Genomic DNA, 57,412 nt, shown 5'->3' with positions numbered 1-57,412 from the left:
GTCTTCGAGTACGGCCGCCTCATCGTCCGCGCGCCCGTCCAGGCCACCGCACTGGAGGGCCGAATCGCTCTCACATACGAGACGGACGAGATCCGCACACCGAGCGGCACCGGATGGATGGTGACGGCCACCGGCCTGGCCGAGCACCTCACCGACCCCGATGAGGCCGCCCACTACCGCCGCACCCTAACCGGCTGGGGCCACGGCCCGCACGACAGCCTCATACGCATCCACCCCCAGACAGTGACCGGCTTCCGCCTCACCCACAGCACCGCCGCCCAGGCTCCCGGGCACACTCGGCAGGGGCAGGGCAAAGCGTGATGCAGCCTTCCGACCTGCCGCACCGTCACGTGCTGACCGCGCCCACCGTGCCGGCCTCCGTGCGCCTGGCCCGCCAGACCGCCGAGATGACGTTCGCCTCATGGGGCATCCACGCCGCCCACCCCGCCATGGGGCCCGCGCTGCTGATCCTCAGTGAGGTGGTCACCAACAGCGTCCGGCACGCCGCCGCCCTCTCCCCGAGTCTGACCGTCACGTTGGCCGCCGGCGACGACACGCTGGCCTTCGCCGTGCACGACCGCCACCCCTACCACCCCGGCATCGTCACCGCGGCCGGCGGCAGCGGCGGACTGGCCACCATCGCCGAGGTCACGGCCGGCATCGGCGGCACCTGTGTCCTGCGCCAGGACGCCGACGGCGGCGGCAAGAGCGTGTGGACCACCCTCCCCCTGGGACGAACGAAAGAGCAGCGATGACCATCGAGTGGCGCTACACCACCCACCAGAACCTCGGCGTCCTCTCCCTCGCCGGGTTCCTCGGCGCCGACGCCGTGCACCGCTTCTCCGGCGCCGTCCACTGGGTCCTGGCGCGAGGCACCGGGCCGGTCATCCTCGACCTCACCGAACTTCGGGGCTGGTCCGCCGGCGGACAGCTCGCCGTCGCCCAGGCATCCCGTGAGCTCACCGCCGAAGGACGGAGCCTGGAACTGGCCGCCATCCCCGCCGACGGCTCCCTCGTCCCCGACACCACCCATCCGCCGATCCCCGTCCACACCGACCTGCCCACCGCACTCGCCGCCCACCGGCACGCAGGGGAACAGGTCAGGGAATGGTGCAGCGACGACTGGCCCGGCCCGCAGAACACCGCCGTTCGCGGCTGCAGCTGAAAGCAACACCCGCACACAGACAGACAGGCAAGGACACAGCGATGAGCGACACCGTGGTGAAGGACAGCAACGGAACCCCGCTGCAGGACGGCGACTCCGTCACACTGACCAAGGACCTCAAGGTCAAGGGCACATCGGAAACCCTCAAGCGTGGAACGCTGGTGAAGAACATCCGGCTCACCAGCAACGCCGAAGAGGTCGAGTGCAACACGAAGAAGGTCAAGGGCCTGGTCCTCAAGACCCAGTTCCTCAAGAAAGCCTGACCTCGCGACCGGTGCTCCCGCCGGGCGGCGGCAGCACCCGGCCCGTTCAGTCGCCGAGCAGACGCAGGTCCGGGCGCATCCGCCGGCCCAGGGCCGAGGCACTGTGCTCGGGCGGGATGTTCCGCTCAGCGGCCAGTTGCAAGAGTTGCCGGGTCCGCTCGTCCAAGCGCTGCGTCAAACGCTCGTGCAGCAAGCGCGCGGGGTTCTCCTTCAGGGGCAGCCCCCGCACTGCCGCCCCGTCCAACACCCTGTCGACCCTGTCGTCAAACCGCTGCAGCAGACGGCCGTGCAGCATCAATGCATCCAGCACGTCCTGATCGCTCAGCCGTTCCGGCGCTCCGGCACTGGACGCGACGACGGCGGTCACCAGGTCCGCCGTCCCGCACGGCACACTGTCCTCGACCCGGTCGGTGATCACGTCACCGAACCGCTCCACCAGCCGGCGCACGGCCGCCAACTGCGCTGACGCACGCGCTTCACCGCCCACGGGGCCCGCAGCGTCACCTTCGCTCCCCTGCTCCCCTTCGCCCATCGCCACTCCCGCCGCGGGACGCTTCTGCTGATCAGCACACACCCTCGCGAGACGGACGTCAGGCGGACTCGCAAGGTCGGACTACCGCCGCCGATCGTCACATCCGACAGGCGACAAGAGCTGCATTGCCGTGACCAGCGGCGTGCCTCACGGACGGACCGGGCAGCTGGGCCGGCTGCCCGGCCCTCGGGGCTGTAGCCGACCGATGTGTCACTTCTGCGCGTGCTCGCCCACGTAGAACAGGAGCCAGACGAAACCGGCGAACAAGTGGGTGGCGAAGACGTACACGAAGACGCGCAGCATCACACCGCGCTCCTTCCACTTCTCCAGGTCCTGCTCTTCGCGCTTTGCTCTGCGCGCCACGTCATCCCTCACAGTCATCCCAGTCAAGCGGCTTCTGAAGAACACGAAGCCAGAGCATCACGAGCAGCAGCGCATGGCCTCGTCGGCCTGTGCCCCTGCTCCCTGCGGCACATGCCGGCCGGCCTTCATCAGGAGGCTTCCTTCTCCGCCAGACGCAGCTCGGCCAGAAGTTCCTGCTGGCCGGTCAGCAGCACGGACAGGATGCGGCGGGCGGCTGCGAGCAGCTCGGCAACATCCCCGCCCGCCAGTTCGTAGACGACCGTCGAACTCTCCCGGGTTGCCCGGACGATGCCCGAGCGGCGCAGCACTGCCAACTGCTGTGAAAGGCTCGAGGGCTCGATGTCGATCGCGGTCAGCAGGTCCCGTACCGGCATCGGCCCGTCCTGCAACAACTCGAGAACCCGGATGCGCACCGGGTGCCCCAGCATCCGGAAGAACTCGGCCTTCGCCTGATACAGCGGAACCGGAGCCGCAGTCATCCCTCACTCACCCCATCCTCCAGTGCCATCCCATGCTTGCGAGCTACCCGCAACGCGTCCTCCAGCTCATCAGCCGCAAGCGACACCTCGTAGACGTCATCCGCCTCGGAAGCAGCCTGCAGCCGAGCCCGAGCCTGATGAACCCGCTCCCGAGCCGCCTCAGCGAAACCGCCCACCGCCACGCTCCATCACCTGTGGAATTGAAGAACTTTTCACATTGTAAACCCCTGTGGTCGGCGCCGAAGAAGTCCAGCACGGCCTTGCACGTGCTCTTCGGTTTCGCGGTCACCGGGGTCTGGACGTAGGCGACGGGGGCATGCAGGTCCCGTACCCCCGTGACACTGTCCGGGTTGAGCTGCTGATGCATGTCGAGCCAGGCGTCCTCGAAAGCGGCGGCGACCTCAAAGGCAGTCTCCGTCTTGCTCTGGCAGCCGCCGCCGTCGATCATCAACCCGGGCCGCGTGCTGGCCTTGTGCTTCATCGCCCCGCGCCGCAGGCGTGAGCGCATCAGGCGGGCGACCGCAGCGCTCATCGGGGTTTCCAGCAGCGGCAGATTGCTGTGGGTGGCCTCCCGGTGCAGCTCGTGCAGTGCCCTCTGCCGGGGGCTCATCGCGCGGAAGGCCGCCAGGTCGATGCGAGGGGCAGACGCGAACTGACGCCGCGACAGCCGCCACCCGCGCCAGCCCTCGGCCGTCTCGCGATCCGCCAGGGAGACCGGCAGCAGGAACGGCGCAGGAGACCTATCGGTGTTGGTGCTCATGACCTCTCCGATTCGTCCGGCGTGTCGCTGTCCTCAGGCTCGGGCAGCAGGAACAGGTTGCGCCGGCGGGCTTGCTCACCGAGCGGCGGCGGGATGGTCGGCGGGGCCAAGCCGGCGGCCTGACGCCTGGCGAGCCGTGCGGCGTCGACCACGTCACTGACCAGCGTCGCCCGTTCTTCCAGCTGACGGCTTCGGTATCGCTGTCCCTGCGCTCCGCCTGAGAGCAAGGGTGGGTGCAGTCGGTGGCCGGTCGGTGGACACGGCCGCCTCCTGCAGGGCTTCGCGGGCATGCTCGATGCGGCGGCTGCGGCTCATCCGGCTGGCCCATCGATCGGTAGGCTGCTCGGCTCCGAGCAGCTGCAGCAGCACCGGCAGCAGGTCGGCATCGGTGCGGGGCCCCAGCCCCCGCTGGCGTGCCGCGACGAGCATCTCGCCGACCCGCGGGTCGCCGAAGCAAGGCCCCTCACTCCGTACGCCACGCGGGCGAGTCCGACGCCGCGCCGGAAGCCGGCCCCAGTCCGGTGGGGGAGTGGTCGCCGAACTACGCGTGAAGGACCCGGCGCAAGCACAGCATCCTGGTCGGCTCAGCGCCACCAGAGGTGCCGCTCTGAACACCGCCAGAGCGAGCAACAGGCGCGTTCCTGCTGCCGCTCTCGCCGACTGGGCATCAGTCCGCAGGGCGCCAACGGTCGGCCACACTCGGGACGCTTGGGCGCGTGCTCTGTCGCCCTGCGATGCGGTGTGCTGAGAGCGCCCGCCCTACGGCATCCGTGAATGCTTGGTTCTCTACGAACTCCCGCGTCGATTCGCCCAGTTCTTGCTCAGCAGCGTCAACTGCCTCAATCGCCTTGTCCTCCGGTCGACTTCAGCCACTTCTCGCCGCCGAGCGGGAACTCGTACGCCGGTCGCCCGTTGTTGCCACTCGTCCGGAACGGCTTCCCGCCGTCGTCGACGACCAACGTGCCCTTCCGCTCACCACTGGACCAGGTCACCTCCAGATTCCAGGTCACGTCGTACGCCGACGCGTCGGCCGTGATCCTGAAGACCTCCGGATCCGACTCGCTCACCTTGTACGGAAAGTCCCGCTGCCCGGCCCCGGCCACGACGATCGGCTGCGCGGCATCGAGCGCCACGGTGAAGGGCCGAGCCGGCACACCACCCCCGCACCCGACGCCCATCACGTAGTCGTTCCAGGCCAGCGGCATGTCCTTGCCGACCACCCGGACCTTCAGACTCTCGATGACCACCGTCTCCTCGCCGGTTCCCTGCACGGTCAGCGTCACCAGCTGCTCCCCGGCCGTCACCGCCTTGTGCGCCCCGACCCAGGCCGGTGCGTCCTGCTCCACCGGCGGGGCACCGACCTGTGTCGCGGGCCGGTCGATCAAGTAGTGCTGGGAACAGGGGTGTTCCCAGCTGTGCGGACGGGTGTTCACGGTCAGCGGAGCACCGGCGTCCGTCTTGTCACCGGCGCCTGCTCCGCCGTTGGATCCGCTCTTCGGCGGGGTTGCGGACGGGGAGTTCGTCCCGCCGGGCCTGGCGCTCTTCGAGGCAAACACCGACGCGTTCGGCGAGGCCTTGGTCGGCTGGGCGGAGACGTCCTCCGAGGCGGCTGCACCGACGGGCCTGCCCCGGCCTTCGTCGCTCTGCTTCCCGCCCGACGACAGATCCACGGCCGACGCGACGGTACCGAGAACGACGGCCAAGGCGGCACCGGCGAGCACGGCGGTACGACGGTTGAGGCGGCGGGTGCGGTCGGGACGCGTGGGCTGGAGGGGGCCGGGGAGGTCGGCGGGGGCGGGATCGAACGTGAGCTCCGACGCAACTTCGGGGGCGTCGGGCACGACGGCCGCATCATCGGAGGCGGCCTGCGCATCCCCAACAGGGGTCACCCCGGCCTCCGTACGAGCCACAGTTGCCTCCGCCGCCCCCTTCCTCCCCCGCAACGCATCCGCCAGCACCCACTGCCGATGCAGCTTCACCAGCTCCTCCGGCGAGGCCTTGCACAGCCGGGCCAGCCGCTCCACGGGCGCGTAGTCGGTAGGGACGGCATCCCCGTTGCAGTACCGGTGCAGCGTCGACGTACTCATGTGCAGCCGTTTGCCGAGGACCCCGTAGCTGAGCCCCGAGCGGTCCTTGAACTGCCGCAATAGCGCCGCGAAATCGGCCGCCGCAGTGCCTTCCGACACCCTTCCTCCATCCCCCACGTCCCGTTCCCCGTTCCAGGGAATGGGCGTTTCTCCAGGTCAGGCCCGCCGCAGTCGTTCCAGTGTCCCTGATCGCCCGCCGGATGAGGCGGTTGGGACGGAAGACGGAACAGGCTCTGGTCATCCAAGCACGCCGCTCCCGGCAGCCGATCGAGCGGATGCACTCAATCCCGTTGCACGGACAAGGAACAGCCATGAGCACCTTCCGCCACGCCCGCCTTCTCGCCGCCACCGGCGCCGCCCTTACCGCCCTCGCCCTCACCGCCTGCGAGAACGGCTCCGGCAGCCGGGACGAGGGCGCCTCGAAGTCGGCGTCGCCGACCGCGACCAAGGATGCGTCGAAGCCGGCGCAGGACCGGTCGTCGCAGCAGCCGACGCAGAACACCGGTTCCGGGCAGCCGTCGGCCCAGTCCTCTCGGGCGGGCAAGCCGGCGCAGAACGACACCGGCGACAAGAGCGGCAAGAACGACGATCCCTACGCCCCGGGAAACCTGGCCAGCTGCAACGGCTCCAACACCAGGACCACGGCCCAGCCGGTCTCGCGCCCGCTCAACCACATGCTGCTCACCGTCACCAACACCGGCTCGAAGCCGTGCGCTCTGATGTACTACCCGGTGCTCCGCTTCGACGATATGCAGTGGGTGCCGCAGGCCATCGGCGACAGCAAGCCGCAGGCCGTGACGACGCTGAAGCCGGGCGAATCCGGTTACGCGGGCGTCCGGCTCAGCGCGGCCGACGGCAGCGGCACGGGCGGCGACACCGGCCGCAAGCTCACGATCGGCTTCCAGGGCAGGACCCCGAACAGCTCCGGCGGCCCGGCGGCCACCCCGGCCCTGCCGGCGAAGGGCGTCCACTACGACAGCGCCCTGAGCGTCACGTACTGGCAGACGGACGCGGAAACGGCCCTGAACTGAGCCACTCTCGGGCCGGCTGCCGATCGCAGGTGCTCGCGCCGGGCAAGTCGTCGCGGGCCCGCCGGCATGGCGGCCGGTCCGACGTGCTGCTCCGCCGCCCCGCCCGGCCGCCGGCGGAACCTGAGTACGGGTACTCATGCACCCGGTCCCGTCCGGGCGGAAGGTGGGGCGCGGAGGTGCGGAGATGAATCAGACCGCGGCGGTCCTGTGGCGCCGGGGCCGCGGGTGGTGCGCCCGGGCAGGCGGACTGCTGCTGGCATTCGCTCTGGTAGGGCTGACGGCGGCGTGCTCCCGCGAGCCGTCGGAGAAGGAACTGCGGACGCACGCCACGTCGCCCGGAGCGGAGTCCGGCAGGGCGGTGGAGGAGCGAAGGATACGCGCCCTGATCGAACGCCTGACCGCTGTCGAGGGCCTGGAGCACGTGCTCACGCGCTTCGCCGACTCCTGTGCCAGGCCCAACGACGGTTCGATCTTCGAGAACAACCGGTCTCCGTACATCCTCAAGTGCAGCATGCAGGCCGTCGCCTACTTCGGCGTCCAGGGAGACATTACCGACGTGCTGCCCCGAATCCGAGCGGGCGGCATCGCGACCTGGGGGCCGCAGGACGGCGAGGGGCGGGACATGCCGCACGCTGCCGGCACCGTGACCTACGCGCTCGACTACCATCGTGACCGCGGCCGGGGCCCGAACGGCACCCTGATGTCCGCGCCCGCGCTCGAAGCCCCAGGACTCCGAATCGACTGGGACCGGCCGGACCTGCCGCTCCCGAACCGGATCGAGGAGCCCGCCCCGTGCCCCCGGGCCGGGCCCGGCGGGACCTACGACCGCTGCTCGACCGCCCCGGAGGCCCCGATGAGCATCGAGGCCGCGCGGGGCCGGTACGGCACCGTCCTGACCTTCGAACTCGGCGGCTACGGCTCCACCGCATACGACTACTTCACCGTGCCCCGCCGCGAGTGACCCGCGACAGCTCGACGAAGTGCCCTTCGATCTGTTGTGGTTGGGGCAGGGGCCGCACGCCCGCCAGCTGACGCGGCCAGGCTTGGGCCTGCCCGCAACATGTCCCCTGCCCGCAACATGCCCGAGGGCCCTTGGATCCGGTGCTCATCAAGCCCCAGGCCGGCCGAGCCGGAGCCTGGACCGTAACGGCTGTCTCACCCAACTCGACGCGGTCCGCCCAAGTCAGCAGCACTCAGGCCAACCGACTTCGTTGAGACAGGACAGATGGACACGCAGGCTGTGGAGGACGCTCGGCGGTGGCTGGCGGAGGACGGTGTCACGCAGGTCGGCGACGACGAGTGGACCGATTGTGAGACCGCGGACGGACGGCTCACCGCCAACGACGTCGCGCACGCCTGGGCAGGACTGGCGTTCACCGACGAGCGCCTGGACATGGCCGGGCGGCTGCGGCTGGCGTTCGGGCTGCTGGACCTCCTTGAGGTCTACCGGGTCCCCAGCGAGATCCACTTCGCCGACAGGGGGCCGGACGGTCCGCTGCCGCCTGAGGTGCTCTGGGACGGGTATCGACGGCGGCTGGAGGCGCCCCGGGCGGCTGAGGCCGTCACCTACTCCCTGTGGGTCGACTGGTTCGAGGACCGGAGCACCTCTGCTACGGCCTTCGCCGAAGTGCTCGGCCACGACATCGACCGTCTGCTGACCGGCGCGCCGGACGCCCTGCTCCGCCGGGCCCGCCGGGTCCTGGAGTGCTCGGGCCCGGTGCCCTGGCCGGCGAAGGAGACGGCGTACGGCACCGCGGCTCGCCTCCCGGTGCTGCACACGGCAATCTTCAAGGGCCTGCTGAGTGGGCCGGCTCCGGCGGGGAGCGGCCCAGGGGCGCCGCGGTGCCCGCCGCGGCGTCGCACGGTCAGGACGCGTTCATGGCCTTCTTCAGTTCGGCGGCCGCGTTGCGGTAGACCGGCAGGAGGTCGAGGTCGTCGCCCGGATAGTTGACGATCTTCACCTGCTTCGCGCCGGAGTCGGGCAGGACCGTTCCGGTCGACATGTGGGCGTTGTCCAGGACCAGGGCGGGCTTCTTCTTGGAGAGCTCCGCGAGCTGGGCGGGGGTGACCGGCTCGGGGCCGTAGGTGCCGACCGTGTCGGCGCCCGCGAGCTTCGCCGACCAGGCGGTGAAGACCTGCGCGACGACGTTCGGGCTCTTGCCGCCGGGCCATGAGGCCTTCAGGTCCTCGGACAGCGTGGCGTACTCGGCGTCGAAGGTGGTCTTCCATTGCGCCGCGGCGTCCTCGGTGCCGAACAGCTTGGCGAGCTTGGCGACCTCCGCGTTCACCTTGTCGGCGTCGTTGTCGAGGTTCACCTCGACCAGTTCGGCCTTGGAGCCGGCCGCCTCCTTGATCTTCGCGGCGTACGGCTCGAAGGGCGCGTACAGCACGAAGTCGGCCTCGGCGACGGCCGCCAGGTCGGAGGGCTTCGGGTCGTAGTCGGGGGCGTGGTGCACGGACTGGGGCACGATGACCTTGACGTCCTCGGCGCCGGCGGCCTTGGCGAAGGCGCCTTCCCAGGTGGTGGTCACGACCACCACGGGCTTCTCCTTCTTCGCATCGGTGCCGGTCTTGGCCGATGTGCCGCTGTCGCCGCCGCAGCCTGCGGTCAGCAGGAGCGCCGCGCTCAGTGCGAGGAGGGAGGTGATACGGACGCGGGTGCGCGCCATGAGCTGTTTCTCCGTTCGGGTATGAGATGGACGGCGAGGACGACCGCCCCCGCCGTCAGGACGAGGACCGGGCCCGGCGGCCAGTCCAGCCAGAGCGCCATGAGGAACCCCGTCAGATTGACGACGACGCCGATGCCGACCGCCCATACGGTGATCGATTTCAGTGAAGTGCCCAGCCGGCGCGCCGCGAGGGCGGGCAGCAGTGTGAGGGCATCGACCAGCAGCGCGCCGGTCAGTTTGATCGCTCCCGCCACCGCCACCGCGACCAGGACCAGGAGGACGACGGTCAGACCTCGGACCGGCACGCCTGAGCAGTGCGCCAGCTCACGGTCGTAGAGCAGCAGCCCGACGTCCCGGCGGCGCCACCGGAACAGGCCGGGTACGACGACGGCGAGCGTCCCGAGGACGATCAGGTCCGCGGTGCCCACGGACAGGATCGAGCCCCACAACAGGGCGAACGCACCTGAGGCGTTGACGCCCGAGACCGCGAGGACGAGCAGGGCGGCGGCTATGGCCAGGCTCATCAGCAGGCCCATGGCGCCGGACAGCCCGTCCGGGGTACGGGCGAGCGGGGCGACGCCCGCTCCGGACAGGGCGCAGGCCACGAGTGCGCAGAGCATGGGGTCCAGGCCGGTCAGCAGGCCGACGGCGATCCCCAGCAGAGCGACATGCATCATCGCGAAGCGCACCGGCATGATGTCGAGACCGACGATCACGACGCCGATCACCGGCAGCCCGATCGCCGCGAGCAGCAGGGCGAACCCCGCCCGCTGCACGGGCACCAGCTGCAGGAGCGCGCCCACGTCGGCGGTGGCCAGGGTCACCTGACCTCCCGCAGCCGCCCGGCCGCCATCTCCAGCACCCGGTCGCAGCGCTCGGCGAGCGTCCGGTCGTGCGTCACCACGACAAGGGTGACGGGCAGCGAGGTGAGGACATCGGCCGCCTCCTCCTGACCGGAGAAGTCGAGTGCGGCGGTGGGCTCGTCGGCGAGCAGTACACCGGCTCCTGCGGCGACGCAGCCGATCGCCCGTGCGAGATACATCCGCTGCAACTGCCCCCCGGACAGGGTGTGCAGCGCCCGCCGGGTCAGGTTGCCCACTCCCAGTCGTTCCGCCGCCTCGCCAGCCTCGGCCGACGCGGCGCTGCTGGCCAGCAACTCGTCGCCCAGGAGCGGGAACCGGCCCACCGCCGGTTTCTGCGGAATCCAGGCGCAGGCCCGCCGTCGCCACGCCCGGTCACCCGCCGTGCGGGTGTCACGGCCGCCGACCAGGATGGAGCCCGTCACCTGCCGGTGCAGGCCGAGGACGGCACGGAGCAGGGTGGTCTTTCCGGAGCCGTTCGTGCCGGTGAGGGCCACACGCTCACCGGCCGCGATCTCCAGATCCACGTCGGCCACGGCGTCGACCCGGCCGTGACGGCAGGCGACCCCCCGCATGCGCACATCCAGCCCACCCATCACACACCTCTCTGCGGTCCGACCTGGTGCGGGCGCAGTGGATCACTGCCCTCCCACACGGCAGTAGTCGGGTGGCGGGCGTGCGGAGTTCCCGCGCGGTCGGCGGGATTTTCCGTACGCGCCCGTACGGCCCCTCACCTCATGCGAACGGCGTGCCGGACCGAGCTGCGCCGCGTCGTGTTCGCCGGCGTTCACCAGTGCTCACCGGCGTCCGTCACGCCGCCGCGACGACGTCGTACCCGGCCTCCACGATGGCCTCGCGAATGCGGGTGTCGTCGAGCGAAGGACCGCTGACCGTCACCGCGTTCGCGGCCACATCGACGTCGACCCTGCTCACACCGGCGACTTGGCCGACCTCCTTCCTGATGTGGTCGGCGCAGTGACCGCAGGTCATGCCAGTGACGTGGTAGCGCTGTTCCGTCATGCTCTCGTCTCCTCGGTAGTGCCGTCTCCCTCATGTAGTCGTATGCGAAGCCCGTCCGGTGCCCGTGCAGACGGGTGAATCGGAGGCATCGGAAGGACACGGGCCCACGGCGTGCTTCACCGAGCGGCGCTCCCGGCGCATGCGGGCGATCTCGAACGGGCATTCCCAGGGCGTCCGGACCGTGGCAGACCGCTCCACGGGCGGACGTGCACGGAAAGGTGAGCGTGATGACCGACGTCAATTCCCTCGAACCCGTGGCGACCTTCTGCGGAAACTGCAGTTGCGGCTGCCCTCAACTGTTCGTCGACGAGAGCGCGCCGGCCGAGCGCAGGATCGTGATCACCGATGACTTCGGCCAGCAGGTGCGCATGAGCGCCGACCAGTTCGGCTCCCTTGTGGCGGAGGCGAAGGCCGGCACGCTGGACGCCATCGCCCTCGCCTGAGAACGGTCGAACGGTCCGTCCGGCCCGGCAACTGCTCAGCTGCCGGGCCGGACCACCACGACCGCCGTGTCGACGGCGCCGCTGTGCCGGAAACGGAGAGTGAAGGGCACGCTCTCGCCCGGTTGGCGGTGGAGCCCGCCCGTCAGCGTCACCGCCACCTGAAGGCTGTTCGAGGACACCACGAGCGTGCCGCCCGCCGGAATGCCGGCCGAGGTCACCACATCCGCCGAATCCGCACCGCCCGAGCTCACATGCCGGGTCGGCACGGCCTTGTCGGCGAGCGGGGACGTGACCGAGAGCAACTGGTCGGCGGATCCGCCGCTGTTGGAGATACGGAAGAAGACGGCCGTGTCGCCGCGCCCGGTGGACGGCATGAGGATCCGCGCGTTCTCGACCTGGACCCGGGGAGGCGTGCCGGCCGCGCCGAGCGCGGTCCATGTGGTCAGTCCCGCCAGAGCCGGCACGCAGGCCGTCACCGGAGCCAGCCCGGCGAGAAGCCCGTCCCGCAGCCGCTCCAGGGCCGGGGGCCGGTCCGTCGCCGTGCGCTCCGTACCGTGCCGGGTCATCATGCGAACTCTCCTCGGGGCCTGCGGGGCCTGCGGGGCCTGCGGGGCCCGTGGGGCCGCGGCGAGGCTTCCCATGCCCGCAGCCGAAGACTGTTGCCCACCACGAGCAGGGAGCTGACCGACATCGCGGCTGCCGCGACCATCGGGTTGAGCCATCCCACGGCTGCCATCGGCACGGTGACAGCGTTGTAGCCGAACGCCCAGACCAGGTTGGTACGGATCGTCCCGAGCGTGCGCCGCGCCAGCCGTACGGCCGCGGCCACTGCTTCGATGTCACCCTGTACGAGCGTCACATCGGCCGCGCCGATGGCCGCATCGGTACCGCTGCCCATCGCGATGCCGAGGTCCGCTCCGGCCAGCGCCGCGGCGTCGTTCACACCGTCGCCGATGACCGCGACCCGCCGCCCGTCCCTTTTCAACCGCCTCACCAGGTCCGCCTTGTCCTCGGGGGAGCAGCCCGCGTGCACCTCGGTGACACCGAGTTCGGCGGCGACGGCCCGCGCGGTGCCCTCACGGTCCCCGGTGGCGAGCACGGGCTCCACACCCAGACGCCGCAGCCGGTCCACCGCCCGGTAGCTGCCGGGCCGCAGGACGTCCCCCACGGCGATGAGAGCCTGGACGGCCCCGTCGACGCGGACGACGACCGGCGTGCGTGCCGACTCCTCCGCTGCGGCCAGTGCCACGGCGAGCGATGCGGGCAGGCCGTCCCCGGCAGCGGTCACTTCGACCCGCCGCCCCTCGACGGCGCCGCGGACACCGACACCCGGCGTAGCCAGGAAATCCGTCACAGGGGGCAACGGCAGTGCGGGCAGCGCGCGTTGCGCATACGTCGTGAGGGCACGGCCCAGCGGGTGCTCCGATCCTTGCTCCACCGCGCCCGCCAGCCGCAGCACGGCGTCCCTGCCGATGCCGTCCGCGACCGGAGTGACCTCGATGACGGTCATGTGCCCGGTGGTCAGCGTCCCGGTCTTGTCCAGGACGACGGTGTCGATGTGACGCAGGGCCTCCAACGCCAGAGGGCCACTGACCAGTACGCCGAGCTGCGCGCCACGTCCCGTGGCGGCCAGCAGGGCGGTCGGCGTCGCCAGTCCCAGTGCGCACGGGCAGGCCACCACCAAGATCGCCACACTGGCCGTGAGAGCGGCCTGCGGGTCCGCTCCCGCACCCAGCCAGAAGCCGAGCACGGTCACCGCCAGTGCCAGCACCACGGGTACGAAGACCCCTGCCACACGGTCCGCCAGCCGCTGGGCGCGGGCCTTTCCTGCCTGCGCCTCGGTGACCAGCTGCGTGATGCGGGCGAGCTGCGTGTCCGCGCCGACCGCCGTCGCCCGGACGGTGATCAGCCCGCCCGCGTTGACCGCGGCGCCGGTCACCGCCTGCCCCGGCCCGACTTCGACGGGGTCGCTCTCCCCGGTGACCAGGGACAGGTCCAGCGCGGAGTTGCCGGAGACCACCACCCCGTCGGTGGCGACCCGTTCACCGGGCCGGACGGTGAACTCCTGGCCGACCCGCAGCCGCTCGATCGGGATCCGCAACTCCTGACCGTTCTCCCGTACCGTCACGTCCTTGGCGGCCAGCCCGGCCAGCGAGCGCAGTGCCTCCCCGGTGCCGCGCCGGGCCCGGGCCTCCAGGAACCTCCCGGTGAGCACGAACAACGGCACACCGACGGCCGCCTCCAGATACACGTGTGCGACCTCGCCGCCCGCGGAGGGCAGCAGGGTGAACGGCATCCGCATGCCCGGCTCGCCCGCCCCGCCCAGGAACAGTGCGTACACCGACCACGAGAACGACGCCGCAACCCCCAGCGAGACCAGGGTGTCCATCGTGGCCGCCGAGTGCCGCAGCCCGCGCAGCGCGCGGCGGTGGAACGGCCAGGCCCCCCACGCCGCCACCGGCGCGGCCAGCGCGAAGCACAGCCACTGCCAATTGCGGAACTGCAGGGCAGGCACCATCGACAGCACGAGCACCGGCAGCGAGAGCAGAGCGGTGATCAGCAGCCGCTCACGTTCCCGGCGCCCTTCCCGGCCCTCCGGCTCTTCGGCGCCGGAGGGTGACGGCGCGCGGCGCTCCGTTTCCGGCGCCGGCAGTTCGGCGGTGTAGCCGGCCCGTTCGACCGTGGCCACCAGGTCCTCGGCGGCGATGCCCGCGGGGTGGCTCACCCTGGCCCGCCCGGTGGCCAGATTGACCGTGGCGCTGACCCCCTCCAGCCTGGCCAGGCGCTTCTCGACCCGGTTCACGCAGGCTGCGCAGGTCATGCCGCCGACGATCAGATCGGTGGTGGCCAGGGCGCCGGCCGGCTCCGCCGTCAATGGCCACCGCCCGAGTGGCTGTCGCCCACGCCGCCGCCGTCACGGGGGCCGGAGCCGTCCTCGGCGCCGGTGCCGGTGGAGTGCATGCCGGGGGCTACCGGACCGACGGCTGATCCGACCCTGTACGAGAGGGCGAACGTCACCACGAGCAGCACCAGGAACCCGGTCAGCGCCGGCGGCGGCGCCCATCGCCGCAAGGCGCCCGGGGGACGGGGAAGGGCGCGCTGCCGGTCTGCCATCGCCACTCCAGAGACGGGGCCCGCACCGGCTGACGCGGCGCGAGGGCGGAGGGAACAGAGAGCCGGGCCGTGGCTGTTCTGCCCGGCCCTTGGCCTCATGCTGGCATGGCGGGACGCCCCCGATCCCGGTTGTCGCGGCCGGTTCGGACGTGATGATTCTCCCGGCCCGCCACGGGAACCTGGCGGGCCGTTCCTCCGACCACCTGTGAACGGGCGCTAGGCGGTCGCTGCCGCGCTGATCTGCTCCTGGGCAGGGATCAGCAGGAGGCGGTCACCTCTCCAGGACGAGGGCGAGGCCCTGCCCGACGCCGATGCACAGTGTGGCGAGGCCGGTGCCGGAGCCGGCGGCGGCGAGCTGGTGGGCGACGGCGCCGGTGAGGCGGGCGCCGGACGCGCCGAGCGGGTGGCCGATCGCGATGGCCCCGCCGCGCGGGTTGACGACGGCCGGGTCGAGACCTGGCCACTGGCTCAGGCAGGCCAGCGCCTGCGCGGCGAAGGCCTCGTTCAGCTCGACGGTCCGCAGATCGCCGAACTCGCGGCCCGCCTTCTTCAGGGCGCGGCGGGCGGCCTCGACCGGGCCCGCCCCGAAGTACTGAGGCTCGATGCCGGTGACCGCCGAGGCGCCGATGCGGGCGAGCGGTTCGCGGCCGGTGGCGCGCAGGCCGTCCTCGTCCACGAGCAGAAGCGCTGCCGCGCCGTCGTTGAGTGGGGAGGAGTTGCCTGCCGTGACGGTGCCGTCCTTGCGGAACACTGGCTTCAGCTTGGCCAGTGCCTCCACCGACGTGCTGTCGCGGATGCACTCGTCGCGGGCCAGGTCCACCCCCTCGACCGGGACGACCTCCCCGTCGTACAGGCCCTGGGCCCAGGCGCGGGCGGCGTTGTGGTGGCTGGCGAGGGCGAAGGCGTCCTGGGCCTCGCGGTCGATGCCGTGACGGTCGGCGAGCAGTTCGGCACCCTCGCCGAGACCGACGGTCCACTCCTCGGGCATGCGCGGATTGACCATGCGCCAGCCGAGGGTCGTGGAGTACATCTGCTGGTGGCCCGCGGGGAAGCCGCGTTCGGGCTTCTGCACCACCCAGGGCGCCCGGCTCATCGACTCGACGCCGCCCGCGACGGCGATCGACGCGTCGCCGACGGCGACGGCGCGGGCGGCCTGGATGACGGCCTCCATGCCCGATCCGCAGAGCCGGTTCACCGTGGTGCCGGGGACGGTCACGGGCAGGCCCGCGAGCAGCACGGCCATGCGGGCCACATCGCGGTTGTCCTCGCCCGCGCCGTTGGCGTTGCCGAAGAAGACGTCGTCGATACGGGCCGGGTCGAGGTCCGGCGTACGGGAGACAAGGGCGCCCACAACTGCCGCGGCGAGATCGTCGGGGCGTACGCCGGACAGTGCGCCGCCGAACTTGCCGATGGGGGTGCGCACGGCGTCCACCACGTACACATCGCGCAGACGGTCGGTCATGGCAGCTCAGCTCCTCGTTCTCGCGTACGTCGTCGGGCGGGACGCCGGGCGCGCAGACCTGCATGGTTCCAGGATGCCGAAGCCGCCCACGGCGCGGGCCGCGTGATCCGGGATCGAACCGGGTTCATGGACGGATCGCCCCGAGTTTGCGTGCGCCCGGCATGCATGTCAACGGCTCGCCTGCCCCCGAGGTCCGACGCCAGGGTGCTTGGACTGTCCTTCGCCTTGCGTAGGCCGTGGAGCCGGCACCCGTCCATGAGGCGGGGGAAGGGTGAGCCCGGGTTCGCTTCAGCTCGCGGGAGGGATGACATTAGTGTGTGCCACACAGTATCGTGTCACCTGTGTCCCTAGAAGAACTGACCCTTAACCAGGCTCAGGAGCTGCGTCGCGGGACGGTCGTTCTGGCCTGCCTGGCGCTGCTCGAAAAGCCGCAGTACGGGTATGCGCTGCTTGAGACTCTCAACGACGCGGGGGTCACGGTCGACGGCAACACGCTCTATCCGTTGCTGCGCCGACTGGAGAAGCAGGGCCTGCTCACGAGCGAATGGAACACCGACGAGTCCCGGCCACGGAAGTTCTACCGGGTCAGCCCCGACGGCTCCCGGGTGCGCACCGGCCTGGTGCGCGAGTGGCAGGACCTCGTCGCCTCGATCTCACGACTCACCAAGGAGAACGGATGAGCACGAGCACGCTCACCGAGCGCTACGTGCACGAGGTTGTCCGGCGGCTCCCGGCCGACCAGCGAGACGACATCGCCGAGGAGCTGCGCGCCACGATCGCCGACACCGTCGAAGGGCGAAGCCCCGCCGACCCGAAGGCGGTGGAGCGCGAGGTGCTCAGCGAGATGGGCGACCCGGTCCGGTACGCCGCTCGTTATGCGGACCGGCCGCTCGCCCTGATCGGGCCCGACCTGTATCCGTCCTACATCCGCCTGCTGGTGACACTGCTGGCCACCGTGCTGCCGGCGATCACCATCGGTCTGATGCTGCTGGAGGTCATGGACACCGATGACCTCGGTGCGGCCATCGGCACCGGCATCGGTACCCTGCTCACGGTCGGCTCCCAGATGATCGCCGTGGTCACCGTGTTGTTCGCGGTGGCCGAGCGGCGGCTGCGCCACAACAAGGGCTCGGCGGCAGGCCCGGCCGCCTGGACCCCCGACGACCTGCCCGAGGTCCGGCAGGCGGACAGGGGCGGCGCCACGGCGGCCGTCGCCGCGGCGGTGTGGGACGCACTGCTGATCGGGCTGATCGTCTGGCAGCACACCGCGAAGCCCTACCGGGCGGACGGCGCCCGCGGGAACGGCGAGCCGATCGAGGTGCTCGACCCGGCCCTGTGGTCGGGATGGATCTGGCCGGTCCTCGCCGGGCTCGCCGGCCTTGTGGCGGTCGAACTGGGCCGGGTGGCCGCGCGAGGCTGGACCGTTCGGCTGGCCGCCTGGTACGCCGTCGGCCAGGCGACGTTCACGCTGTCGCTGGCGTGGGTCCTTCACCAGCAGATGTTCTTCAACCCGGCCTTCCTGGCGGATGTCAAGACGCTCTGGACCACACCGGGGCCGGTCTACAACGGCGCGGCGCTGATCGTGCTCATCATAGGTGCCAGTGCGGTGGTCAAGACCTTCCGCGCGGCGCGTGGCTGAGGGCGACTCAGTACAGAGGGGGCTGTCCGGCTTCACCGCCGGACAGCCCCCTTCGAGTTGGTCTCCGTGGTGGTTCTCAGGCGAGCAGTGAGTCCCTGATCCGGTTCCGGTCGATCTTGCCTGTGGACGTCCTGGGCAGTGGGACGTCCACCGTCTCGATCACGCCGGGAACGGCCGCGCGCACCGTGCGCTCCGCGCAGTACTGCCGCAGCGCGAGTACCCCCACGGAGCCGGCCTCGGCCAGACGTATCCGGGCGTGCAGACGATGCCCGGCCGACGGGTCGGGGAGCGCGACGACAGCGGCCTCGACGACTGCCGGGTGCTCCAGCAGGATGCTCTCCACGCTCTGCGTGCTGACCTGGAAGCCCCGCACCTTCACCAGGAAATCGGTGCGTCCGAGCACGCTCAGCGAACCGTCGTCGTGCCTGCTCGCGATGTCGCCGCTGCGGTAGTAGACCAGACCGGGGACGCCGTCCGGGTGCGTGCCGAACTTCTCGCCGCTCGGTACGTTCACGTAACCGGGGGTCTGGAAAGGGGTGTTGACGAGCAGCTCGCCCTGCCCGGGACCAGCCAGCGCCCGCCCGTCCTCGCCGGTGATCAGCCAGCTCACGCCGGGCAGCGGCAGGCCGATCGGCAGCGGGGCGCTCACCGGCCGGGTGCGATCCACCTCGTGCAGAAAGCTGTTGTTCGTCTCCGTGCAACCGTAGTTGTTGTACCAGCGGGCCTTCGGGAAGACCGTGGACAGCCCGGCCAGCACCCGCGCGGGCATGCTGTCGCCGGCGAAGATGATGCGCTCGGGCGCCTCCAGAGGCTGACCTGCGGCGGTCGCCTCCACGAGGAGCTGGAACAGCAGCGGCACGCCCTGGATCACGGACACACGGTGGTCGGCGACCAGGTCGCGCAGATAGCCCGGCACGGTACCCCGGTCGGGGTCGGCCAGGACGACGGTGCCGCCGTACGCCAGGGTGGTCCACACGTCCAGCAGGCACAGATCGAAGTTGAGGGGCGCGTAGTTGAGGACGGTGGTGCCCGACGTGATCGCGAAGGTCTGCGACGCCCACCGGGCGAACCGGGTGACCGCGCCGGACGTCAGCGGAACGATCTTGGGGAGGCCGGTCGAGCCCGATGTGGTGAGCATGAAACCGACGGCGTCGTCGTCGACGGGAACCGGCGGCGGGTGCTCCTCGAAGCCCCCGGGAGCCGCGGCCGGGTCCACCGCCCGGTCGACGAGCGGGCCGTCGGTGAGACCGAGGACGACCGCACAACCCGCCTGCTGGTACAGCTCCTTCAAAGGCGTGTCGGGCAGTTCGTGGGAGGGCAGCAGGAAACGGCGGCCGGCCATCAAGGCGCCCAGTACCAAGGCCACCGCCTCCGGCGACTTCCGCACACGCAGGCCCACCGGGCGGCAGGGGTCCGGAGCGGCGGCCTCCACCTGGGCGCGGGCCCGGCAGGCCATGGCGTGGAGCTCGCCGTAGCTGACCGCCCGGTCCTCCCAGACGAGCGCGGGCGCGGACGGCCGGGCGGCCGCACGCTCCGCGAACGCCGTCGCGAGCGAGCGGCTCATACGTGTCCCTCCCCGGCCGCCGCACGCGCGGCGGTGGTCGCGATGGTGCGCACCGAGCGGAAGTTCCTGCTGGTCAGCTCCCGGTCGGGCAGAGCGATGCGGTACCGCTCCTCCAGCCATGCCGCGATGTGCAGGATTGCGAGGCTGTCGATCACGGCGGTGGCCAGCAGGTCGTACTCCGCGTCGAGTTCGGCGGCGTCGACGCCGGGCAGGAACCGCTCGACGACGAAGCGGGCGATGTCATCCTCACCAACGGCCGGCGCCGGTGCGGCGTGGGGCTCGACGGGCATGCTGCTTCCCTTCCACGGGTCCGTTCACAGTTCCGTTCCACAGGTTTATGACGTGCTCACACTTCGATGAGCGTGCAGAACCAGTGCATGCCCGGTGCTGCCACACCCACGAGTGCCACAAGGTCCCCCAGTGCCAGCTCGCCGCGCTCTATGTGCTGCCACAGACACACCAGTTGGTCGGCGGCGCCCATGTGCCCGAGCGTGCGGGCCAGCTCGGCGTTGGTGCGCTCGACGGGGATGCCGATCGCGTCGGCTGCCTCGTGGATGGCCTGCCGGCTGTCGTTGAGATGGATGATGCGGGTGAGTTGGCTCCGGTCCCTTCCGGCACGTGCGAGAGCCTCGTCGACCACATCCGCGAGCCGCCCGTTGACCTCCTTCATGAACCCCTCGAAGCGTTCGGGGTCCCGGCCGAAATGGCGGTAGACCGCGACCATCGGGTCCGTGTCCAGGTTGCTCCGGCCCGCGGGCGGTACGGGGGCGGCACGGCCGCCGAACTCGATGCGGAACAGGTCCGCGTACTCCGGGTTGGTGAAGCGTGCGGAGGAGAGCCGGCGCAGGCGTGGGTGGCCGCGCCGGAGGACGACCGCGACCGCGCCGTCACTGGCCACGGAACCGTTGAAGACCATCCGGTTGGTGTGCGTCTCGCTGAGCACATTGACCAGTGCCACCAGCACGGTGCCGGTGCCGGCCGAGAGCGCCATCGCGCCGGCCGCATGGTCGAGCGCCACCGACCAGGCGGCGCACGACTGGGTGACGAGCACCGTGGGAGTGCCGTGCGCGCCCAGTGCCCTGGCCACGGCCGCCGATGAATCCCAGCCCAGGTACTCCGGGACGTCGGAATGACCGACGATGATCAGATCCACGTCGGCGATGTCGAGATCCGCGTTCTCCAGGGCTTCGCGGGCCGCTTCGGCAGCGAGGCCGGTCGCGGTGACGCCGTGGGCCGCACGGTGGTACGAGTCGTACCCCAGGCCACTGACGACCTCGGGATCGGGTACGTACTCGCCTGCCGTTGCGGCCACGCCCCGTCGTTCACCGAAGGCCATGCCGGTCGTGACGATGCCCATCTCCACCGAGGGGGCCGCGTGTTGCTGCACGGCCGGGGCGAAAGAGGCGGAAGAGGAGGGCGGAACGAGATCTTTCATGGGCTTCCTCATGTGGGCCGCGGTGTGGCCGCGGTCAGCTCACGTGGCCTTCGACGGGTGGGTGAGGAGGTCGTCGTCCGGCCGGACCGTGTCCGGCGGGCTCGCGTCCTCCGTACGGGCGGGTCCCGGAAGCTGGTGGGCGGCCGACGGCGGGGCCGGCAGCTCCTGTACCTCGGCCAGGGGGGTGTCCAGGATGTGGAGTTGCCGCCGGGCCAGGTGCAGTGTGAGGGCCAGCAGGGCCATGGCGCCGGCCAGGATCAGGACGGCCCGCTCCACCCCTGCGGCGTCCGCGAGAATGCCCGCCGCCAGCGGACCGACCCACTGCACACCCTGGAAGAGGAACTGACCCGTTGCGGCGACCCGGCCCAGGTACGCGTCCGGGACCAGCCGGACCTCGTACGACTCGGTGACGACGTTCATCGGCACCATGCTGGTCATGCCGACCATCATGACCAGACCGATCTGCCACGGCCGTGGGACCAGCGCCACCACGGCGAAGGACGCCACGAACATCCATGCGGAGAGCAGAAGAACGCGTCGTGCACCGAGCTTCTGCATCAGCCATGGTCCGGCGACGGCTCCGGCGACGCCGCCGGCGACCGCGAGCGAGGACGCGACACCGACCGCTGTGGGCCCGCCGCCGCGGTGGGCCACCAGCACGATGAAGAGCAGGGTGAAACCCTGCGCCACGGTGTTGAGCAGAGCTCCCCAGACGATCGTGAATCTGAGGTAGTCGCTGCGCTTGATGATGCGCAGACCGTCGCCCATGTCCGCGATCAGGCTGGGCCGGTGTTCGGCGCCGGTGTGCCGGTCCGGGCCGAGCGGCCGCCGGATCAGCAGCGAGCTCAGGCTGATGAAGAGGAAGGAGACCGCGTCGAAGAGGAACGGGACCCAGCGGGCCATGGAGTACAGCAGACCGCCGAGAGGGGCGCCGACCAGCTGGGCGACCATGTCGCGGCCCATGATCTGCGCCGTCGCGTTGGGGACCTGCTCCTTGGGGACGATCCGGCGCAGTACTGTCATCGACACACTGGAGCTCAGCCCGGCCGCGAGCCCGCCGGCCAGGGCCAGCGCGTCGAGTACGAGGACCGACGGATCGCCGCGGAACACCAGCAGGGCGACGACGCCCATCGACAGCGCCTCGACCAATGGAGCGAGAAACAGGATGGCGCGGCGCGACACACGGTCCGCCAGCGCTCCACCCACCGCGAGTGTCCCGAGTTTGCCGAGCATGTGCAGGACGGTGATGGTGCCCGCCTGCGCAGCCGATCCGGTCTCGTGGAGCATCAGCAGGGGAAAGGCCAGCAGCGACACGGTGGTGCCGAGCGTGGACAGACCGTTCCCGGACCACCAGTACAGGTAGTCGCGATCGCGCCAGAGCGAAGGGTGCTCCGCCGGAGCGTTCTCCGTCCCGTCGGGACGTGACTGCGCCATCGCCATCCGCCCCCTGTCCGTTCGGGATCCGCTCGTCCGGGCCTGTGCCGTGGACCTGGCAAGCATGCTGGTCGATGCCTCACAGGCCGGGCCAGGCAGCGCACCGGCAACTCATGGGGAGAAAGTTGCCGCTCGCTCCGGAGCCCGGATGCGGGTGGACGGTGTCGCCGCGGGACGGGGGCGTCCTCGCTGCCCGGCCGTCAGATCCAGCCGCGCTTGGCGGCCTGGTACCCCGCCTCGAAGCGGCTGGTGGCCCCGAGCCTGACGCAGAGGTCCGCGACGATCCTGCGCACCGTGCGCAGCGAGACGCCGAGGCGCCTGCGGATGACGTCGTCGTTCAGGCCCCGGGCAAGGAGCCGCAGCAGTTCCTTCTCCCGCGGGCTGAGTCCGCTCTCGTCGGGCTGGGTGGCCGTGCCGAGCGGGACGGCGCTCTCCCACACGCCCTCGAAGAGGGCCGTCAGTGCTTCGAGCGCACCGGGCGTCGAGACCTGCATGACGCTGCGCCAGGGGTCGGCCGGGTCCGCGGGCAGGAGCGCCCTCGACCGGTCGACGACGAGCATGTGGACGGGCAGTGACGGCACCGTCCGCACCGGGCTGCCCAGAGCGCCGTTCCAGGCGGCCCCGAGCGATACTCCGGCGTCGCAGCGGATGCTGTCCGTGGAGATCGTGCGGGTCGAGACGCCGCGGCTGCGGATCTTCCACTCCAGCGACTGAACGGTCTCCAGCCAGCTGCCGGACGGGGCGCCGCCCGGGACGAAGGCGAGCCACTCGGTGTCGACCGTGTCGGCGAGTTCCCGGAGCCGGCCTGCCACGGCCTCGTGACCGGCCACGTACTCGCTTCCGGGCTCCCCGCCGCCGGGATGGACGTCGGCGTACCGGTCGATCAGATCCATGACCGCGACCCGGTCCTCCTCGAACGCCCTCAGCCGGGCCTCGATCCCGCACATCTGCTGGAGCAGGAGGGCCTTGAGCCCGAGGCGCGGATCCACCAGCTCACCGAGTCCGCTGCCGAACGGGCGGAGCAGGTCCAGCTTCTCCAGTCGCTCCAGGGCCGTGCGCACCTCGTCCTCGGACAGTCCGAGTTGTCGCGCCAGGTCGGCTTTGCTCTGGTGTGGGCCGACAACGAGTTGCTCATACACTGCGTCAGTAAGGCTGTCGAATCCTAGCCTTTCCAACATTGAGTCACGCCCCCGTGTTTCCCATTGCTCCCTTGCAACGTGTGCACCATCTTCACATGAGGCACGCTGTTGGCACAGGTGCTCTCTCGCGGAGCGCACACCCACAACGGGCAGTCCACGGCGAGGAGTTCACGAGTGATCGCCGATCTGGTGCCCGACGGGGTCCATGCCTGTGAGGTGTTCGGCGACGCCGGGCCGGAGTCGGCGGTTGAGCTGTTTCCCGCCGAAGAAGCCGTGGTGGACGGGGTGTTCGACGAGCGGCGCAAGGAGTTCACGACGGTTCGGGGCTGTGCCCGCACGGCGCTGGCCCGGTTGGGGGAGACCCCTGAGCCGCTCGTGCCCGGTCCCATGGGTGCCCCGGGGTGGCCGGCCGGGGTCGTGGGCAGCATGACCCACTGCCGGGGTTACCGCGCGGCCGCCGTCGCGCACGCCGCCGACTTCGCCGCCATCGGTATCGACGCGGAGCCCCAGGAACCGCTTCCCGGCGTCGTCGCGGCGCGTGCCGTGACGGACGCCGAGCGCCGCCTGCTCCGGCAGGACTTCCCGATGGCTGCGGAACTGCCGCTCGATCGCCTGGTCTTCTGTGCCAAGGAAGCTTCCTACAAGGCGTTCTCCGCCTGGCTGGGAACCCGTTTCGGCTTCCGGGACTTCACGGTACGGCTGCGCGCCGACGGCACGTTCCGGTGCGTTCCCCCGGGTGTCGCGATGCCCCGTTCTCTCCGGTGCGCGGAAGGCTTCCCGGGTCGCTGGACCGCCCGTTCCGGAATGGTGCTGACCGTGGTGGTCCTCGCGGCGCACGCCGATGCGGAATTCTGAAATGTCCCTCTACGTGAGTATCAGGTGAGTTGGCAGCAAGCGGTCATACGGCGCTTACCTGCCAAGTTCACGGCTCCCACTCGCACGTGTAGTCGAGTAGGGTCCGGTTCTGGCCACGAAGACACACTCCGGGGGAATTTCTCGTGTCGAACGAGGTGATCTGATGCCATGCGGACCTGTGTTCGTGTTTCGTCCGTGTGGGTGACTACTTCAGATCCTTGATCACATGTGAGCGGGGGGAGCCGGATGCCGTCGTATCGGCGGTGGAGGCGGGCGGCGAGCGGGCGGGCGGCTCGGTCCGCGATGGTGACTCCTCGTCATATACCCGTAGTCGTACGGCGTTCATGCGTGCGGAGCGACTCACTCACCTGTGACCTGTGGTGGCGTGCCACGCCAAGGCGTCTTTGTCGGCTGCCCCGCAGCGGACCGGCTCGTCAAAGGGGCGGTGGACGCCGATGCGCGCGCACCGTACGGGATGTGCCGGGGCCGCACACGTCTCATGTCATAAAGGGGGATTCTTTCAATGGTGATGCCCAGTGAGTTTATTTCCTTCGACAGAACTGACATTCATCAGCTGCGCGACTTCCTGCTCAACCAGCGCAGAGTCTCCGGCTGGACGCAGGAGGAGCTTTCCGAGCGCTCCGGCGTCAGCGTACGGACGATCCGCAATCTGGAGACCGGCTCCAACACCAATCCCCGGCGGGCATCCGTGGCGCTGCTGCTGACGGCTCTGGGGGCCGCGCCCGCCTCGCTCTCCGAGCCGGCGCCCTGGGAGAGCAGCGGCTGGACGGTGCTGCCCGAGCCGCGACCGGAAGCGCAGCGCAGTCGCACGGCCACCCTTTCGCCCTGGCACGGTCCCCGGCCGCTCCGTGATCCGCTGGTGGGCCGGCAGGCCGACATGCGCCACATCCTCAGCTCCGCGCAGCGCAGCCGGCTGATCATCCTGACCGGCCCCGGCGGCGTGGGCAAGACCCGGCTGGCTCTGGCGGCGGCCTCTCGGCTGCGGCCGTTGTTCCGGGACGGCGTCGCCGTCGTCGAGCTGCGTGACTGCCCACCCGAACATCTCGACCCCGCCCGCACACGCGCCGAGTTGACGCGCGTCACACAGGATCTGATCGGCGAGGCGGCTCCCTCTCGCGGCGGAGCGCAGAGCGGCAGGCGGCTGCTCGTCCTGGACGGCGCCGAACATGTCGCGCAGCAGACCGCCCGTATCGCGCGGCAGCTGCTCGACGAGCATCCAGGGCTTCATCTGATGGTCACCTCCCGCCGGGCCCTGGCCGCCGGTGCATCCGAGACCTGGGAGGTCGAGCCGCTGTGGGTCGACGGCCAGGAAGGCCGTGACATGACGGTGCCCAGCGCGGTGGAACTCCTGCTGCGCAGGGTGCAGGCCAGTCTGCCGACCCTGGACCTCGCCCACCACCTGCCGCAGGTCACCACGTTGTGCCGGCTCCTCGACGGCGTACCGCTGGCCATCGAGATCGCCGCACAGCGGCTCAGATCGCTGCCGCTGACCTCGCTGCTCCATGAGGAGACTCTCTTCCACCTGCTCGACCAGGCCGACACGGGAGGCCTGAGCGCACACCGCACGCTGTCGGACAGCGTGCGGTGGAGCTACGACCTTCTGCCGGCGCCGCATCGCGAACTGCTGCGCGATCTCGTCGGGTTGCCGAACGGCTTCTCGCTGGACGACGTGCTGACCGCGCAGCCGAGCCGCCGTTCGGGGATGGTGCGGGTCGCGCATCTGCTGGCGGAGCTCGTGGACGCCTCGCTCGTGCAGACCAACCGGGAACGGCAGTACACGTACCGCATCCATGAGCTGGTACGGCATGTCGTGACGCACGCCGAACGGTCCACGGACACCGGGTCCGTGCGGTCCCCGGAGTCCGACTGCCAGGGGCTCGTGGCCGCGGGCCGTGCCGGGTAGCCCGCCGCCCGACCGGAGGCGGCGGGCCGACCGGCTCAGCCTTCCGCCACCCCGGCGGCTGCCTTGACGGCCTGGAGCGAGAAGTACTCCGGGCCGTCAAGGCTCGACAGCATCAGCTCCTCCAGCCATGGGAACAGGCTCTCGTCCAGCTCGGCCGTGGGCTCGAGCCGTCCCAGCAGCCGCTGCAGGACGAGCACCAGCCATCCGGTGCCCCCGGCCGAAGCGCGCTCCTGTTCGAAGGAGTACAGCCAGGTGTAGAGGCACGAGGCCGCCGCGTGGTGGACGCAGTGCTCGGTGGCCCGGTCCTGACCCTCGGCCGTCGCGGCATCGAGCGAACCGGCGGCGATCGGCAGGTAGAACGCCGTACGGCGGGCGGAGAGTTCACCGAGAACCTTGAGGAGCGCGCCGGCCACCGGGGCGGGAAGCTCACACTCCGCGATCAGGCGGGCCTGGGCCACGGCCGGGTCCCAGCCGCGGGTGATCTCGTCCTCACTGGCGTTGGTCAGCCGCAGTGCCCTGCCCGATGGCTGCCAGACCGGGGCCTCCTCGGACCAGTCGAAGAGCCGGCGCAGAACAGCGTCCCCGCCGGGGGCCGGCCGGTCGGCCACCCGGGCCACGGCGGGCAGCTGTGAGGCGATGCTGTGGAGGTTGACGTGCGTGGTCCCCTCGAAGATGCTCGCGATCGCATGGTCGCGCTGGAGCTTCTGGAACGCACCCGAGGCCACACCCTCGCGCAGATAGCTGCGCGCGCCCAGGACCCGTGCGGCCTCCTGCGTGACCTCCTCGCCGAGCGTCGGCACGAGGTACTTGACCACAGAGGACCACAGGCTGAGCCGGGACGGGGCGACCGAGAGCGACCGTGCCACCGGCACTGCCGTGCACTCGGCGATCAGCAGGTCGAGGTATGACCGCACCAAGTGCCGCCGGATGACGGGGATGCGGTAGATCTCCTGCCCGTACAGCACCCGCTCCTGCGCGTGACGCAGGGCGATGCGCAGCACCGAGTCCATGGTGCCGATCGACAGTGCGCCGATCGCCGTGCGCGTGATCTGGAGCACCTGCAGGATCCCGGCCAGACCCGTGCCGGGGCGGCCGACCGGCGCACCGGCGGGCACCCTGGTCTCCCGGAAGGTGATGCCGCTCAGGTCGTGACCGCGCAGACCCACCGTTCTGACGAAGGGATGGTTGTCCCAACTCCCCTCTTCCAGCGTTTGCTTGTCGAGCAGCAGCAGCGACGACCCGATGCCCTCGACGGCCGCGTAGACGGTCACGAAACGGCCCCGGGTGGCATTGCCGACAGGCCACTTCTCCCCGGTGAGGACGAATCCGTCCCCGTCCGGCACCGCTCTCGTCTCGTTGGTCCCCAGGTCGCTGCCGTGGTCCGGTTCGGACACCGCGAAGCACGCGAGGTCACCGTCGAGCATGCCCCGTGCGACGCGCGCCCGCTGCTCCTCGTCGCCCCACAGCCACACCGGGTTGACGCCGAGGAGCGCCGATCCGAACATCACGGAGACCGTCAGATTGCGGCGCGCGAGCGAACGGGTCAGCAGGACGAGCTGTTCCAGGTTCCGCAGCCCGCCGCCGAACGCCTCGGGCACCAGGTACTGCGCGAACCCCCACGACCGGACGAGGTCGACCGCCCCCGGAGGCAGGGCGCCGCTCTCCTCGTGCTCGACCGTCTCGGACCAGCTGAACGGACCGCTGGGTGCGTCCGGGTCGCCGAGCGTCCGCTCGAGGTCCGCGGCCAGTGCGTACGAAGGGCGGTCGAATGCCTGGCGGGTCATGCCGCGGGGTCGTCGACGCCGTAGCGGGCGAAGAGCGCGGCGACGTCCTCGTCGGCGGGGAGCTGCGCCCGGCCTTCCGCCACCTCGGTGGTGACGAACCCGATCACGTCGCTGACGCGCTCCAGCTTCATGGCCTCCTCGGGAGTCAGCGACCGCAGGCCGTACAGATCCTCGAGGTTGTAACCGAGTTCGGCGAGGACGAGGGAGTGGAAGCCGAGATCGCCGACGAGGCGGTGGTCCGGATCGGCCTGGTCGACCTTGCGCGGCGCGATCAGCCGGACCATACCGCACACCACACGGGAGACGGCCTCGGCGCCGATGGCGGCAGGAGTGTGAGTCATGCCGCCGAAGCTAGGCCGGACCCGCACACCGGTCCCAGGCAATGAGCCCGGCAAACACACGGCAACTCGGCCTGCCTCAGGGTGCCTTCCGCCCAAGCTGCCGCCGGGCTGCCTGGCAGGGGAGGGAGGCAGTGGTGAGGCTGGTGGACATGAGCGCCATCGATGCCGTCACACCGAACAGAGGCTGGATCAGCGCCCGGTTCACCGTCGGGCTGCCTCGGCTCAGACTTCTGTGCCTGCCGCACTCCGGGGGAAGCGCGGCGGCCTTCAACGCCTGGCGGCCGTACGTGCCCGAGGGCATCGAGCTGGCCCCGCTGGAACTGCCGGGCCGCGGCTCCCGCATCGCCGAGCCGGTGCCCGAGGCGCTGGAGCCGCTTCTCGAGGCGGTCCTCATCGGCCTGCGCCGCGAACTCACCATGCCGTACGCACTGTTCGGCCACAGCTTCGGTGCGGTGGTGGCGTACGAGCTGACGCGCATGATCGAGCGGGACGGGTTGCGGCCGCCGACTGCCCTGCTGGTCACGGGAGCCCGCGCGCCGCATCTGCCGCTCGCCAGGGCGCCTCTGTCGGACGGCAGCGACGAGGAGCTGATCGCCTGGCTGAGTCACAAGGGCGGTCTGCCGGCCGCACTTCTGGACTTCCCTGACTTCCTGCGGGACCTGCTTCGTGCCGTGCGCGCCGACATGGCCCTCGCGGAGGGCTACCGCATCCCGCAGCCGGTCACCGTGGGCTGTCCGCTCTTCGCCTTCGCCGGCGCCCAGGACGGGGTGAGCACCGTGGCGCAGATCGAGCCGTGGGCGGCGTACACGTCGGGCGTGCACCGGATGCGGGTGCTGCCCGGGGGACACACCTTCCCGCAGACGCATCCCGAGTCGACGCTGTCCGCGGTCCTCGAAGAGCTGGGGCCCTTCTTCCGGGCCGGGCCCCGTCAGTGAGCGGGGCCCGGCCTTCCAGAGGTCAGGCCCTGTCCGGGCGATCTTGTCGGGCCTGCGGCGACGGCTGCGGCGCCTCGCTACGCCTCGGCCCTGGCGGACCTGGGGAAACCCCACGCATCTGACGCCGCAGGCTGATCCTCGAAGATCGCCCGGACAGGGCCTAGTGCTGCACCACGTCGGATCGTCGAGGGTCATACGGCTTCGAGGGGGCTGCCGTCGCAGATCCTTGCCCACTCACGACGCTGCCCAGCCAGCCGAACAGGAAGCCGGCGGGCATCGACACGAGGACGACCGTCTGGAGCGGGAACCAGTCGATGTGCAACTCAGGGAAGAGCGCCAGGGGAGTGCCGGAGAAGACGGGGCTGCAGATCTGCAGTCCGACGGTGCAGGCAAGGCCCCCGTACAGCGTCCAGAGGAGCCCGGCCCGGGTGTAGCCGCTCCAGAAGAGGGAGTACACCAGTGCCGGAAGCAGGCAGGAGGCCGCCGCCGCCAGGGACATCGCCGTCAGGAACACGACGTTCCATCCCTGGACCCAGACCGCCAGGGCGATGCTCAGGATTCCGACCCCGGCGGACGCCAGGCGGGCGGCGGCCACCTCCCGGCCCTCGGTCGTGCGCCCACGGCGCAGCACCTTCGTGTACAGGTCGTGGGCGATCGCCCCCGCGGCCGCCAGGGTGATGCTCGCCACGGCGGCCAGCGTGGTGAGGAACACCGCGGAGGAAACCAGGACGACGAGAAGTGCCCCGTTCGCGTGGGTGGACGTGCCCCCCGCCAGTTCGCCGGTGAGCAGCAGCAGAGCGGTGTTGGCTCCGGGATCGGCGGCCATGATCGCCGGTGCGCCGATCAACGCGGCGGCCGCGAAGCCCATCAGAGCCGTCGTCAGGCAGAAGGTGGCGACGATGCCGATGGTGTGGCGCACCGTACGGCGCGCGGTGGCCGCGTCGGGTGCGGTGCTGAGTTGCATGGCAACGTGTGGCAGGCACGCCACTCCCAGCACGATGGTGATCACGAGGCCGATGAAGTCGAGTGTGCCTTCCAATTCGCCGCTGTCGGCGTAGCGGAGGCCGGGACGCATATAGCCGGCGGGCCGGCCGCTGCCCTGTCCGGCGGCGTCGATCAGGGCATCGGCGCTCCAGTGGAAACGATGGAGCAGCACCGCTGCCACCGTCAGGGCCGCGCCGAGCAGCACGACCGTTTTGATCACCTGAATGACGACCGTGCCGCGCATACCGCCGAACACCGTGGCGCAGACGACCAGTGCGCCGATCATGACGATGGCCGTCTTCTCGGCGCCGGGCCCGCTCATTCCCAGCAGCGCCGTGGTGGTCACGCCCGCGCCGGAGAGCTGCACGACCAGAACGGGGACGCACACGCTCAAGGTCACGACGGCGGTCGCGATCCTCGCCCCCGGCCCCGGTGCCCGCAGGGCGAACGTGTCGCCCAGGGTGTAGCCGGCGTGCTCGCGCAGGGGGCGCGCCAGCAGGAGGAGCACGCCGAGTGACAGCACGGTGCACAAGGCCATGAACAGACCGTCGTAGCCGAAGACCGCAACACTTCCCGTGGTGCCGAGCACCGCGGCCGCGGGCAGGTAGACGCCGGTCAGTACAAGAGCCCCGCGCAGGGGCGTCAGCCTGCGGCCCGCTGTGTAGAAGTCGTTGACCCGGTCCCTCTCGGGACCGCTGAGGACGCAGACGAACAGGATGGGGACGACGAGCGTGAGAAAGCCCAGCAGGACGAAGGCCTGTGTGTCGCTGTCCAGGGCGCCCGGCGCGGCGAGCAGGATCCGCGCATTCATCTGCTCTCCTCCCCGTCCTCCTGAGGAGCCGGGCGTCCGTCCGCGCGGCGGTCGAACCGCGCCGCCGTCAGCACCAGCAGGGCGCCCTGGAAGAGCAGGGCCAGCACGCCGATGCTGGCCTCTCCCCAGACACGGGTGGTCATCAACTCGGCTGCGGAGCAGGCGAGCAGCACGTGCACGGCGAAGGCCGATCCGTTGACCAGGGCGAAGGACATACCCGGGCGGTGAGGCCGCGGACGATGATGAAGGCGGGGGGCGTGCGGGTGGGCCATGGCGGTCTCCGTGAGTTGTCAGGCGGCCCGGGAGGTGGCCCGGATACGGGCCGGCACCGATGCCGGCAAGACGCACCACTGGGCGGCGATCCAGGTCAAGGCCGCGGTGTGGCCGTTCAGTCAGAGGTCAGTGCCGCTCCGGGGTGACGGGCTGCTGCGGCGGGTTGACGGCCCCTGGCGTGGACGGACAATAACGGAACTGGCAGTCACGTATCTAGGGGGAGGGGCTGTCAAATGAACGGTGCAAGCCGAGCAGTCTGCGCGGGGTTACCGAAGGCCGGCGGAAAGGCGGCCGTCGAAGGCCCGGTGGTGGGGCCCGGCGGTGCCGGCGCGGGTGGGCAGCCGGCCATGCCTTGGCCTTCTTCGAGAGCCCACCCGAGTAGCTGGAGCACCACCTGCGCGAGCGCGTGAACGAGCGCGCCCGCGCCCACCGGCCGCAGCTGGACCGGGTCGAGGTCCGCCACCGGGGCGTCATCGCCCGCATCGACGGTGTGCTGCTCGGCGGCGAGGCGCAACTGCTGTGCCGCCTGCGCTTCGGCGGAGCCCCGTACACCTGGCGCTTTGCGATCTGCCTCGTCGGCCGCGACGGCTGAGGCCGCATACGCAGTCGAGGGTTTCTTCAAAGGAGCCGGCCGGTCGGCCGCTGGGCAGCATGTTGTCCCCCCGCTTCCTCAACGGCGCGCCACCGCCTGACTCAGCCACCCTCGACGATCCAACACGGCGCCGAGCTAGGGCCGTTCCGGGGTGAGGGCGACCGGCAGGGCCGACATGCCGCTCAGGAAGTTCGAGTACACGTACCGCGGTGGGCCCGCGGGCCCGGCCACGGCGACCAGGTCCCGCAGGCTCTCCAGCAAGGCCGACAGCTCGGCCCGTGCCAGGAACGCGCCGAGGCAGAAGTGCGGGCCGTGCGCGAACGACAGGTGCCGGTTGGGCGTGCGGGACAGGTCGAAGTCGTCCGGCCGGTCGAAGACCCGCTCGTCGCGGTTGCCGGACGCCAGCCAGGTGACGACGATGTCGCCGGCCTCGATGAACTGGTCGCCGAAGAACACGTCCTCGGTGGCGGTCCTGCCGCTGTGCAGGGCCGGGGTGGTCCAGCGCAGCACCTCCTCGACCGCCGAAGCCGTGCTCACCCGGCCCGACTTGAGCGCCTGCCACTGGTCCTCGTGCTGCATCAGCGCGTGCAGGCCGCCGACCATGGCGAAGCGGGTCGTCTCATGACCGCCCATGATGATGCTGTAGCAGTTGAAGACGATCTCCTCGTGGGTCAGCGGCCGGCCGTCGATCTCCTTGGTCACCAGGAGGCTGACCACGTCGTCGTACGGCTTGGCGCGCCGCTGCTCGGCCAGTTCCGAGAAGTAGAGCAGCAGGCCGTTCCGCGATGACCAGGTCGCCTCCTCGTCGGGGACGCCGTCCACCGAGCCCAGCGCCGACGAGGTGAGGTCGATGATGTGCTTCCGGTCCGAGGCCGGTACGCCGAGCAGGTCGCAGATCGCGGCGAGCGGGATGTGCGCGGCCACGTCGGCGGCGAAATCCACCTCTCCCCGCTCCACCGCCTCCTCGACCAGCCGGCGGGTGCCGCGCCGCACGCTCTCGACCACGACGTCGAGGGAGCGCGGCGAGAACGGCTTCAGCAGGGCGCTGCGCAGCGCCTTGTGCGGTCGGCCGTCCGTGACGGCCAGCATCTGCCCCGCCGCCGAGTCGCCACCCGTCAGCAGGGTGTCGAGCACGTTGCCGCGCTCCGAGGTGAAGGTCTCGCCGTCGCCCAGCACCGAGACGATGTCGGCATGGCCGCTCACCACCCAGAATCCGGGGCCGCGCCCGGTTTCGGGCTGCCAGTGCACCGGTGCCTGGGTGCGCAACCGGTGCCACAGCGGCCCCAGGTCGTGGCGGGCGTGCAGCAGCGGATCGGCGAGATCCAGGGTGTCGAGCGGGCCCGGGGCGAGAGGTGGGCGGGTCTCCATGGTCGTTCCTCGAACTCGGTGACGGGACACGGGGCCGGCGCGCTCAGCTCAGCGGTTTGACGGGTCCGGGGAAGAACGCGGTGGTGGCTCCGGCGGTCTCGGCCCCGTCCACCACGAACTGCTGGCCCGAGACGAACGATGCCTGCGGGGACGCCAGGAAGTGGAAGACGTCCGCGATCTCCTCTGGCAGGGCGTGCCGGCGGGCCGGGATGCGCTCGTTGACCTCGTCGAGCATGGCGTCGGTGTACTCGGCGCGCTGCATGGGTGTCAGGACGGCGCCGGGCGCGACGCAGGCGGTCCTGATCAGCGGGCTCAGCTCGACGGCGAAGGTCTGGCAGAGCGAGGCCACGCCCGCCTTGCTGGCGTTGTAGTCCGCGTAGAGCGGGTAACCGCGCGAGCCGTTGACGGAAGCCGTCGCCAGCAGGACGCCCTCGCCCTGGCGCAGCATGTGCGGTGTGGCGTGGCGCCACAGGGCGAGAACGCCCATCAGGTTGACGTCCAGGGTGCGCCGCGCCTCGGCCTCGGTGAGGTCGAGGATGCCGTGCCGGACGCTGATGCCGGCGTTCGCGATGACGACGTCGATACGGCCGCGCTCGGCGTGCACCTGGTCGACCGCGTCGCGGACGCCGGACCAGTCGGCGACGTCCAGCTCGATCCACCGGACCTCGCCCCCGCCGTCGCGCGGGCCGTCCACCGTGCCCGGCACCGGCGGCTGGATGTCGAGGTTGACCACGTGGTCGCCGCAGCGGGCGAACCGTTCGGCGGTGGCGTGGCCGATACCGCTGGATGCGCCGGACACGATGACTGTGCGCATGGGGTGCTGCCTTTCTGCCGGGATGCCGCGGACGGTTCAGACGATGACGCGGTGGTGGCCGAGGGCGTAGCCGCTGATGTTGCGCCGCAGGTTGCGGCTGACGGTGAGCTTCTTGAGCCAGCGGTCGGTCCCGTCGTACCGCGGGACGAAGGGACGGCGGCCGTGCACGGCGCGGTAGTTGTCCACGACCAGCAGCGAGCCGGGGCCCACCGCGATGTCCCGCTGCACGCGCTGGAGCTCGTCCATGAGCCGGTCGAGCGCCGTCTCGGCCTCGGTGTCGCCGGGGCGCACATGCATGAAGGGCCGGTCGATGCGCAGGTACGGGTTGAACCGGTCGCCGAACAGGACGGCGGTCGGCACGGGCCGGTCCACCATGCCGTACAGCTTCGCCAGCGCGGGATGGCCGGGGGCGTGCGCCTCCAGCTGCCGGATGTGCTCGGTGTCCGGCAGGATGTGGAACCGGTCCTCGGCGAGCACCGCACGGTCCTGGTCGCCGAGGCGCACATCGCCTACGGAGGCGACGATGGTCGGCACCCGGTCGGGGTTGCGCAGGCCGAACAGCAGCAGATAGTCGCAGCGGTTGGGGTGGAAGCCGTCCTCGGTGTGGAACTCCAGCAGACTCGTGCTGCCGTAGCCGCTCTGGCGTGTCTCGTCGCCGGGGATCGGCAGGACGTTCTGGATGATGCGGCCCTCCTGGAGGGTCGCCCAGCCGAACGGGTCGCCCAGCACCATCCCGCACATCGCAAGCCACAGCTCCTGCTCCGTGGCCGCCGTGCCGCCGATGGCCTCGCGCCAGTGCTCCGGCGTGGGGCCGAGCTGCGCGTCGTCCACCGGGAAGCCGTGCACCAGGCAGGCAGCCCTGCCCTCGGTCCTGCGGTAGGAGAGGAGGAAGCCGCGCAGGCCCGCGGGCAGCAGTTCGTCGGCCGCGTGGTCCCGGTCGTAGAACTCCGGCAGGCCGGGTGCCCCGTGGGTGTCGGCGAGCTTCGACGCGGCGGCCCGCAGCCCGGCGACCTCATCGGCGTCGAGGTGGTACTCGAAGGGGGCCTCGCGGCTGTCGGGCCCCCGGTCGGCCGCGCCCGGGCGGGCCGCGTCAACAGCAGGGTAGGTGCTTGTCATGTCGGGTCGTCCTCACCAGGTCGTGACCGCTCGGGTCGTCCGTCGTTCGGTCCTGTGCGGCCCGCGCACTGCTGCCGGACCGCGTGGCCGTACCTCACCGGACCGGCCGAGCAGGGTCCCGGCCGTACTGGTCCAGCGGTCGTGCGATCGGTGCCAGGGGGCACCTCCCGGCGGAAGCCGGGCGCTCAGTCCTGCTCCTGCCAGTCCTCGGCGAACTCGTCGAGTTCGTGCTGAGACAGGGTGATCAGCGGCTCCTCCGGTCCGGCCGCATCGGCGTCCGGCCCGGGGGCGAGGTCCTTCACCGCGGCGGCGAGCGCCGCGACGGTCTTGTGGGTGAACACGTCACGCGGGGCCATGTCCAGGCCCTCCGCATGGGCCAGCGTGACGAGCTTGATCGAGCCGATCGAGTCGCCGCCGAGGTCGAAGAAGCTGTCGTCGATACCGACCCGCTCCGCGCCGAGGGCCTTCGCGAACAGCGCGCACAGCCTCTCCTCGCGCGGGGTGCGCGGTGCCCGGCTGTCGCGGGTGCCGGAGAAGTCCGGTGCGGGCAGCGCACCTCGGTCGAGCTTGCCGCTCGGCGTGACCGGCAGCCGGTCGAGGACCACCACGGCCGCGGGCACCATGTACTCGGGCAGGGCGTCCGCGACCCGCCGGCGCAGGATCTCCGGCTCGGGCCGGGAGCCGGCGGCCACTGCCGCGTACGCCACCAGCTGCCGCACGCCCGGCCGGTCCTCGCGGACGACCACGACCGCCTGGGCGACCGAGGGGTCGTCGGCCAGCACCGCCTCGATCTCGCCCGGCTCGATCCGGAAGCCGCGCACCTTGACCTGCTCGTCCGCGCGGCCCAGGTACTCCAGGGTGCCGTGCGGTGTGCGGCGCGCGACGTCGCCGGTGCGGTACATGCGCGCTCCCGCCGGACCGAACGGGTCCGCCACGAAGCGCTCCGCGGTGAGTCCCGCCCGGCGCAGATAGCCGCGCGCGAGGCCGTCCCCCGCCAGGTACAGCTCGCCGGACGCTCCTGCCGGAACCGGCTGAAGGGCGCCGTCCAGCAGGTACACACGGGCCCCCACGACCGGGTCACCGAGCGGAGGCACGGTCCGGCCCGACAGCGGGCGGCTCATCGTCGCCATGACGGTCGCCTCGGTCGGACCGTAGGCGTTGACCATGCGGCGTCCCGCAGACCAGCGTTCGACCAGGTCGGGCGGGCAGGCCTCGCCGCCCACGACGAGGGTGACGCCGGCGGGCAGTCCGTCCTCGGGCATCACGGCGAGCGAGGACGGCGGGAGCAACAGGGTGGTCACGCCGTGCCGTGCCACCGTGGCTGCCAGGGCCGGCCCCGGCAGCAGCTGGTCGGCGGCAGCGGTGACCGCGCTCGCCCCGGTCAGCAGAGCGGTCGCCAGCTCCCACACGGAGGCGTCGAAGCTCGGGGATGCGAACAGCAGCACCCGCTCGTCCGCGCGCAGGGCGAGCCCGGAGCGCTGCTGGGCGATCAGGGCCGCGATGCCGAGGTGCGGCACCAGTACGCCCTTGGGACGGCCGGTCGATCCGGACGTGTAGATCAGGTACGCGGTGTTCCCGGGCCTGAGCGGCGCCACCCGGTCGGCGTCGGTCAGATCCTCGCCGGACAGGGAGGCGGTCAACTGGGCCGTCTCGCCCAGGAGATGTGACGGATCGGCGTCGGCCGGGCCGGGTCCGTCCAGGCACAGGGTCCGCCCGGCGCCTGCCTCGGCCATCAGCTGCGCCGCCTCGCGGGTCGTGAGGACGAGGGCGGGCTTCGCATCGTCCATGACATGACGGAGCCGTTCCGGCGGATACCCGAGGTCCAGCGGCAGATAGGCGGCACCGGACTTGAGGACGGCCAGGACCGCGAGGACGGACCGGGCCGACTTGGGGAGCGCGACCGCGACGATGTCCTCGGCGCCGATGCCCTGCGCCGACAACGCCCGGGCCAGCTTGTTGGCCTGGGCGTTGAGGTCGCCGTAGCTCAGGGCCAGCGTGCCGTCGTACACCGCGACGGCATCGGGCCGAGCCCGTACCTGCTCCTCGAAGAGCGCAGGGAAGGTGGTGGGTGCAAGGGCGGGCGACGGGCCGCCGGCGGCGTCGAGCAACTGCCCGCGCTCTTCGGCCGTCAGCAGGTCGATCCGACCCAGCGGCACGGCCGGGTCCGCCACGAAGCCGTCGAGCACCTTGCGCACCCGGGTGAGCAGGGCCGCACAGGCCTCGGCGGTGAAGAGGTCGCCACGGTAGCTGAGTTCCAGACTCAGCCGCTCGCCCGGCGCCACGACCAGGCTGAGCGGATAGTGGGAGGCACCGGGCACGGGCTCGTCGTCGACGGAGATCCGCAGGCCGGGGACCTGCTCCTGAATCGCCTCCCCGTCGACCGGCGTGTTCTCGAACCCGATCACGGTGTCGAACAGTTCGCCCAGTCCCAGGATCCGCTGCACCTCGGTGAGACCCAGGTGCTGGGACGGGACCAGCTCGGCCTGCTGGAACTGGAGGTCGGCCAGCACACGGTCCAGTGGCCGCGCCGGGTCGAGCCGTACCCGCACCGGCACGGTGTTCATGAGCAGGCCGACGATCTCCTCGGAGCCCGCCAGCTCCGGCGGACGCCCGGCGGTGGTCGCGCCGAACACGATGTCGTCACGGCCCAGCAACTGGCCCAGCGCCACCGCCCAGGCACCCTGCACCAGGGTGTTGAGCGTCAGGCCCGCGCGGCGTGCCCCGATGGTCAGTGCCGTGGTCTCCTCGGCGCCGAGGACCTCGGTCACCAGATGGGGCACGGTCGCCGTGGCGGCCTCGGCATCCGGAGCGACGAGGGTCGGCTCGTCGAATCCGGCCAGCGCCCCGTGCCAGACCTGCGCCGCGCGCTCGTCGTCCTGGCTGCCGAGCCAGCGCAGGAAGTCGGCGAACTGCACCGGTTCAGGGCCCCCGTCGCTGCCGCCGCGGGCGTAGAGGGCGAACACGTCACGGAAGAACAGCGGCAGCGACCAGCCGTCCAGCAGCCCGTGATGGTGCGACACGAGCAGCAGGTGGTCGTCGTCCGCGAGCCGGACCAGAGTGACCCGCAGCAGCGGCGGCTTCTCGAGGTCGAAGCGCCGCAGGCGTTCGTCGCCCGTCAGTTCCGCGAGCCGCAGCCGGCGGTCCTCCTCGCTCAGTTCCGAGAGGTCGACCTCCCGCCACGGCACTCTCACCTCCTCGTGCACCACCTGGATCAGACGGCCCGAGCCCAGGAGCGTGAAGGAGACACGCAGCGCGGCATGACGGGCCACGGCACCGTCGACGGCCTTGCGCAGCACGGCGGGTGAGAGCGCGCCTTCGAGCCGCAGCGGCGCCTGGGCCGTGTAGACGTCGACGCCGTCGGCGGCCAGCATCGCGTGGAAGTGCATGCCCTGCTGCAATGGCGTCAGCGGCAGCACATCGGCGATCCGGTGCCCGTGCGCGGCGAGTTCCGCCTGCTCGGCCTCGCTGAGGGTGATCAGCGGCCCCGCGATCACGGCCGTACCGTCCGGGTTCTGCGTGTCGCCCTGCGCTGCCTTGTCCTTGGCGACGGGGGCGAGTTGGGCGATGGTTTTGTGGACGAAGATGTCTTTGGCGGTGATGGCGAGTCCGGCGCGGTGGGCGCGGGCTGCGAGTTGCATGGCGATGATGGAGTCGCCGCCGAGGTCGAAGAAGCTGTCGTCGGTGCCGATGCGTGGGTGGCCGAGTACGTCGGTGAACACCTGGTGCAGGGTTCGTTCGCGTTCGGTTGTGGGGGCGCGGTACTGGGTGGTGGTGTGGAACTGGGGGGCGGGCAGGGCGCGTCGGTCGACCTTGCCGTTGGGGGTGAGGGGGAAGGCGTCGATCACGGTGACGACGGCCGGGACCATGTACGCCGGCAGACGCCGCGCCACGAACTCGCGCAGCGCGCCGGGCTGCACCTGGGCGCGGGGAGCAGGAAGTACGTATCCCGCGATCCGCTGCACACCCGCGCTGTCGACGGACACCGCCGCCACCGCCTGGCCCACCGAGGGATCCGCCGCAAGGGCGGCTTCGATCTCGCCGAGTTCGATGCGATGGCCCCGTATCTTGACCTGGAAGTCCGACCGTCCGCAGTACTCCACGACACCGTCCGGCCGGCGGCGCCCCAGGTCACCCGTGCGGTACATGCGGGCGCCCGCGGGACCGAACACGTCGGCCACGAACCGCTCCGCCGTCAGGCCCGGGCGATCCAGATAGCCGCGGGCGACGCCGTCACCGGCGATGTACAGCTCGCCGACCGTCCCGGCCGGCACGGGCCGCAGGAACCCGTCGAGCACATACACCCGGGAGTTGTCGGCGGGGACGCCGATGGCGGGCCGGGTGGAGCCGTCGCCGTGCCAGAGCATCGCGTCCACCGTGCACTCGGCCGGGCCGTACAGGTTGTACACCGACAGGCCCGGCACGGCGTGCAGTTCGCTCCACAGGTCCTCTGCGACCTCCTCGCCGCCGAGTGCGAGAACCGCCACCCGGTGCCGCTGCCCCGACGCCTCGAACATGCCTGCCAGCAGCATCTGGCGTGCGACGGACGGCGTGGTGTCGATGACGTCGATCGCCGCGCCCACCGCGTGCTCGACGAGTGCCAGGGAGTCCTTGCGGACGGTGTCGTCGACGATGTGCAGTTCGTGCCCGGCCACCATCCACAGCAGTTGGCTCCAAGAGGCGTCGAAGCCGAGCGAGTTGGTCAGTGCCGCACGCAGCGGCCGTCCGCCCGCCCTCGCCCGCTCCGGTTCGAAGAAGTTCGCCCGGTGGCTGTGGAACATGTTGACCAGGTTCCGGTGCTCGACGGCGACCCCCTTGGGGCGGCCGGTGGAGCCGGAGGTGTAGATCACATAGGCCAGGTGGGAGGGGAGCAGCGGGCCGGTGCGGTCGTCGTCGTCGAGGTCCGTCATGTCCTTGGGAAGTGCGGTCTCGGGCAGTGCGGCCTCGTCGACCAGCAGCGTCCGCACGGACCCGGGCACGGCGTGCGCGGTAGCGCCGACGGCCAGGACGACGGCCGGCCGAGCCTCCGCGCAGACCGCCGCGATCCGCTCCGCAGGGTGGTCGGTGTCGATCGGCAGGTATCCGGCGCCCGACTTGAGGACCGCCAGGATCGCCACCACGGCGTCGGTGGTACGGGGCAGGGCGACGCCGACGAGACGGCCCGGGCCCGCGCCGTCGGCGACGAGCAGCCGGGCGAGCCGGTTGGCGCCGGCGTTCAGCTGCTCGAACGTCAGACGGGTCGTGCCGTCGGTGACGGCGATCGCGTCGGGTGTCGCGCGGACCTGCGCCTCGAACACCTTGGGCAGGGCCTGGGCGGTGTGCCGCACCGTCCTGCCGCTCGACGCCCGCAGGATCTCCACGCGTTCCGCCTGTGAGCACAGCGGCAGCTGCCCCGCGGGCAGTTCGGGCCGGCCGGCGATGTCCTGGAGCAGGCCGCACAGGCGGTCCAGTACGTCGGACGCCGCCTCGGCGGTGCAGACGTCCTCGCGGTAGTTGAGTTCGAAGCGGAGCCGGTCGCCGGGGTGGACGGCCAGGCTCAGCGGATAGTGGGTGCCTTCGAACGCCTCCTCGACGGCGTCCCGCAGGATGCCGACGGTGAGGCCGGGGACCGCCGAGCCCCGGACGGCCTGCTCGACGGGCACGTTCTCGAAGGCGACGGTGGTGTCGAAGAGTTCGGTGACACCGACGGCGCGGTGGATGTCGGCGAGACCGAGATAGTCGTGCCGGGTCAGAGCCGACTGCTCGTGCTGGATACGTGCCAGCAGCTCGGCCACCGGCTCGGCAGGGTCGACCCGGACCCGGGCGGGCACCGTGTTCATCATCAGGCCCACCATGCGGTCGCTCTCAGGGAGCTCCGGCGGTCGTCCCGCGACAGTGTTGCCGTAGACGACGTCCTGCCGTCCGGTCAGCACCGTCAGCAGCAGTGCCCACGCGCCCTGGACCATGGTGTTGGTGGTGAGTTCGCGTGAGCGGGCCGCAGCGGTCAGCTGTGCCGTGTCGGTCTCGGACAGTTCAGCGACGACCCGCTGCTGGCCGCGGTCGGACGAGCCGGTGCCCGCCGTGTCCGCCACCAGTGTCGCGCCGTCGACACCGGACAGCGCGGCCCGCCAGGCCCGCTCGGCCTCGCCGCGGTCCTGCGCCGAGAGCCAGCCGAGGTATTCCTGGAACGACGCGGCCGGTTCCAGCTGATCCGCCGTGCCGCCGTCCCGGTAGATACGGAACAGGTCGGCGAGGACCAGCGGCAGCGACCAGCCGTCCAGGAGGATGTGGTGGTTGGTGAGCACGAGCACGTGCCGGTCGGGTGCGAGCCGCACCAGCGTGAACCTCAGCAGCGGCGGCCTGGCCATGTCGAAGCGCCGGGAGCGGTCCTCGGTCAGCAGCCGGGCGAGTCGTAGCCCGCGTTCGCCGGCGCCGAAACCGGACAGGTCGATCTCCTCCCACCGTGGCTCGACCGCCCGGGCGACGGCCTGGACGGCCTCACCGGAACGGCGCCGCAGGAACCCGGCTCGCAGGCTCGCATGCCGGGCAGGCAGCGCGACGCACGAGCGGCGCAGCAGATCGGTGTCGAGCGCCCCCACAAGCTCCAGGGGCGTCTGCACGGTGTAGAAGTCGACATGCTCGCCATCGACATCTCCCTCGTCGAAGAGGGCGTGGAAGAGGATGCCCTGCTGCAACGGCGAGAGCGGCAGAACCGCTTCCAGGGATGTCTGTCTCACAGTGATGTCTCCCACTGGGCTTCCAGCTCGTCGAGTTCATCGGCGTCGATCCGCACCAGGCCCTCAGCGCGGGGCGTTCCGGCCTCCGGGTCGATGTCTTCGGCGACGGGGGCGAGTTGGGCGATGGTTTTGTGGACGAAGATGTCTTTGGCGGTGATGGCGAGTCCGGCGCGGTGGGCGCGGGCTGCGAGTTGCATGGCGATGATGGAGTCGCCGCCGAGGTCGAAGAAGCTGTCGTCGGTGCCGATGCGTGGGTGGCCGAGTACGTCGGTGAACACCTGGTGCAGGGTTCGTTCGCGTTCGGTTGTGGGGGCGCGGTACTGGGTGGTGGTGTGGAACTGGGGGGCGGGCAGGGCGCGTCGGTCGACCTTGCCGTTGGGGGTGAGGGGGAAGGCGTCGATCACGGTGACGACGGCCGGGACCATGTACGCCGGCAGACGCCGCGCCACGAACTCGCGCAGCGCGGCCGCGTCGGGCCGGTCTGCCGACGCCTCGCCGGTGTGCGCAGGGGCGGGGACGACGTACCCGGCCAACTGCCTGACGCCCGGCCGGTCCTCACGGACCGTCACGACGACCGCGCCGACGCCGGGAGCCTGCGCGAGGACGTCCTCGACCTCTCCCAGCTCGATACGGAAGCCCCGCACCTTGACCTGGCTGTCGGCGCGGCCCAGGTAGACCAGCTCGCCGCCCGCCGTCCATCGGGCCACGTCACCCGTCCGGTACATCCGCGCACCGGGCGCGCCGAAGGGGTCGGCCACGAACCGACCGGCGGTGACCCCGGGGCGGCCGAGGTAGCCGCGGGCGAGCCCGCCGCCGCTCAGGTACACCTCACCCGCCACCCCGGGCGGCACGGGCCGCAGTGCCGCATCGAGCAGCCGGAGCCGGCTGCCGGGGACCGAGTACCCCATGGGCGGTACGGTCCGGCCGGACAGCGGCCCGGTCTGCGTGGCGATGACCGTCGCCTCGGTGGGACCGTAGGCATTGACCATGTGCCGTCCGGGGGACCAGCGCGCGACCAGCTCCGGCGAGCAGGCCTCGGCACCGACGACCAGATTGATGCCCTCCGGCAGGCCGTCCGGCGGCATGGCCGCCAGCGCCGAGGGCGCCAGCAGCAGGCAGCTGACGCCGAGTTCGGACACCAGCTCCACCAACGGCGGTCCGGGCGTGAGCCGTTCGGCCGGGGCGACGACCGCGGCGGCGCCGGTGAGCAGCGCCGTGCAGAGCTCCCACACCGATGCGTCGAAGCTCGGTGAAGCGAACTGCAGCACGCGGGTGTCCGGCGTCAGGCGGAGCAGGTCCGTCTGATGCCGCAGCAGCGCGGCAAGGCCGGTGTGCGGGACGACGACCCCCTTGGGGCGGCCGGTCGAACCGGAGGTGTAGATGACGTACGCCGGATGTCCGGGCCGCAGCGGTGCGAGGCGATCGCTGTCGTCGAGGTCGGTGCCGGGCAGCCCCGGCAGGGGAGAGGCGGTGGGGCCGTCCGCGTCGTCCAGGTACAGCCGCGGCACGTCCGGGGCCGGCGTCGGGTCGTCGGCCCCGCGGGTCGTGAGCAGGAGCAGCGGCTGGGTGTCGTCGAGCATGCCGGTGACGCGGGCCCGTGGGTAGTCGAGGTCGACCGGCAGGTAGGCCGCGCCCGACTTCATCACCGCGATCACGGCCGTCAGAGCGGCGATGCCTCGGGGCAGGGCGACGGCCACCAGCCGCTCGGGCGCTGCGCCCCGCTCGACGAGCACCCTGGCCAGGCGGTTGGCCCGGGCGTTGAGCTCGGCGTAGTCGACACGGCCGGCGGGGGAGAGCACCGCGCAGGCGTGCGGCGTCCGCCGGACCTGCTCCTCGAACAGCTCGGGGAAGGTCCGCACGGCGAGAGGCTGCGCCGGCTCCGGCATCCGGCCGGCGGCGAGCACCTGCGCGCGTTCGGCCTGGGTCAGCACATCCACGCGGGCGAGCGGGAGCTCCGGCGGGGCGGCGAGGAAGCGGGTGAGGAAGTCGGTGAACCTGCGCTGGTGCGTGGCCAGTTCCTCGGTGCTGTAGCGGTCGGGATTGGCTTCGAAGTCGACGCGCGCGTCCCGGCCGTCCGGGCCGGGGTGGCAGGTGATGTTGAGATCGGTCACCGGTCCGCCGGACAGCGTGGTCAGCACCGCCTCGCGGCCGGTGAACGCGGTCTCCGAGCCCGCCGGCATGATGTTCACGAGCACGCCGAACATCTGCTCGTCCGTACCGAGGAGCCGCAGGTCCCGCCGGAGCTCGTCGTACGGGTAGCGCTGGTGCGTGAGGAGTTCACCGAGCCGGCGCGCCACCTGCCGGACCAACTCCGTGCGGCCCGCAGCCGCGGTGACGGTGAGCCGCAGCGGGAGCGTGTTGGACAGCATGCCGGGCACGTTCCGGGACCGTGCGCCGAGGCGGGCGGTGACCGGGACGCCGATGGTCAGGTCCTCGGCCCCGGTCATCCCGTGCAGATACGCGGCGACCGCCGCCAGCATCGCCACCGTCCACGGGGCGCGGACGTCCCGTCCCGCGGCGTGCAGTGCCAGAAGTTCGCTCTGCGACAGCGTCGTTGTGGCGCGGATCGCCCGGCCCGTGGCGCTCGTCGGCACCCCCGGCGCCAGGCCGGCGGCCTCGGGCCGGTCCGCGAACGTCCCGGTCCAGTACGCCTGGTCCGCGGTGTAGTCCTGCGACGCGCGGTAGTCCGCCTCGTCCGCCAGGAGACCCTGGAGGGGGCCCAGCGGCTCGCCCCCCGGCTCCGTCCCCGCGGCCAGGGCCTCGTAGACCGTGGCGATCCTGCGGGAGTGCAGCACCGAGCCGAAGCCGTCGGAGAGGATGTGGTGGCTGCGCTGGTACCAGAGCCAGTGGTCGGCACCCACGCGCATGAGCACATGCGCGGACAGCTCGTCCTTCAGCAGGTCGAGCGGGGTGGCGCGGTCCTGGTCCACCAGCGCCCAGGCCGCGGCGAAGGGATCCGGCTCGCCGCTGAGGTCGATCTCCCGCCAGGTCGAGCAGCCCGGGGCGACCGGACGCTGGAAGACGCCGTCCGGCAGCTCCACCAGCTCGACGTCGAAGCTTCCGCTCTCCCCCTCGGCCCGGCGGATCGCGCGCTGCAACAGCTCCCCGTCCACCGGACCCCGGATCTCCATGACGGCCACGGTGTTGTAGGCCGGGTTGTCGGGAGCGAGCTGCTGGGCGTGGAAGACCCCCCGCTGTGCGGCCGTCAGCGGAAGCAGGCCGTTCTCGGCGTAGCGTGATGTCGTCAAGTTCGTAACCGCTCTCGTGCACTACGACGGATCGGGAGCTGGAACCCGGTCGATGCTGCAACGCCTGCGTGACAGGTGACCAGGCAACCGACCGGCAATCGGTGTTGCTGGTCGAAATGCCGCCTGAGAGGCCCGAGTTACCGGCGAGCTGCCTGGCGCCGGGCAGATACCGCACCGAGGCTGGCACCGGGCCGGGCGCTCCGGCCGCCCGTGCGCGCACCGGCCGTGCCGTGACATGCCGGAGAGGACGAGGACGTTGGCAATCCCGGACCGGGGCCTGCTCGACTGGCTGGACGAGGCGTCCGCCGAGCGTGGCCTGTACTACGCGAACCGCGACGACGGCTGGGACTTCTGGTCCTATCGTGACCTGGCCGACCTGGTGCTGAGGACGGCCGCAGCGCTGCGGGCGGGCGGTGTCGGGCAGGGCGATGTGGTGGCGCTGGTGCAGCGCTCGAGCCCGGGCTTCGCCGCCGGGTTCTTCGGCGCGCTGGCCGCCGGCGCCACACCGTGCTCCATCGCCCCGCCGTTCGCCTTCCAGCGGGCCGACGAGTACGAGAAGCACGCCGGCCATCTGCTCGGGACCGTCCGCCCCCGGGCCGTCGTCTGCGACGACGAGTCCCTGGAGCGGATCCGCAAGATCGCCGCCGTGGCCGGGCTCGACGAGCCGGTGACCTTCGACGAACTCATCGCCGGTGCCCGGCCGTTGGAGCGGCCGATGCCGCTGCCCGAGACCGCGCTGCTGCAGTTCACCTCGGGGTCGAGCGGCTTCTCGCGCGGGGTGGAGATATCGGCCGACGCGCTGCGGACCAACCTCACCGGGATGCGCCGCTGGCTGGGCTGCAAGCCCGAGCTTCCCGCCATCAGCTGGCTGCCGGTCCACCACGACATGGGCCTTGTCGGCTTCCTGCTGAACGTCGTCGTCACCGGCTTCGACGGGTGGATGATGCAGCCGGACGACTTCATCCGCTCGCCGCTGCGGTATCTGCGCTGCATCAACGACCAGGGCGTCGCGATGACGGCCATGCCCAACTTCGGCCTGTCGTACATCCTGCGCCGGGTCAGGCCGGCCGACCTGGAGGGCCTGCGCTTCGACTCGATCCGGTGCGTGATCATCGGCGCGGAGCGGGTCGACCCGCAGGTGCTGCGTGACTTCCACGCGCTGCTCGGACCGCACGGCCTCGACCGTGGTGCCCTGCTCCCCGCGTACGGCAGCGCGGAGGCGACCCTCGCGGTGACGGGGCTGCCGCCCGGCGAAGGCTGGGCGACGCGGGAGCCGGACGACGGCGACGCCGCGTCCCTCGCGGGAACGGCGGTGGTCGGCTGCGGCCGTCCGCTGGAGGGCAGGACGGTGACGATCGTGTCCGAGGACGGCGAGGTGCTGCCGGACGGTCAGGTCGGCGAGATCGTCGTCAGCGGGGTGTCGATAGCGAGCGGATACGTCGGCGACACCGGCTCCGCCTCCGGGACCAGCCTCGGCGGTCAGGGGCTGCGGACCGGTGACGCGGGGTTCCGGTGCGACGGACAGCTGTTCGTGATCGGCCGGCTCGGTGACGGACTCAAGGTGAGTGGGAAGATGGTGTTCGCCGAGAGCCTGGAGACCCTGATGCACCAACGGGGCGTTCCCGAACGCCGCGTCGCGGTGCTCCTCGGGGTCCGCGACGGCGTGCCGACGGGGGTGGCCGTCTTCGCGGGAGTCCAGCCCGGCTGGCGGCAGATCGCCCACGATGTGCTGTCCGAGTGGCTGGGCGACGCCGAACTGCTGGCCGTCGAGGTGCCCAGGGGCGGCATCGCGGTGACCTCGAGCGGAAAGCCCAGGCGCCGGGTCATCTGGAAGGCGGTGTGCGCCGGCTGGTTCTCCGAGGCGACGCGGCCGCTGACCGCGGACTGACCTCCACTGAGCTGTACGCCCCCTGCCCGGCGCGGACGACGCGCCGGGCAGTGGCGCGCGCGGCGGTGTGCTCCGCGGGCGCACCCGTGCCGGCGGCAGCGGGTGGTGGTGTTCCGCGCGGAAGCGGCCTGCGCCGGGTGGCGTGTACGTGCAGTCGCACGTTCCCACTGATGCTGCTCGCCTCGGGCAGCATGTGCGCCGGACGTTCTCCGCCGGCACCCTCTGCGTCAGGCAGCGTGGGCCACAGACGAAATGTGCTGCTCCGGGTGACACGCGGTCCAGGCCGGGGGCGAAGCCAGGGAACTACGGCCACACGACCTCGCCGTCTCGAACCATCAGGGGCTCGAATCGATCAGATTCGCAGAACCTGATCCAGCCCAGGTGGACCGTACCGGTGGCGGAACGATGCCGGTCATCGGCTTTGGTGGCCAGCCAGCTGAGCAGTTCACCGGTGCGGTCGAATTCGTCGGGGTGGATCTCCTGCCGAACGGTCAGGGCCCATGCCCCGTAACGGGCGTCCTCCGGGCGCAGCAACACCGAGACAAGTGCTCCGCCCACCTTCCACGCTTCGCCTTGGCGGCCCAGCAGAGCCACAGGATGGTCCTCGACCACGGGTTCGCCGCGCTCGTCCTCCACCACGGTCGGAAACACGGGCACGATGTGAAGAGTCTCCGGCTTGGGGCCCAGCCCGAGATGCCACCGAAGCTCCGCGACGTCCTCGTCCATCAGACTCTCCCGCAGGTTCAGGACGATGGAAACCTCATAGATGTCGGCCATAGCCGCAAGCTATCGCCCCGGTACGACAGTTACACCATCGGCCGCGGCCGACCCGATGACCGACATCGGCCTGTCATGCAGCAGGCACTCACGCGCCCTGCGTGCCGTACCAGCGCCACTCGGTGAGTCGGGGGCGATCGGGGAGGGCGATGCGCCCGGTCGCCCACAGCAGGGTCTCCCAGACGTCACCGTCAATGGCGACATGAGGAAAGAGCGTCTTCAGGATCCGTTCGCACAACTCCCTTGGCGGCGACCACTCCAGATTCAACCCCTGAGTGATGTCATGGGTGTGCACGAGAACCTCGACAACTGCCATCGCGGCAAAGCCCTCTGGATCCGAGGGCCCGAAGACGTGGTAGGCGACGGTGGTCGAGGGGGCAGCGCGGAGGGCGCACGCGAGCAGGCCACCACAGGCCTCCACGACGGTCATGAGGCCCTCGGGTCCCGAGGCCCGATCGACGAAGATGACATTCGCCGGCCCACCGCTTCGGTCGCTGCTCGTCCGGAACGGCATCATCGTGGACATCGGGGGCCTGGTGAGCCCGAACCTCGCAGCGTAGGTGAACAGGTCATCGGCCAGATGCTCGAGCGTCTCCCAACACGTCCACTCGAGCGTTCCCGCCTTGGCCTCCCACGCCTGGGGATCCGCGTCCCTCAGGGCGTCGAGGGCGAGAGCGACGATCCGGCGCACGTCCTCTGCGTCGATGGCGGTGTCTGCGCTGCGCATGCAGAAGATCGTAACAACGGCCGACGTGGGTCCTCAGCGGGAGCGTCCACCGTTCCCCTCCGGCCCGCAGGGCTGGGGCGCGGACACCCCGCTCATCCGACCGACATGGTCCCCGGGCGCACCAGATTCTCCGCGAGCAGCAGTTCCTTCACCTTGTCCGACAGCATGTCCAGCTGGCGCAGCACATGGATCACCTGCTGGAACAGCATCTGCCGGTAGGTGGCCATCATCGGGTTCGTGCGGGCGAAGTGCAGCCCCGTGGCCACGTCCAGTTCCATCCGCTCCCAGACCTCGCGGAGCATGAAGCGGCGTGACATCAGCCGGATCGACTCCAGCAGGAAGTCCTCGCGCTCACGCCGCTCGGCCGAGGTCACCTGTTGGTACATGCCGGTGAGCGAGGTGACGCCGAAGGCGATGTGCCGGGCCTCGTCGTTCGCGACCATCCTGGTGATCTGCCGGATCACGGGGTCGCCGAAGCCGCTGCTCGCCAGCCTCAGCCCGGTGATCGCCAAGCCCTCCACGACCACCTGCATGCCGAGGTACACGATGTCCCACCTGGACTCCGACAGCAGATCGTGCAGAAGCGTCCGGAGCCCGGGATTGATCGGGTAGACGGTGCCCAGCTTCTCGTCGACATAGCGCGCGAAGGCCTCCACATGACGCGCCTCGTCCGCGACCTGGGAGGCGGCGTAGGTCTTGGCCTCCATGTCGGGCACGGTCTCGACCAGACGGGCCGTGGTCACCAGCGCGCCCTGCTCACCGTGCAGGAACTGGCTGCACATCCAGGCCTGGTACTCCCAGCGGAACTGGGTGAGCAGTTCGCGCGGCACCGGGCTGCCCTCGCCCACGACGAAGGACGCGAGCCGCGCGCCGTTCTCCTCCGACAGCTCGGCCCCGAACTGGACGTCGTGGTCCCAGTCGATGTCGGTGGTGGCGTTCCACTGCGAGGCCTTGTTCTTCTCGTAGAGGCTCCACACCCGGCTGTCACGTTTCCCGTAGTTCCAGTTCAGGCAGGCCCGGAAGATCGCGTCGACCTCCATCAGGTCGGCCGTGACGGTGTCCAGGGTGAAGAACGTCGCGTCGACTGCCTCGTCAGGAACAGCGGTCATCGGAAGGCGATCCCCTCGGGCGCAGAAGCAGGCATGACTTTCGGTCACCATCCTCTGCGCGCGAGGAGACCACTCTCCAGGCAGGTGCGGGGCAACTCGGCGGCAGACCGGTTGCCGGTCCCCGTGCCTGGTCCCCTCGCCGCCTCCGATCCACGATGAGCCGCGCGGGCCACCGCCCCGGACGAGCGCCGGCCGACGAAAGGAGCGGGATGCGAACCCATGCCGCCGCACGACCCTCCCCCCTCGCGAACACTCCGACGCGTGGTGTGGACAGTCCGTGGATCGTCGGCCGGGTGACCGCGCCCAGCCCTCGCCTGCGGTTGATCTGCCTGCCGCAGGCGGGCGGCAGCGCGCGGTCGTTCGCCCCCTGGCGGCTCACTCCGCCGGACGGCATCGAACTCGCGACGGTCGAGCTGCCCGGCCGTGGTGTGCGTGGTGCGGAGCCCCTGCTGGACACTCTCGAAGAACTGGCCGATGCCGTGATCGACGGCATCGCGGACGAGTTCGACCTGCCGTACGCACTCTTCGGCCACAGCTTCGGCGCTCTCCTCGGCTACGAGATCGCTCTTCGCATCGGCCGGCGTGGCCTGGCCCCGCCCCGCGCCCTGCTCGTCTCCGCCTGCCGGGCGCCGCACACCCCGGTGCGCAAGCGGATCACGGACCGGGACGACCAGGGGCTGCTCGACTGGCTGGACGGGTTCGGCGGATTTCCCCCTGAACTGCGGCAGTATCCCGCCTACTTGCGATACGCCGTGCGTACGGTTCGCTACGACCTCTCGCTCGCCGAGCAGTACCGCAGCCCCGGACCGGCCCCGGTCGACTGCCCCCTGCACGTCCTCGGCGGCGCCGAGGATCCGCTGGTGGACGAGGCGCAGTTGGAGCGCTGGCGCGAGTGCTCCTCGGCCGGGTTCACCCTGCAGGTGCTTCCCGGCGGGCACGACTACCTCTTCACCGGTGCTCCGGCCGCGCTCGACGCCGTCACGGCGGCGCTTCGATGACCGGCCGAGCGGCCGCCGGAACCGGGGCGGCGATGCCACCGGGTACGGATCGGAGCTGATCCGCGCACCGGCAACACGGCCCGGCCACAGCACCGCCTGAGGGCAGGGAAACTGCCGGTCGGCTGCCTGGCCCGTATGGGCGGCCGGACGAAATCATCACCGAAGTGGCCGAAACCGGTCACCACACCTCCCACCGACCAGCCGCCGCTCCCGCGCGCCGCTGACTGCTCCCGGGGATGACCTGACAGTGAACGAAGTGACACAGTCGCCCATCGAGTCCGCGCTGCCCCTCACGCCGCTGCAGGAGGGCATGTTCTTCCACGCGCTGTACGACTCCGAGGCCGCGGACGTCTACACCATCCAGGCCCCCTTCGAGCTGTTCGGCGACGTATCGGCACCGGCACTGCGTGTGGCCTGCGCCGCCACGCTTGCGCGTCACAGTGTCCTTCGGGCCGGCTTCCGCCAGCGCGCGAACGGACAGTCGGTGCAACTGGTCCGGCGCACCGTGAAGATGCCGTGGACGGAGCTCGACCTCTCCGCGGATCCCGAGACCGAACGCCGGAAGAAGCTGCTGGCCTTCCTCGAGGAGGAGCGGCTGCGCCGCTTCGACATGGCGGCACCCCCGCTCATGCGCTTCGCACTGATCCGCCTCGCGGAGAGCCAGTACGCGTTCGTCCTGACCTACCATCACATCCTGCTGGACGGCTGGTCCTTGCCACTGGTGCTGGAGGATCTGTTCACGCTGTACGGCCGCGAGGTGGGCGGGGACGCCCCCGGCGCGGGCAGCGGCGACGAACTCGCCCCGGCCGCGCCCTTCTCCGACTTCCTTCGGTGGCTCTCCCGGCAGGACCGCCCCGCCGCCGAACAGGCCTGGCGGGAGGCGCTCCAAGGGTTGGAGGAGCCGACGCTCGTCGCTCCCGGAGCCCCCGCCGGCGGCGCCGGGACGATGCCCGGCATGACGTACGTGACACTCCCGCAGGACACGACCGAGGCCCTGACGGCGACCGCCCGGACGTACGGTCTCACCCTCAACACCGTGGTGCAGGGCGTCTGGTCGCTGCTGCTCTCGGTGCTGACCGGACGGGACGACGTGGTGTTCGGCCAGACGGTGCACGGCCGCCCGCCGCAGCTGCCCGGCGCCGACTCCGTGGTCGGCCTGCTGATGAACACGATCCCGGTGCGGGTGCGGCTCGACCCTGCGGAGTCGATGGCCGCCCTGTTCGCCCGGATCCAGGACGAGCAGCTGGCGCTCAATCCGCACCAGCACCTCGGGCTGACCGAGGTGCGCCGCCTCACCGGGCTGGACACGCTCTTCGACACCTCGACCAACTTCGGGGACGCGCCCTTCGGCTGGGGATCCGTACAGGACTGCGTGCCAGGTCTGCGGATCGCCCCGCTCACCGAGGACCCGCAGGTCACGGACGCAGGCATGGACGCGGACATGGACGCGGACACGGCCGGCCGGCAGGAGATCACCGGCTCCACCCACTACCCGCTGAGCGTCGTCGCCGTTCCCGGATCCCGGCTGCGTCTCCAGCTCAGCTACCACAAGGACCTGTTCGACACCACGCGCCTGGAACTGATCCGCATCCGCCTGCGGTTGCTGCTCGACACCTTCGTCGAGGCCCCCGCGACCCCCGTCGCGCACATCCCCCTGCTGACCGGCGAGGAGCGGGACCAGGTGCTGGAGCGGTGGGGCCGCCATCCCGGGGCGCAGGCGGACCCGGTCTCCGAACGCCCGCCGGCGACGCCGGCCCAGCGGTTCGAGTGCCAGGTACGCGAGACCCCCGACGCGCCGGCCGTGGCCGACGCCGAGCACACCCTCAGCTACCGCCGGCTCGACGAGGCCGCCAACCGGACGGCCCGCCTTCTGCTGAAGCGAGGTGTGCGGCCGGGTGACTTCGTCGCCGTGGCGCTGCCGCGCAGTACCGACCTGATCGTGGCCTTGCTGGGAACTCTGAAGGCAGGGGCCGCGTACCTGCCGGTCGACCTCGGGTACCCGCCGGAACGTATCTCGTTCATGATGGCCGACGCCGCCCCGACCGCTGTCATCTGCTCCGACACCGGCCACCCGGCGCTCGCCGGACACCCGTCGGTGGTCGCGATCGGCGATCCGGCCGTCCAGGCCGAGCTGGCAGCGCTGCCGGAGCACGAGGTGGACGACGACGAGCGCGGTGCGCCTGTACGGCTCGCCGACACCGCCTATGTCATCTACACCTCGGGCTCGACCGGCCGACCCAAGGGCGTCGCGGTGGAGCACCGCACGGTCGACAACTACCTCGCCTTCGCCCGCGCGGCCTACCCGGGGCTCGCCGAACAGGCCCTGGTGCACTCCCCGCTCTCCTTCGACCTCACCGTCACCGGTATTTTCGGGCCGCTGACGTCGGGCGGTCTGGTACGCCTCGTCGACCTGGACGACTTCGACGCCCCGGCCGGGGCGGGACGGGCGCCCGCGTTCGTCAAGGCCACGCCCAGCCATCTGCCCGTACTGGTCGCGTCCGACGCGTGGTACTCGCCCACGAGCGAACTCGTCCTGGGAGGCGAGCAGTTGACCGGCGAGGCGCTGGCCGAGTGGCGGGCACGCCATCCGGGCGTGACGGTCGTGAACGAGTACGGCCCCACGGAGGCGACCGTGGGCTGCATGGAGTACCGCCTGGAGCCCGGGCACCCCTCGCCGCAGGGCGCGGTGCCGATCGGCCGGCCCGTCCCCGGCGCCCGGGTCCATGTCCTGGACGGCTGCCTGCGCCCGGTCCCCGCAGGCGTCCCGGGCGAGCTGTACGTCGGCGGTGACGTACTCGCCCGCGGCTATGTCGGGCGGCCGGGACTCTCCGCGACCCGCTTCGTCGCCGACCCCTTCGGCGCGCCGGGTGCCCGGATGTACCGCACCGGCGACATCGCCTGGTGGCAGCCCGACGGCACCATGGTCTACGGGGGCCGGGCCGACGACCAGGTCAAGGTCCGTGGGTTCCGGATCGAGCTGGGCGAGGTCGAGACCGTGGTCGGGGCCGACCCCGCGGTCGCGCAGGCCGCCGCGGCGGTACGGGCGGACCGGCGCGGGGTGCCGCGTCTGGTGGCGTACGTCGTGCCCGCGGCCGGCAAGGAGGCCGAACTCGCCACCCTGGGGGAGCGCGTGGCGTCTGTGCTGCCCCCGTACATGGTCCCCTCCGGGTTCGTCACGCTGCCCACCCTGCCGTTGACCCCCAACGGCAAGGTCGACCGTGCCGCGCTCCCCGCCCTGCCCGCCACGGACCCGGCGGACGTGAGGGACTCGGCGGAAGAAGGAGCGCGGCAGCAGGGGGAGCCCGCTGTGGACGCCGCCCGGCAGAGCGCCGGCGCGGCGGGGAGCGTCGAGGCTGTTCTCGCCGGGTTGTTCGGGCAGGTGCTGGGTGTCGAGAGTGCCGGGCCGGGGGACGACTTCTTCGCGCTGGGTGGTGATTCGATCACGGTGATCCAGTTGGTGGCTCGGGCGCGTGAGGCGGGTTTGCGGCTCACTCCGAAGCAGGTCTTCACGCACCGTACGGCCACCGCTCTCGCCGCGTTCCTCGAGCAGCGGAGCACGCCGGAAACGGCACCGCAGCAGCGGCCGGCTCCCCCCACCGCCCGCGAGCAGGCGGTCAGGTCCGGTGCGGCGGGGAGCGTCGAGGCTGTTCTCGCGGGGCTGTTCGGGCAGGTGCTGGGTGTCGAGAGTGCCGGGCCGGGGGACGACTTCTTCGCGCTGGGTGGTGATTCGATCACGGTGATCCAGTTGGTGGCTCGGGCGCGTGAGGCGGGTTTGCGGCTCACTCCGAAGCAGGTCTTCACGCACCGTACGGCCACCGCTCTCGCCGCGTTCCTCGAGCAGCGGAGCACGCCGGAAACGACCCCGGCCGACCCCTCCCGCGCCCGGGAGCAGGCCTCCGTCGTCGTCCCCGCCACGCCGATCATGCAGTGGCTCCGGGGACGTGGCGGCACGGCCGACGCGTTCCACCAGTCGACCCTGCTCCGCGTGCCGCCCGGGCTCGGCACCGACCGGCTGGCCGTCGCCGTACGAGCCGTCGTGGAGCGCCACCAGTCGCTGCACGGACGCCTGCAGGACAACGGCTCCCTCGCCGTGGACCCGGTGGACCCGGACACGCTGCGGGACGCGGTCCGGCGCGTCGACGTGTCCGGCCTCCCCGCCGACTCCGTCCGCCGCACGATCTCCGCATGCGCCGGCGATGACGCCGACGCGCTCGCGCCGCGCGACGGTGTGATGCTGCGGGTCACCTGGTTCGACGCGGGCGAGGGCGGGCAGGGGCGGCTGCTCGTCACCGTGCACCACCTGGCCGTCGACGCCGTCTCCTGGCACATCCTGCTGACCGATCTGTACACGGCCTGGCACAGTGCCGCGTCCGGTGCCGCCCCGCTGCTGGACCTGGTACCGCTCCCGCTGCGGGACTGGAGCCGGAGACTGCACGCCGAGGCGAGGACCCCCGCCGTGCTGGGCGAACTCCCCTTCTGGCACCGGGTCCTGGACACGGGCGGTATCGCGGTCACCGACGCCCGGCTCTCGCCGTCGAACGACATCTTCGCGACGGCCGGTGAACTGCGCCTCACACTCCCCGCGGACCTGACCGCCGCGCTGCTCACCACGGTGCCCGCCACCTTCGGCACCCGCACCGACGAAGTACTGCTCACCGGCCTGGCGCTCGCCGTCGCCGCCTGGCGGCGCGCCGAGGCCGGCCGCGGCACCGCCGTGCTGATCGACGTCGAGGGGCACGGCCGCGAGCAGATCGCCGAGGACGTCGACCTGTCGGGCACCGTCGGCTGGCTCACCTCGCTGTATCCGGTGCGGATCGACCCCGGGCCCGTGGACTGGGCCGCGGACGGCGACCCGGCGGACCCGCGCCTCGGCGACGCCCTGCGCCGGGTCACCGCTCAGGTCCGGCGGATCCCCCGGCGCGGTATCGGCTTCGGCCTGCTGCGCCATCTGAACCCGGACACCGCCGCAGAGCTGTCCGCCCACCCGGACCCGCAGATCGGCTTCAACTACCTCGGCAGGAACGCCGATGCGGAAGAAGGCGACTGGAGCGTGGCACCCGAGTCCGACGCGCTGCCCGTCGGGGCCGATCCGCGGATGCCCCTGGCCCACGTCATCGAGCTGAACGCGGCGGTCGACGAGGGCCCGGCAGGCCCGCAGCTGGTCGCCCACTGGCACTGGGCCCGCCGCCTGTTGTCCGAGGAGGAGATCGGCGACCTGGCCGGGCTCTGGTTCGCGGCACTGCGCACGCTCGTGGCACACGGGACGAGTACGGCGGCGCTCGTCCGGCGGCAGGCACCCGGCCTCCCGCAGGAGGTCGACGAGGACGAGCTCACCCGCCTCGGCGAGCGGGCAGGCACACCGGTCGCACAGGTCCTGCCGCTGACGCCGATGCAGGAGGGGCTGCTCTTCCATGCCCGGTACGACAGCCGTGATCTCGACGTCTACAACGTCCAGATCGCCCTCGAGGTGCAGGGACAGCTCGACGCCGAGCGCTTCCGGGAGGCCTGCGACGCCCTGCTGCGGCGCCATCCGATGCTGCGCGCGGGCTTCGTGCAGCGGCGGTCGGGGGAGCCGGTGCAGGTCATCCCGGAGCAGGTCCGGATGGACTGGCACGCCCACGACCTGACCGGTCCCGACCCGCAGGAACAGGCCGCGCGGCTGGAGACACTGCTCGACGCCGACCGGCGTCGGCGCTTCGACCCGGCACGGCCGCCGCTGATGCGCTGCACCCTCATCACGCTGGACGAGGACCGCCAGAAGCTGGTGCTGAGCATGCACCACCTGATCGTGGACGGCTGGACCACCTCGCTGCTCCTGCGCGACCTGCTCGCGCTCTTCGACCACGGCGGCGACGAGAGCGGTCTGCCGGATCCCGGTCACTACCCCGACCATCTGCGGTGGCTTGCCGCACAGGACCGCGAGGAGGCGTGCCTGGCCTGGAGCGACGCTCTGGCCGGCCTGAAGGAGCCCACCCTGGTCTGCCCGGACCAGGACATCGCGCGGATACGTGCCCTTCCCGAACGGATCGTCGTCGAGCTCTCCGAGACGGACACCTCCGCGCTGCTCGATGTCTCCCGCCGGCACGGTGTCACGCTCAACACGCTGCTCCGGGTGGCGTGGGCGCTGTGCCTGCACCGGCGGAACGGGCAGCGGGACATCACCTTCGGCGCCACGGTCTCCGGCAGAGAGGCCGAACTGCCGGGCGTCGAGGAAATGGTGGGGCTGTTCATCAACACCGTGCCGGTGCGGGTGCGCTTCGAGGCGTCCGAGCCGGTGGCCGCCCTGCTCCAACGCGTGCAGGGCGAGCATGCCGAACTGCTTCCGTACCACTACCTCGCCCTGGCCGACATCCAGCGGGCAGCGGGAGTGGGCACGCTGTTCGACAGCTGCGTCGTCGTCGAGAACTTCCCGACCGCCGAGGAACTCCCTGGCGCTCCCGACGACGGCCTGCGCCTGGTGGGCGTCGCCGGACACGACGCGTACCACTACCCGCTCAAGCTGATGGCCGCGCCCGGCCGGCAGCTGCACCTCGAAGTCAGCCACCGCCCCGACCTGTTCGACGCCGAGTCCGGGCAGCAGATCGCCGCTCACCTGCGGGAGCTCCTCGTGGAGCTTCCGGGGGCCATGGCGGCCCCGACCGAGCGCTTCCTGGCCCGCGTACCGACACCGGCCGCGCGGGGCGCGCACCGGCTGAG

At 71.3% G+C, this 57,412-nt stretch carries 48 protein-coding genes (2 of these 48 only partly in view); 17 read left to right on the top strand and 31 right to left on the bottom strand.

Going from position 1 to position 57,412, the window contains the following annotated elements:
• The 4 genes in view from ABZ208_RS13270 to ABZ208_RS13255 are tightly spaced (at most 41 nt apart) and all read left to right on the top strand, a layout consistent with a single transcriptional unit that may run on beyond the window.
• Positions 1-321 carry the 3' portion of a pyridoxamine 5'-phosphate oxidase family protein gene (locus ABZ208_RS13270; RefSeq protein WP_356909582.1) on the top strand. It extends 135 nt beyond the left edge of the window, so only the last 321 of its 456 coding nucleotides appear in the window; the start codon falls outside the window, past its left edge; the stop codon is at positions 319-321.
• Positions 321-755, top strand: a complete 435-nt coding sequence (locus ABZ208_RS13265; RefSeq protein WP_356909600.1) for an ATP-binding protein — start codon at positions 321-323, stop codon at positions 753-755. Before ABZ208_RS13270 ends, ABZ208_RS13265 begins: the two co-directional genes overlap by 1 nt.
• On the top strand, positions 752-1,165 hold the full coding sequence (locus tag ABZ208_RS13260) for an STAS domain-containing protein (RefSeq protein WP_356909581.1): 414 nt from the start codon (positions 752-754) through the stop codon (positions 1,163-1,165). Before ABZ208_RS13265 ends, ABZ208_RS13260 begins: the two co-directional genes overlap by 4 nt.
• A gap of 41 nt (positions 1,166-1,206) precedes the next feature.
• Positions 1,207-1,428, top strand: a complete 222-nt coding sequence (locus ABZ208_RS13255; protein ID WP_356909580.1) for an alkylphosphonate utilization protein — start codon at positions 1,207-1,209, stop codon at positions 1,426-1,428.
• A gap of 46 nt (positions 1,429-1,474) precedes the next feature.
• Here ABZ208_RS13255 and ABZ208_RS13250 read toward each other — a convergent pair whose 3' ends face one another.
• The 6 genes from ABZ208_RS13250 to ABZ208_RS13225 all read right to left on the bottom strand — a co-directional run bounded on the left by ABZ208_RS13250 (position 1,475) and on the right by ABZ208_RS13225 (position 5,748).
• Positions 1,475-1,960, bottom strand: coding sequence for a hypothetical protein (locus tag ABZ208_RS13250; RefSeq protein WP_356909579.1), 486 nt, complete (start codon positions 1,958-1,960; stop codon positions 1,475-1,477).
• Between the two features lie 210 nt (positions 1,961-2,170).
• Positions 2,171-2,341, bottom strand: coding sequence for a DUF6126 family protein (locus ABZ208_RS13245; protein ID WP_328395336.1), 171 nt, complete (start codon positions 2,339-2,341; stop codon positions 2,171-2,173).
• Between the two features lie 110 nt (positions 2,342-2,451).
• On the bottom strand, positions 2,452-2,802 hold the full coding sequence (locus ABZ208_RS13240; protein ID WP_328395334.1) for a metalloregulator ArsR/SmtB family transcription factor: 351 nt from the start codon (positions 2,800-2,802) through the stop codon (positions 2,452-2,454).
• A gap of 43 nt (positions 2,803-2,845) precedes the next feature.
• Positions 2,846-3,562: a hypothetical protein gene (locus ABZ208_RS13235; RefSeq protein ID WP_356909578.1), complete on the bottom strand. Its 717-nt coding sequence runs from the start codon at positions 3,560-3,562 to the stop codon at positions 2,846-2,848.
• On the bottom strand, positions 3,559-3,714 hold the full coding sequence (locus ABZ208_RS13230; RefSeq protein ID WP_356909577.1) for a hypothetical protein: 156 nt from the start codon (positions 3,712-3,714) through the stop codon (positions 3,559-3,561). The genes ABZ208_RS13235 and ABZ208_RS13230 overlap by 4 nt, the downstream gene beginning before the upstream one ends.
• Before the next feature lie 687 nt (positions 3,715-4,401).
• Positions 4,402-5,748: a helix-turn-helix transcriptional regulator gene (locus tag ABZ208_RS13225; protein WP_356909576.1), complete on the bottom strand. Its 1,347-nt coding sequence runs from the start codon at positions 5,746-5,748 to the stop codon at positions 4,402-4,404.
• Positions 5,749-5,960: 212 nt separating this feature from the next.
• On the opposite strand from ABZ208_RS13225, the gene ABZ208_RS13220 reads away from it, so the two are divergent.
• The 3 genes from ABZ208_RS13220 (at position 5,961) to ABZ208_RS13210 (ending at position 8,631) form a co-directional block, all read left to right on the top strand.
• On the top strand, positions 5,961-6,680 hold the full coding sequence (locus ABZ208_RS13220; RefSeq protein WP_356909575.1) for a DUF4232 domain-containing protein: 720 nt from the start codon (positions 5,961-5,963) through the stop codon (positions 6,678-6,680).
• A gap of 184 nt (positions 6,681-6,864) precedes the next feature.
• Positions 6,865-7,641 (top strand): hypothetical protein, encoded by a 777-nt coding sequence (locus ABZ208_RS13215; RefSeq protein ID WP_356909574.1) that lies wholly within the window; start codon positions 6,865-6,867, stop codon positions 7,639-7,641.
• Between the two features lie 264 nt (positions 7,642-7,905).
• Positions 7,906-8,631, top strand: coding sequence for a hypothetical protein (locus ABZ208_RS13210; protein ID WP_356909573.1), 726 nt, complete (start codon positions 7,906-7,908; stop codon positions 8,629-8,631).
• On the opposite strand, the gene ABZ208_RS13205 is transcribed toward ABZ208_RS13210, so the two are convergent.
• From ABZ208_RS13205 to ABZ208_RS13190, 4 genes are all read right to left on the bottom strand, one after another.
• Positions 8,546-9,349 (bottom strand): zinc ABC transporter substrate-binding protein, encoded by an 804-nt coding sequence (locus tag ABZ208_RS13205; RefSeq protein ID WP_356909572.1) that lies wholly within the window; start codon positions 9,347-9,349, stop codon positions 8,546-8,548. The two genes, ABZ208_RS13210 and ABZ208_RS13205, sit on opposite strands and share 86 nt — an antisense overlap.
• Positions 9,307-10,173, bottom strand: coding sequence for a metal ABC transporter permease (locus tag ABZ208_RS13200; RefSeq protein ID WP_356909571.1), 867 nt, complete (start codon positions 10,171-10,173; stop codon positions 9,307-9,309). The genes ABZ208_RS13205 and ABZ208_RS13200 overlap by 43 nt, the downstream gene beginning before the upstream one ends.
• On the bottom strand, positions 10,170-10,805 hold the full coding sequence (locus tag ABZ208_RS13195; protein WP_328395326.1) for an ABC transporter ATP-binding protein: 636 nt from the start codon (positions 10,803-10,805) through the stop codon (positions 10,170-10,172). The genes ABZ208_RS13200 and ABZ208_RS13195 overlap by 4 nt, the downstream gene beginning before the upstream one ends.
• Before the next feature lie 214 nt (positions 10,806-11,019).
• Positions 11,020-11,229, bottom strand: coding sequence for a heavy-metal-associated domain-containing protein (locus ABZ208_RS13190; protein ID WP_356909570.1), 210 nt, complete (start codon positions 11,227-11,229; stop codon positions 11,020-11,022).
• A gap of 227 nt (positions 11,230-11,456) precedes the next feature.
• On the opposite strand from ABZ208_RS13190, the gene ABZ208_RS13185 reads away from it, so the two are divergent.
• Complete coding sequence (locus ABZ208_RS13185) at positions 11,457-11,672, top strand: hypothetical protein (RefSeq protein ID WP_328395322.1); 216 nt, start codon at positions 11,457-11,459, stop codon at positions 11,670-11,672.
• Between the two features lie 35 nt (positions 11,673-11,707).
• Here the strand turns inward: ABZ208_RS13185 and ABZ208_RS13180 are convergent, their stop codons facing one another.
• The 4 genes from ABZ208_RS13180 to ABZ208_RS13165 form a co-directional block, all read right to left on the bottom strand.
• A complete protein-coding gene (locus tag ABZ208_RS13180; protein WP_356909569.1) occupies positions 11,708-12,241 on the bottom strand; it encodes a copper chaperone PCu(A)C in 534 nt (177 codons plus the stop codon).
• A complete protein-coding gene (locus ABZ208_RS13175) occupies positions 12,238-14,547 on the bottom strand; it encodes a heavy metal translocating P-type ATPase (RefSeq protein WP_356909568.1) in 2,310 nt (769 codons plus the stop codon). The genes ABZ208_RS13180 and ABZ208_RS13175 overlap by 4 nt, the downstream gene beginning before the upstream one ends.
• Positions 14,544-14,786, bottom strand: coding sequence for a hypothetical protein (locus ABZ208_RS13170; RefSeq protein WP_356909567.1), 243 nt, complete (start codon positions 14,784-14,786; stop codon positions 14,544-14,546). Before ABZ208_RS13170 ends, ABZ208_RS13175 begins: the two co-directional genes overlap by 4 nt.
• Before the next feature lie 271 nt (positions 14,787-15,057).
• On the bottom strand, positions 15,058-16,248 hold the full coding sequence (locus ABZ208_RS13165; RefSeq protein ID WP_356909566.1) for a thiolase family protein: 1,191 nt from the start codon (positions 16,246-16,248) through the stop codon (positions 15,058-15,060).
• Between the two features lie 341 nt (positions 16,249-16,589).
• Here ABZ208_RS13165 and ABZ208_RS13160 point away from each other — a divergent pair, with 341 nt between their 5' ends.
• Entirely contained in the window at positions 16,590-16,928 is a 339-nt protein-coding gene (locus ABZ208_RS13160; protein ID WP_328395316.1) for a PadR family transcriptional regulator, read from the top strand.
• Positions 16,925-17,887: a hypothetical protein gene (locus ABZ208_RS13155; RefSeq protein WP_356909565.1), complete on the top strand. Its 963-nt coding sequence runs from the start codon at positions 16,925-16,927 to the stop codon at positions 17,885-17,887. Before ABZ208_RS13160 ends, ABZ208_RS13155 begins: the two co-directional genes overlap by 4 nt.
• 76 nt (positions 17,888-17,963) lie before the next feature.
• Here ABZ208_RS13155 and ABZ208_RS13150 read toward each other — a convergent pair whose 3' ends face one another.
• The 5 genes from ABZ208_RS13150 to ABZ208_RS13130 form a co-directional block, all read right to left on the bottom strand.
• Positions 17,964-19,451: an AMP-binding protein gene (locus tag ABZ208_RS13150; RefSeq protein ID WP_356909564.1), complete on the bottom strand. Its 1,488-nt coding sequence runs from the start codon at positions 19,449-19,451 to the stop codon at positions 17,964-17,966.
• Positions 19,448-19,741: an acyl carrier protein gene (locus ABZ208_RS13145; RefSeq protein WP_356909563.1), complete on the bottom strand. Its 294-nt coding sequence runs from the start codon at positions 19,739-19,741 to the stop codon at positions 19,448-19,450. The genes ABZ208_RS13150 and ABZ208_RS13145 overlap by 4 nt, the downstream gene beginning before the upstream one ends.
• A 56-nt stretch (positions 19,742-19,797) precedes the next feature.
• The gene (locus ABZ208_RS13140; protein ID WP_356909562.1) at positions 19,798-20,886 is read right to left on the bottom strand and encodes a 3-oxoacyl-[acyl-carrier-protein] synthase III C-terminal domain-containing protein; all 1,089 of its coding nucleotides are present in this window, start codon (positions 20,884-20,886) and stop codon (positions 19,798-19,800) included.
• 39 nt (positions 20,887-20,925) lie between these two features.
• Positions 20,926-22,320, bottom strand: a complete 1,395-nt coding sequence (locus ABZ208_RS13135; protein ID WP_356909561.1) for an MFS transporter — start codon at positions 22,318-22,320, stop codon at positions 20,926-20,928.
• 200 nt (positions 22,321-22,520) lie between these two features.
• Complete coding sequence (locus ABZ208_RS13130; RefSeq protein WP_356909560.1) at positions 22,521-23,459, bottom strand: LuxR C-terminal-related transcriptional regulator; 939 nt, start codon at positions 23,457-23,459, stop codon at positions 22,521-22,523.
• Positions 23,460-23,633: 174 nt separating this feature from the next.
• Between ABZ208_RS13130 and ABZ208_RS13125 the strand changes: the two genes are divergently transcribed.
• Both ABZ208_RS13125 and ABZ208_RS13120 read left to right on the top strand, forming a co-directional pair.
• Positions 23,634-24,314: a 4'-phosphopantetheinyl transferase superfamily protein gene (locus ABZ208_RS13125; RefSeq protein ID WP_356909559.1), complete on the top strand. Its 681-nt coding sequence runs from the start codon at positions 23,634-23,636 to the stop codon at positions 24,312-24,314.
• A 523-nt stretch (positions 24,315-24,837) separates the two neighbouring features.
• A complete protein-coding gene (locus tag ABZ208_RS13120; RefSeq protein ID WP_356909558.1) occupies positions 24,838-26,238 on the top strand; it encodes a helix-turn-helix domain-containing protein in 1,401 nt (466 codons plus the stop codon).
• A 35-nt stretch (positions 26,239-26,273) separates the two neighbouring features.
• Here ABZ208_RS13120 and ABZ208_RS13115 read toward each other — a convergent pair whose 3' ends face one another.
• Positions 26,274-28,022, bottom strand: coding sequence for an acyl-CoA dehydrogenase family protein (locus ABZ208_RS13115; RefSeq protein WP_356909557.1), 1,749 nt, complete (start codon positions 28,020-28,022; stop codon positions 26,274-26,276).
• Positions 28,019-28,363, bottom strand: a complete 345-nt coding sequence (locus ABZ208_RS13110) for an acyl carrier protein (protein ID WP_356909556.1) — start codon at positions 28,361-28,363, stop codon at positions 28,019-28,021. Before ABZ208_RS13110 ends, ABZ208_RS13115 begins: the two co-directional genes overlap by 4 nt.
• Before the next feature lie 149 nt (positions 28,364-28,512).
• Here ABZ208_RS13110 and ABZ208_RS13105 point away from each other — a divergent pair, with 149 nt between their 5' ends.
• Positions 28,513-29,298: an alpha/beta fold hydrolase gene (locus ABZ208_RS13105; RefSeq protein WP_356909555.1), complete on the top strand. Its 786-nt coding sequence runs from the start codon at positions 28,513-28,515 to the stop codon at positions 29,296-29,298.
• Positions 29,299-29,458: 160 nt separating this feature from the next.
• Here ABZ208_RS13105 and ABZ208_RS13100 read toward each other — a convergent pair whose 3' ends face one another.
• Both ABZ208_RS13100 and ABZ208_RS13095 read right to left on the bottom strand, forming a co-directional pair.
• Positions 29,459-31,093 carry a cation acetate symporter gene (locus ABZ208_RS13100; protein ID WP_356909554.1) on the bottom strand — a complete coding sequence of 545 codons (1,635 nt, stop codon included), beginning with the start codon at positions 31,091-31,093 and terminating at the stop codon, positions 29,459-29,461.
• A complete protein-coding gene (locus ABZ208_RS13095; protein WP_356909553.1) occupies positions 31,090-31,308 on the bottom strand; it encodes a hypothetical protein in 219 nt (72 codons plus the stop codon). Before ABZ208_RS13095 ends, ABZ208_RS13100 begins: the two co-directional genes overlap by 4 nt.
• 464 nt (positions 31,309-31,772) lie before the next feature.
• Here ABZ208_RS13095 and ABZ208_RS13090 point away from each other — a divergent pair, with 464 nt between their 5' ends.
• Positions 31,773-31,958, top strand: a complete 186-nt coding sequence (locus tag ABZ208_RS13090; RefSeq protein WP_356909552.1) for a hypothetical protein — start codon at positions 31,773-31,775, stop codon at positions 31,956-31,958.
• Between the two features lie 135 nt (positions 31,959-32,093).
• Here ABZ208_RS13090 and ABZ208_RS13085 read toward each other — a convergent pair whose 3' ends face one another.
• The 5 genes from ABZ208_RS13085 to ABZ208_RS13065 form a co-directional block, all read right to left on the bottom strand.
• Positions 32,094-33,326 carry a cytochrome P450 gene (locus tag ABZ208_RS13085; protein ID WP_356909551.1) on the bottom strand — a complete coding sequence of 411 codons (1,233 nt, stop codon included), beginning with the start codon at positions 33,324-33,326 and terminating at the stop codon, positions 32,094-32,096.
• Between the two features lie 43 nt (positions 33,327-33,369).
• The gene (locus ABZ208_RS13080) at positions 33,370-34,140 is read right to left on the bottom strand and encodes an SDR family oxidoreductase (protein WP_356909550.1); all 771 of its coding nucleotides are present in this window, start codon (positions 34,138-34,140) and stop codon (positions 33,370-33,372) included.
• A 36-nt stretch (positions 34,141-34,176) separates the two neighbouring features.
• Positions 34,177-35,256, bottom strand: coding sequence for a guanitoxin biosynthesis L-enduracididine beta-hydroxylase GntD (gene gntD / locus ABZ208_RS13075; RefSeq protein WP_356909549.1), 1,080 nt, complete (start codon positions 35,254-35,256; stop codon positions 34,177-34,179).
• Positions 35,257-35,441: 185 nt separating this feature from the next.
• Complete coding sequence (locus ABZ208_RS13070; protein ID WP_356909548.1) at positions 35,442-41,969, bottom strand: amino acid adenylation domain-containing protein; 6,528 nt, start codon at positions 41,967-41,969, stop codon at positions 35,442-35,444.
• On the bottom strand, positions 41,966-45,217 hold the full coding sequence (locus ABZ208_RS13065) for an amino acid adenylation domain-containing protein (RefSeq protein ID WP_356909547.1): 3,252 nt from the start codon (positions 45,215-45,217) through the stop codon (positions 41,966-41,968). The genes ABZ208_RS13070 and ABZ208_RS13065 overlap by 4 nt, the downstream gene beginning before the upstream one ends.
• Before the next feature lie 256 nt (positions 45,218-45,473).
• Here ABZ208_RS13065 and ABZ208_RS13060 point away from each other — a divergent pair, with 256 nt between their 5' ends.
• Complete coding sequence (locus tag ABZ208_RS13060) at positions 45,474-47,105, top strand: AMP-binding protein (RefSeq protein ID WP_356909546.1); 1,632 nt, start codon at positions 45,474-45,476, stop codon at positions 47,103-47,105.
• Between the two features lie 303 nt (positions 47,106-47,408).
• Here ABZ208_RS13060 and ABZ208_RS13055 read toward each other — a convergent pair whose 3' ends face one another.
• From ABZ208_RS13055 to ABZ208_RS13045, 3 genes are all read right to left on the bottom strand, one after another.
• Positions 47,409-47,882: a hypothetical protein gene (locus tag ABZ208_RS13055; RefSeq protein ID WP_356909545.1), complete on the bottom strand. Its 474-nt coding sequence runs from the start codon at positions 47,880-47,882 to the stop codon at positions 47,409-47,411.
• Positions 47,883-47,970: 88 nt separating this feature from the next.
• Positions 47,971-48,609, bottom strand: a complete 639-nt coding sequence (locus tag ABZ208_RS13050) for a maleylpyruvate isomerase N-terminal domain-containing protein (RefSeq protein WP_356909544.1) — start codon at positions 48,607-48,609, stop codon at positions 47,971-47,973.
• A 92-nt stretch (positions 48,610-48,701) separates the two neighbouring features.
• Positions 48,702-49,718: a ferritin-like domain-containing protein gene (locus ABZ208_RS13045; RefSeq protein ID WP_356909543.1), complete on the bottom strand. Its 1,017-nt coding sequence runs from the start codon at positions 49,716-49,718 to the stop codon at positions 48,702-48,704.
• Between the two features lie 209 nt (positions 49,719-49,927).
• Here ABZ208_RS13045 and ABZ208_RS13040 point away from each other — a divergent pair, with 209 nt between their 5' ends.
• Positions 49,928-50,716: an alpha/beta fold hydrolase gene (locus ABZ208_RS13040; RefSeq protein WP_356909542.1), complete on the top strand. Its 789-nt coding sequence runs from the start codon at positions 49,928-49,930 to the stop codon at positions 50,714-50,716.
• A gap of 247 nt (positions 50,717-50,963) precedes the next feature.
• Positions 50,964-57,412: the 5' portion of an amino acid adenylation domain-containing protein gene (locus ABZ208_RS13035; RefSeq protein ID WP_356909541.1), read on the top strand. The gene runs 190 nt beyond the window's last position; 6,449 of the gene's 6,639 nt are visible here — the first part of the coding sequence; its start codon is at positions 50,964-50,966; the stop codon falls past the right edge of the window.

The sequence above is a fragment of the Streptomyces sp. NPDC006208 genome, from assembly GCF_040613775.1.
Lineage (GTDB): Bacteria > Actinomycetota > Actinomycetes > Streptomycetales > Streptomycetaceae > Streptomyces.
This window is presented reverse-complemented; position numbering and strand designations above follow the sequence as displayed.

Coding starts and splice junctions, on each gene's coding strand:
- ABZ208_RS13265 (WP_356909600.1), top strand. CDS start 321: ATGCAGCCTTCCGACCTGCCGCACCGTCACGTGCTGACCGCGCCCACC.
- ABZ208_RS13260 (WP_356909581.1), top strand. CDS start 752: ATGACCATCGAGTGGCGCTACACCACCCACCAGAACCTCGGCGTCCTC.
- ABZ208_RS13255 (WP_356909580.1), top strand. CDS start 1,207: ATGAGCGACACCGTGGTGAAGGACAGCAACGGAACCCCGCTGCAGGAC.
- ABZ208_RS13250 (WP_356909579.1), bottom strand. CDS start 1,960: ATGGGCGAAGGGGAGCAGGGGAGCGAAGGTGACGCTGCGGGCCCCGTG.
- ABZ208_RS13245 (WP_328395336.1), bottom strand. CDS start 2,341: ATGACTGTGAGGGATGACGTGGCGCGCAGAGCAAAGCGCGAAGAGCAG.
- ABZ208_RS13240 (WP_328395334.1), bottom strand. CDS start 2,802: ATGACTGCGGCTCCGGTTCCGCTGTATCAGGCGAAGGCCGAGTTCTTC.
- ABZ208_RS13235 (WP_356909578.1), bottom strand. CDS start 3,562: ATGAGCACCAACACCGATAGGTCTCCTGCGCCGTTCCTGCTGCCGGTC.
- ABZ208_RS13220 (WP_356909575.1), top strand. CDS start 5,961: ATGAGCACCTTCCGCCACGCCCGCCTTCTCGCCGCCACCGGCGCCGCC.
- ABZ208_RS13215 (WP_356909574.1), top strand. CDS start 6,865: ATGAATCAGACCGCGGCGGTCCTGTGGCGCCGGGGCCGCGGGTGGTGC.
- ABZ208_RS13210 (WP_356909573.1), top strand. CDS start 7,906: ATGGACACGCAGGCTGTGGAGGACGCTCGGCGGTGGCTGGCGGAGGAC.
- ABZ208_RS13205 (WP_356909572.1), bottom strand. CDS start 9,349: ATGGCGCGCACCCGCGTCCGTATCACCTCCCTCCTCGCACTGAGCGCG.
- ABZ208_RS13195 (WP_328395326.1), bottom strand. CDS start 10,805: ATGGGTGGGCTGGATGTGCGCATGCGGGGGGTCGCCTGCCGTCACGGC.
- ABZ208_RS13190 (WP_356909570.1), bottom strand. CDS start 11,229: ATGACGGAACAGCGCTACCACGTCACTGGCATGACCTGCGGTCACTGC.
- ABZ208_RS13185 (WP_328395322.1), top strand. CDS start 11,457: ATGACCGACGTCAATTCCCTCGAACCCGTGGCGACCTTCTGCGGAAAC.
- ABZ208_RS13180 (WP_356909569.1), bottom strand. CDS start 12,241: ATGATGACCCGGCACGGTACGGAGCGCACGGCGACGGACCGGCCCCCG.
- ABZ208_RS13170 (WP_356909567.1), bottom strand. CDS start 14,786: ATGGCAGACCGGCAGCGCGCCCTTCCCCGTCCCCCGGGCGCCTTGCGG.
- ABZ208_RS13165 (WP_356909566.1), bottom strand. CDS start 16,248: ATGACCGACCGTCTGCGCGATGTGTACGTGGTGGACGCCGTGCGCACC.
- ABZ208_RS13155 (WP_356909565.1), top strand. CDS start 16,925: ATGAGCACGAGCACGCTCACCGAGCGCTACGTGCACGAGGTTGTCCGG.
- ABZ208_RS13150 (WP_356909564.1), bottom strand. CDS start 19,451: ATGAGCCGCTCGCTCGCGACGGCGTTCGCGGAGCGTGCGGCCGCCCGG.
- ABZ208_RS13145 (WP_356909563.1), bottom strand. CDS start 19,741: ATGCCCGTCGAGCCCCACGCCGCACCGGCGCCGGCCGTTGGTGAGGAT.
- ABZ208_RS13140 (WP_356909562.1), bottom strand. CDS start 20,886: ATGAAAGATCTCGTTCCGCCCTCCTCTTCCGCCTCTTTCGCCCCGGCC.
- ABZ208_RS13135 (WP_356909561.1), bottom strand. CDS start 22,320: ATGGCGCAGTCACGTCCCGACGGGACGGAGAACGCTCCGGCGGAGCAC.
- ABZ208_RS13120 (WP_356909558.1), top strand. CDS start 24,838: ATGGTGATGCCCAGTGAGTTTATTTCCTTCGACAGAACTGACATTCAT.
- ABZ208_RS13115 (WP_356909557.1), bottom strand. CDS start 28,022: ATGACCCGCCAGGCATTCGACCGCCCTTCGTACGCACTGGCCGCGGAC.
- ABZ208_RS13110 (WP_356909556.1), bottom strand. CDS start 28,363: ATGACTCACACTCCTGCCGCCATCGGCGCCGAGGCCGTCTCCCGTGTG.
- ABZ208_RS13105 (WP_356909555.1), top strand. CDS start 28,513: ATGAGCGCCATCGATGCCGTCACACCGAACAGAGGCTGGATCAGCGCC.
- ABZ208_RS13100 (WP_356909554.1), bottom strand. CDS start 31,093: ATGAATGCGCGGATCCTGCTCGCCGCGCCGGGCGCCCTGGACAGCGAC.
- ABZ208_RS13095 (WP_356909553.1), bottom strand. CDS start 31,308: ATGTCCTTCGCCCTGGTCAACGGATCGGCCTTCGCCGTGCACGTGCTG.
- ABZ208_RS13085 (WP_356909551.1), bottom strand. CDS start 33,326: ATGGAGACCCGCCCACCTCTCGCCCCGGGCCCGCTCGACACCCTGGAT.
- ABZ208_RS13080 (WP_356909550.1), bottom strand. CDS start 34,140: ATGCGCACAGTCATCGTGTCCGGCGCATCCAGCGGTATCGGCCACGCC.
- gntD (WP_356909549.1), bottom strand. CDS start 35,256: ATGACAAGCACCTACCCTGCTGTTGACGCGGCCCGCCCGGGCGCGGCC.
- ABZ208_RS13055 (WP_356909545.1), bottom strand. CDS start 47,882: ATGGCCGACATCTATGAGGTTTCCATCGTCCTGAACCTGCGGGAGAGT.
- ABZ208_RS13050 (WP_356909544.1), bottom strand. CDS start 48,609: ATGCGCAGCGCAGACACCGCCATCGACGCAGAGGACGTGCGCCGGATC.
- ABZ208_RS13045 (WP_356909543.1), bottom strand. CDS start 49,718: ATGACCGCTGTTCCTGACGAGGCAGTCGACGCGACGTTCTTCACCCTG.
- ABZ208_RS13040 (WP_356909542.1), top strand. CDS start 49,928: ATGCGAACCCATGCCGCCGCACGACCCTCCCCCCTCGCGAACACTCCG.